Genomic DNA, 52692 nt, shown 5'->3' on the forward strand with positions numbered 1-52692 from the left:
AAGAAGCCGAGAACGTTGGCGTCGCAGGCGTACCCGTTGCCGTAGGCGCCCTGGTTGCCCATCCGGGCCAGGCCCTTGAGGACCAGCGGAATATTGTCGGCGAAGAACGCGACCTGAGGTTCGACACCCAGTAGGTGCTGCACAGTGCCCGGCTGGCGCTGGATCATCGCGGTGACGGACGGATAGACCGCCGTGGCCGAGGCCGACAAGTGGTCCATCACCCGCGCCGTCGAACCGGCCGCGGCCACCAGTTCGGGGCGCCGGCGGTCGAGGGCGGTGACGGCGTCGCGGGTCGAGGTGATGATGCTGTCGAGATCGGAGTTCTGTCGCGCGAGGGTGGAGACGACGTGGTTCAGATTGGTGATCACCTCGCCGAGGTTCTGGTCTTTGCCGGCGAATGTCTCTGTGAGCGTTGTGGTTTGGCTGATCAGGGTCGCCAACGACGAGGTGTCACCCTGCAGCGACTGGATGAGTGCCTTGGTCAGGTTGTCGGCGTCGCGTGGGTTGAGCAGGCTGAACAGCGGCTCGTATCCGTTGAGCAGCGCGGTGACGTCGAACGAGGCCTCGGTGCGTTCCACGGGGATGACGCTGCCCGGCGCCAGCCGCTGCGGGCTGCCCTCGGGGCCCAGCGATAGCCCGAGGTAGCGCTGCCCGACGATGTTCTGGTAGGTCACCGAGGCCACGGTGTTACCGAACACCGGCTGATCGTCCTGCACCAGGAACGAGACTTTGGCGAGCCTGCCGTCCAGGACGATGCTTTCGACCCGGCCGACCCGGACACCGGCCATCCGGACGTCGTCACCTTCGCGCAGCCCGTACACGTCGGTGAACACCGCCGAGTACGACGCGGTGTTGCCGGCCACATCGCGGCGCAGGCTGACATAGACCAGCCAGGTGACGCCCACGGCGGCGACCATGAACAGCGACAGGCCGACCAGCGGTGCGCGGGATCTCACTTCGACCCCTCTGTCGCATCCGGAGTGGTCATCGACACCGTCGTGCCACGGGCGAGTGGACCGAGCAGCAGTTCGGTGGCCGCCGTCGCGGGACGGCCGGTGATGACGCTGAGCATGTTTCGTTCCTGTTGGCTGCCGACTGGGCCGACGGTTCCGCCGAACGAGGACGGGGTGACCGACGCCGCGGCCGGCGGGGCGTCGTCCGGGTTGGCGCTGCCCGTCACCGGGGGAGAAGGAGTCATACCCGGCGGCAGCGGGGGATTCGGATCGGCCAGGTTGGGCACTGGGTTGATCAGCGGCGGTCCGACCGCGACGAGGTTGCCGTCGGCTCCGACGACGGTCCCCGGCGGTGGGGCGAGATCTTTGGGGGGCTGATAGTTCTGCGGCAGAAGCACCTCGGGCAGATCGGGCCGCACTGGAACCAGCGGTGCGGTGTAACAGCTCGGCCCCTTCAGCGTCCCGTAGCGTGGGCAGTCGGCCCTGGTGTAGGAGTACGACGGGGTGAAGGAGATGTTGACCCGCGCGTTGGCCACCGCCCGGTCGGGCATCCAGACCTCGTTCATGAACCTGGTTGCCAAGTTGTCGATCTTGACCGCGGCCGGCAGGAATGCCGGCGACTTGAGCGCCAGCACGCCGAGCACGGGCGTGAAATCTCCTGTGATCCGGATGAGTTGGTCGACGTGACGCTCGAGCGCTTGATGAGTGGTGTCCAGGTTGTGGTCGGTGCCGGCGAGGAGGCTGGTGAGCTGGCCGCGGGTCTCGGCGAATGTCCGCATGGGTTCGACGGCTTGGTGCAGGGTGTCGAGCAGGTCCGGGGCCGTCGCCGCCAGCCCGTGTGTGGCCTCGACGAACGCCGACAACGTCGACGGTCCGGTGTCGGAGCTGACCACCGAGTTCAATTGATCCAGAAGGCGATCCAGGCTCTTTCCGGCATCGACGAGCTTCACCCGGCGATGGTCGGTGGCGGCGGCGAGCGCGGCCAGGATTCCGACGGATGCGTCGTCGCGGCCACGGCCGGTGGCGCTCAATAGGTCACGTAGCTTGCTGATCGTGGTCTGGAACAGCACGGTGGGCAGCTTCGTGTCCTCAGGGATGTGCGCGCCGGCCCGGATGGGCGCACCCGTGGTCCCGGACCCGTTGTCCACCAACTGAACCGACGACACCGCAAACACGTTGCTGGGCACCACCCGGGCGGTGACGGCGGCCGGGATCGCGGCTGCGTAGTCGGGCTTGAGGTCGATCTTGACGTAGTTGGGCCGTCCGTAGGCCGCCGGGGTGACGCTGTTGACCGTGCCGACGAGCACACCGCGGTACTTCACGTCGGACTTCTCCGGCAGCCCGTCACCGACGTTGACCAGATCGGCGAACACCGGCACGTAGTCGTTGAGCCGCCCGGTCGACTTGTACAGCAGGGCGGTGGTGAGCAGGCCCACCACCACCAACACCACCAGCCCGTAGCCGAGCAGCTGCGGGTCCGACGGGCCCCGGCCGTCCAGTTCGAAGGAATTGGGCATCGGCCTAACCTCCGAACCTTGCCCCGGAGTCGACGCCGTAGAGCGCCATGGTGAGCAGCATGTTGACCATGATGATGACGGTGATGCTCGCCCTCATGCCGTGCCCGGCGGCCACGCCGACGCCCTCGGGGCCGCCGCTGGCGTAGAAGCCGTAGTAACACTGGATCGCGGCCGCGATCCACACGAAGACCACGGCCTTGAGCAGCGAATAGGCAATGTCCTTGCCGGCCAGCATCATCGAGAAGTAGTGCAGGTAGGAGCCGGTGGATCCGCCACCGCTGAGCGACACCACCACCTCGGTGCTCAGGTAGCTGATGGCCAGGCACGCGGCATAGAGTGGGACGATCGCGACCACCGAGGCCATCAGCCGGGTGGTCACCAGGAACGGGATCGGCCGGATGGCAAGGGATTCCATGGCGTCGATCTCTTCGTTGATGCGCATCGAGCCCAACTGGGCGGTGAAGCGGCAACCACCCTGGATGGCGAACGCCATCGACGCCATCAGCGGGGCCAGCTCGCGGGTGTTGACCAACGACGAGACGAACCCGGTGGCCGGGCCCAGCCCTAGCAGTTCGAGGAAGTTGTAGCCCTCGATGCCGACCAGCGCGCCGACGCTCAGGCCGAGCACGATCGCCACCCCGGCCGTGCCGCCGCCGACCACGAGAGAGCCGTTGCCCCAGGTGATGTTCGACAGCAATCGCAGGAACTCGCCTCGGTAGTGCTTCAGGGCGATCGGCACGGCGACCAGGGCCCGAATGAAGAAGACCAGAAGGTGACCCACCCGCACGATCGGCATCGTGCTGCGGCGGTAGAGCCGAACCAACCGCCCGGCCAGCGGCGCGAAGGGGAGGTAGGACGACGTCGTCAACTCACAGCCCCGTCCTGGGCGCGAGGATGACGGCCAGCTGGCTGATCGCGACGTTGACGATCATCAGCACCAGGATCGCTTCGACCACCGCGGCGTTCACCGAGTTCGCGACACCGGTCGGCCCGCCCTTGGTGGACAGGCCCTTCTGGGCCGACACCACCGCGACGATGGCTCCGAAGATGACCGCCTTGAGTAGCGCCAGCACCAGATCGGCCGGGGTCGCGAAGGATGCGAAGGTCGACACGAAGCTGCCCGGTGCGCCGTTCTGGAAGTAGACGTTGAACAGATAGCTGGCGAAGAACCCGACGAAGCACACCACGCCGGTCAGCGCGAAGCTGATCATGATCGCCGCCGCGAAGCGGGGGACCACGAGGCGGCGGACCACCGAGATTCCCATCACCTCCATGGCGGCGGTCTCTTCCCGCATGGTCCGCGAGCCCAGGTCGGCGGTCATGGCGGAGCCGACGGCCGAGGCCATCAGCAGCGCCGCGACCAGTGATGCGCCCTGCCGGACGACGGCCAGTCCGCTGGCCGCGCCGGCCAGCGACGTCGCGCCCACCTGACCGGCCATCAACGCGAACTGCACCGACAGGGTGACGCTGATCGGCAACGCGACCAGGATCGTCGGTAGCACCGCCGTACCGGCCATGAAGGCGCCCTGGCGGACGAACTCGTGCCATTGGAAGCGTCCGGAGGCAAGGTCGCCGAAGAAGTACTGGATGGTGCGGATGCCGAGGACGAACTGTTCACCGACGGTGGTGAGGGCGGCGATCGGGTGGCGCTGCACGTACCCGACGGCCCAGTCCTCGATTGCCTCGATGCCGTCGGCGTTGCGATCCCCGTGCAGCGCCGGGTCCTCTCGAGTGGTCATCGCAACGCGACCGGGAGTGCGTATAGCAAACCTCTCCCAACGATCATTCGGCACAAAGAGAGGGTGATCCGCCGAGTCAGCAAACAGCGATCGGCGAGCACCCTGGAAACAGTGAGCTGAGCTTACAGATTTGGCGGGCGCCGTGACGGTCTTTTGCCGAAGGTGGGGTGAGAACCCCGGAAACCACAAAAACCCTGCCGGGGCAGGGTTTCCGTGTGGTGCGCCGTCAGGGTTTCGAACCCCGGACCCGCTGATTAAGAGTCAGCTGCTCTACCAACTGAGCTAACGGCGCCAACCGCGTCAGCGACAATAACAAAGACGGCAGCCGAAGGTGAAATCCCGAGGTGGGCGGCGGTGACTTATGCGGTGGCTTGCATAGCTGGGTGCCCTTAGACTATTGCCAAGGACCCCCAGCATTCACTCAGCTAGCGAGGTAGAGGGCGGTATGTGGAAGATCGGCTCGGCAAACCGTCCGCGGTCTGGGATCCGGCTGGCTGCCCTCGCGATCATCCCCGCCCTCGTGCTGGGGTTGGGCGCGTGCAGCACCGAACAGGCCGCGGCACCGGCGAAGGTCATTACCGACAAGGGCACCCCGTACGGCGACCTTCTCGTTCCGCAGCTGAGGGTGTCGGTCAAGGACGGCGCGGTCGACGTCGCCGTCGATAAGCCGGTCACCGTCACCGCCACCGGCGGTGTGCTGGGCTCGGTGACGATGGTCAACGCATCCGGCAAGCAGATCGCCGGCGAGCTCAGCCCCGACGGCGTCACGTGGAAGACCACCGAGCAGCTCGGTTACAACAAGAGCTACTCGCTCAGCGCCCAATCGCTGGGCCTCGGTGGGGTGACCACCGAGAAGATGGCTTTCGAGACGCAGTCGCCCGAGAACCTCACCATGCCGTACCTCCTGCCCGGTGACGGCGAGGTCGTCGGCGTCGGCCAGCCGATCGCGGTGCGCTTCGACGAGAACATCCCGAACCGGGCGGCCGCCGAGCGGGCCATCAAGGTGACCACCAAGCCTCCGGTTCAGGGGGCGTTCTACTGGTTGAACAACCGCGAGGTGCGCTGGCGCCCGCAGAACTACTGGAAGCCGGGCACCACGGTCGACGTGGCGGTCAACACCTACGGCGTCGACCTCGGCGACGGCTTGTTCGGCCAGCAGAACCTCACGTCGCACTTCACCATCGGTGACGAGGTGATCGCCTCGGCCGACGACACTACGAAGACGCTGACCATCCGCCGCAACGGCGAGGTGGTCAAGACCATGCCGATCTCGATGGGCAAGAACAGCACCCCCACCAACAACGGCGTCTACATCGTGGGGGACAGGTTCTCCCACATGGTCATGGACTCGTCGACCTACGGGGTTCCGTCCAACTCGCCCAACGGTTATCGCACGGAGGTGGACTGGGCCACCCAGATGTCCTACAGCGGCATCTACGTCCACTCCGCGCCGTGGTCGGTGGGCGCGCAGGGCTATTCCAACGTCAGCCACGGGTGTCTGAACGTCAGCCCGAGCAACGCGCAGTGGTTCTACAACAACACCAAGCGCGGCGACATCGTCGAGGTGCGCAACACCGTCGGCTCGACGCTGCCGGGCACCGAGGGCCTCGGCGACTGGAACATCCCATGGGAGCAGTGGAAGGCCGGCAACGCCGACGACTGACGTCGGTCCGGCTCAGCGGGCCGTCTGGTAGCCGCGGACGAATGCCAGCACCCGCGGTGACAGGTGGGGTGCCGCCAGGCGGCTGCCGGTGAAGCCCGCCGCCGAGTGCAGGGCCCGCGATCCGTCCCGGCCACCGAACCGGCAGATGAACTCCCGGACCAGCGTCACGTCTTCGGCCACGCTCGGATACAGAACCTCGTCCAGTAGGCCCTGCAATGCGGTGACTTTGGGTGCGGCGGTGGCCAACATGTCCACAATGCTCGGGTCACGGTTAAGTCCGCTGAGTTCGCTGGACCGGACCCACGTCCGTCGGGTCCTGGCCGGCAGCCGCGCCATATATTCGCGGTTGAGGTGCACGTCCACCCGTGCGCGGCCGTCGAGTCGGGTGGGGAAGTCATAGGTCACCGCGTCGACGTCACCGTGCTGCATGGCGTCGCGGAGCTCCTCCAGCCAGCGGTATTCGAACGAAGACCGCGCCAAGTCGTTGAACAGGGTCCGGACCGTGTTCGCCTGTGCGCTGTTGACGCCGAAGGTTCTCGCGGCAGTGGTGATGGTCTGGTCACGGTGGATCTGGAGTGCGCTGGTCACCGAAAGCAGCGCTGAGCGGATGCGGCGTTTGCATTCGTCCATGGCGTCGTCGTCGGTCAGGGATACCCGGTCGGCCTCCAGATCGCGGACGACGCCGGACAGGACGGTCGACAACGTGTCGGCTCCGTCGCAGACGTGTTGTAGCAGCTCGCGGTCCAGCATCCGGCGCAGCCGGTCATAGGCCTCTCGGTACCGCTTGCTCTCCGCCTCGCTGAGTGTGCACACCCGGTCGTAGCTGAAGCGGGTGTCCAGCCCCTGACACGAGCGCTGGCCGGGGGCGGAGTTCTCCGAGCGCAGTTCGTCACCGCATTCGTTGGCCGCTTGAAGGCTGGCCCGCACCGCTTCCGCACGCGCGCGGATCTCCCCGGTGTCGGGCATACCGTCGTGCAGCCATCGCCGGCAGTCCTCGCGGATGTAGTCAAGGCCGTCGGTCAGCGCGGCGTGGAGCGCCGACAGCGTCATCCGGTCCCTGAGGTCCGGTGTGCGGTAGTAGTCGACCGTCACCGTGGTCACGGCGTGCGCCAGCACCCGCAAAGCCTCCAGGACGACCAGAACCGCGGCGCTGTCCGCCGGCGGCGGGTCAGCCTTGGCGGCCGTCTGCCAGATCTCCCACGCGTCCTCGCAGTAGCGGAACGGATCGTCGGCGTCGATGGCGTCGAGCGCGACGACGAACGCGTCGAGCCGGTCGGCCCACTTGGCTAGTAGTTGACTATCCCCGCTGTACACAGACCCCTGACTACACATTCGTGTAGCTCCCCTCCACGCTCGGCCCTCGCAAGCAGACCGCTTACTGATTCTTTCTACTCTCTCGGCCAGCTTGCAGGGTTTTCACCGAATCAGATGTGATGGCGGGCACCTCACGCCGATGTTGCAAGTCGCAGGCGGACAAGAAAAAGGTCAGGGGCCCTTTCGGGCCCCTGACCTGCTGGGTGGCTGACGGGACTCGAACCCGCGACAGCCAGGATCACAACCTGGTGCTCTACCAACTGAACTACAGCCACCATCGCCGCGACCGGCCGAAGCCGACAGCAGCGCCGTCGATACTAGCCGCTTTGGGGCCCGACAGCCGAATCGGTGCCGCCCGGCCGGTCGATCTCCGCGGCCGCGGCGGCGACCTCGCTGGTAGAGGGCCCGGGCTGCGGCACGAACGCGGTCCGGCGGTAGTACTTCAGCTCGCGGATCGACTCCTGGATGTCGGCCAGTGCCCGGTGCGCGAGCCCCTTCTCCGGCTGCCCGTAGTAGATCCGGGGATACCAGCGCCGGCACAGCTCCTTGATCGAACTGACGTCGATCATCCGGTAGTGCAGGTAGTTGTCCAGGGTTGGCATGTCGCGGGCGATGAAACCGCGGTCGGTGGCAATGGAGTTGCCGGCTAGCGGCGCGGTTTTGGCCTGCTTGACGTGGCCGCGGATGTAGTCCAGGACCAGCGTCTCGGCGGTCGCCAGGTCCACGGTGGACGTGCGCACCTCTTCGGTGAGCCCCGAGCGTTTGTGCATCTGGGCGACGACCTCGACCATGCCGTCCAGCGCCGCGTCGTCGGCGTGGATGACGACGTCGATCCCGTCCCCGAGCACGTTGAGCTCGGCATCGGTCACCAGCGCCGCGATCTCGATGAGCTTGTCCGTTCGCACGTCCAGGCCCGTCATCTCACAGTCGATCCACACCAATTCTTCACGCACAGCGATCAACAGTAAGCCCACCGCACCCGATGGCGCGGTTCCACCCGGTACCGAGGCAGGCCGCCAAGTAGTGTCCTAGCGGCCAGCACGCAAGCAACGACGGAGGTCGGAGACGATGACGAGCGATTCCACTGGCACTCCTGCCGAGCAGATCGCGGCCGGGTACGCCACGAGCGGTCAGGCGCTGCAATTGGGCTCCGTGGTCGTCGACGGCGCAGTGGATCCCGCCGCGCAGGTGCGCATTCCGCTGGCCATGATGAACCGGCACGGTTTGGTCGCCGGCGCCACCGGCACCGGCAAAACCAAGACGTTGCAGGTGATGGCCGAGCAGCTGTCCGCGGCCGGGGTGCCGGTGATGATGGCCGACGTCAAGGGCGACCTGTCCGGCCTGTCCCGGCCCGGCGAGACCGGTGAACGCACGCTGCAGCGGGCCAAGGACACCGGTGACGACAGCTGGGCACCGGCCCCCTTCCCGGTGGAGTTCCTGTCGCTGGGCACCGGCGGCGTCGGGGTGCCGGTGCGCGCGACGATCTCGGCGTTCGGCCCGATTCTGCTGTCGAAGGTGTTGGGGCTCAACGCTACTCAGGAGTCCACGCTCGGTCTGATCTTCCACTGGGCCGACCAACAGGGCCTGCCACTGCTGGACCTGAAGGATCTGCGCTCGGTGATCACCTTCCTGACCAGCGATCAGGGCAAGGCGACCCTCAAAACGATCGGGGGCGTCTCCGCCCAGACCGCGGGCGTCATCCTGCGGGCGCTGGTCAACCTCGAAGCCGACGGCGGTGACACCTTCTTCGGGGAACCCGCGCTCGACCCCGCCGATTTGCTGCGCGTCGACGCCCAGGGCCGCGGTGTGATCACCCTGCTCGAACTCGGCGACCACGCCACCCGCCCGGTGATGTTCTCGACGTTCCTGATGTGGGTGCTGGCCGACCTGTTCACCTACCTGCCTGAGGTCGGTGACGTCGACAAACCCAAGCTGGTGTTCTTCTTCGACGAGGCGCACCTGCTGTTCAAGGACGCATCCAAGGCGTTCCTGGCCCAGGTCGAGCAGACAGTCAAGCTGATCCGGTCCAAGGGCGTCGGCGTCTTCTTCTGCACCCAGCTGCCCACCGACGTCCCCAACGACGTGCTCTCGCAGCTGGGGGCCCGTATCCAGCACGCGTTGCGGGCGTTCACCCCGGACGACCAGAAGGCGCTCTCACGTACGGTCCGCACCTATCCCAAGACGCAGTTCTACGACCTGGCGACCGACCTGACATCGCTGGGCATCGGTGAGGCGATCGTCACCGTGCTCTCCGAACGCGGCGCGCCGACCCCGGTGGCGTGGACCCGGTTGCGCCCGCCCCAGTCGCTGATGGACACCATAGGCCCGGACTACATCAAGGCCGTGGCCCAGTCCAGCCCGCTGTTCCTCAAGTACGGGCAGACCGTTGACCGCGAGTCGGCCTACGAGATGCTGGCCGAGAAGATGGCCCCGCCGCCGCAGGAGCCCGCCGACCTCCCGCCGCTGTTGCCGACCGGCCTCGATCTGCCGCCGATGCCTACCCAGGTACACAAGGCCGAACCCGGGGTGCTCGACCAGGTGATGAACAGCCCCGCGTTCAAGAGCGCGATGCGTTCGGCGGGCACGGTGATCGGCCGTGAGATCACCCGCAGCATCTTCGGAACCGCCCGCCGCAAGCGCTAATCCCTGCCGAGTGGCCAGTTGCGACACGCTCCAGCGCCGGATCCGTGGCATAAGTGGCCACTCGCGGCGCTAGGCGCCCTCAGTCCCCGCCGAGCTTCTTGTAGACAGCGCCCACGATCGGCGTGACGATCGCCCGCGGGGCGTACCCGGACGCGACCGACATGGCCTTCGACGTCACTCCGGGGACCACCCGCATCTTGTTGCGCTCCAAGGCATCCAGTGACAGCCGCGCAGTGTATTCGGTGTCGATCCACAGAAAGTCGGGGATCAGTCGTTCGACGAGGGACTGCTCTTCAGGGTCGGGCAGCTCGGTGCGCACCGGGCCCGGCGCCAGCAGGGTGACGTGCACTCCGGCCCCCTTCACCTCGCCGCGCAGCGACTCGCTGAAGGTGTTGGCGAACGCCTTGGTGGCCGCGTAGGTGGCGTTGTTGGGGATAGGGGAGTTGCCGGCGGCCGAACCCGAGACGAGGATGCCGCCGGCTTCGCGGGCCAGCATCCCGGGCAGGACGGCGAGCACCAGGTCGTGCACCCCGAGGACGTTGAGCTGGACCTGCGCCCGCTCGGCCGCCGGGTCGAGCTTGGCCACCGGGCCGAACGTGGCGGTGCCCGCATTGGCGCACAGGATCGAGATGTCGCGGCCGCTCAACTCGTCGGCGAAAGCCATCCGGGCCTGCGGGTCGACGAGATCGACGGGCCGCACCTCGACGGTGACGCCGTAGCGGTCGGTCAACCGGGCAGCCAATTCGGCCAGCACTTCACCGCGGCGTGCGGTGACGATGAGGTGGTGGCCGCGGGCGGCGAGTTCGGTGGCCAGCGCCTCGCCGATGCCCTGGGAGGCACCGGTGACGACGGCACGGCTGTCCGGTGAAGGAGCGGGTACTGGCATGGGGCAATCGTAGGGGGGATCGCTATTGTGGCCCCAATGAGCAGGCCCCCGTCGGCGGCCCCGATCGCCGGCCGGTCCAAAGTTGCGGCCTGGGCGTTATGGGACTGCGGTTCGACCGGCATGAACGCCATCGTCGCCACCTTCGTCTTCTCGGTGTACCTGACCAGCTCCGTCGGTCAGGGGCTGCCGGGGGGTACCTCGCCTGCCAGTTGGCTGGGCCGGGCGCTGACCATCGCGGGAGTCGCCGTGGCGGTGCTCGCGCCGGTCACCGGCGTGCTGGTGCAGGCGCCGGCCCGCCGTCGCGCCGCGCTGACCATCCTCAGTGGTCTTGCCGTGCTGTCGACCGCGGCGATGTTCCTGATCCGTGCCGAGCCGGCCTACTTCGCGATGGGGCTGGTGCTGCTGGCGCTCACCGCGGCCTGCGGTGATCTGGCCAGCGTGCCTTACAACGCGATGCTGCGGCAGCTCACCACCCCGGAGAACTCCGGGCGCATTTCCGGATTCGGTTGGGCAGCAGGCTATCTGGGCAGCGTCGGGCTGTTGCTGCTCATCTACGCCGGGTTCATCGCCGGCAGCGGTCCGACGCGCGGCCTGCTGGGCGTCTCGATCGACGACGGGTGGAACGTGCGCGCCGCGATGCTGCTGGCGGCCGGCTGGTTCGTGCTGTTCGCATTGCCGCTATTGGTGACGGCGCACACCTTCTCCCCAGTGGGCGAACCCGACACCCGCGCCGGCGTGGGCCTGTTCGGCGGATATCGCCGCCTGTGGGAAGACCTGCGCAGCGAATGGCGCCGCGACCGCAACCTGGTCTACTACCTGGTGGTCAGCGCGGTCTTCCGGGACGGGCTGGCCGGCGTGTTCGCCTTCGGTGCGGTGCTCGGCGTCAGCGTCTACGGCATCTCCCAGGCCGACGTCCTGATCTTCGGTGTCGTCGCCAGCACGATGGCCGCCCTCGGCGCGGTCGCCGGCGGCCACCTCGACGACCGGTTGGGAGCCAAGCCGGTGATCATCGCCTCGCTGTCGGCCCTGATCGTCGTCGGCCTGACCCTGATGTCGCTGTCGGGGCCGGCGGCGTTCTGGGTGTGCGGGCTGCTGCTTGCCCTGTTCGTCGGTCCCACCCAGTCCGCGGCGCGCACACTGCTGCTGCGGATGTCCAGCGAGGGCAAGGAGGCGGTCGCGTTCGGTCTCTACACGATGACCGGGCGCGCGGTGGCGTTCATCGCGCCGTGGCTGTTCTTCGTCTTCGTCGACGCGTTCCACACCGACCGTGCCGGGCTGGCCGGGTTGTGCGTGGTGCTGGCTGCGGGCTTGGTCGGAATGATCCTCGTGCGGGTGCCCAACCACACCAAGGACCGTTAGCCGGCTCCGGTGCAGATGGTCAGCCCGCGGCCGGTTCGTTCGCGCACCGCGACCCCGTTGACCGTGACGCTGCAGGTCACGTCGCGCCCGACGTTGACCACGGCGACACTGGCCGATCCTCGCGCCGGCGAGGTCAAACTGACCTCTTTGCTCCACGGCAACATCACGTTGAACTCGGTCTGCATGATGCCGCCGGTGTCGACGTAGGTGATGTTGATCGCCCGGCCGTCGCCGTTGACGTTGTAGACGACGGTGTCGGTACCGGTCGGGCTGGTGCCGTCACCGGGCACGGTGGGCGTCGGCGAGGTGCTCGGCGTCGGCAGCGGCGACAGGGTGGTCGTCGGAACCGACGTGGTGGCCCGGGGAACGGAGGTTTCGGTCAACGGCGGCAGCGGGGCCACGACCGTCGACTCTCTGGCTGAGCTCATCACGATCACCAGCGCGATCACCAGTCCGATGACCAGCAGCACAGCCACCCCGGCGGCGATCCACAACCACTTCGGGGATTTGGGCGGACCCGGCGGTGGTGGTGGCGGCTCGCCGGGCGGATAACCGCCGCCCGGATGCCAGGAGGATGGCAGCTGCTCGGTGGGCTGGTTCTGACCGTAGCCGGGCGAGCCATAGCCCTGTCCGTAATACTGACCGGCGTAGGCGGGATCGGCGCTCGGCTGATAGCCGTTGCCGGCCGACTGCGTCGGGTCAGACCAATCTGGTCGACGCGGATCGTTCATTCCCACCTCATGCCTGCAGGCTACCCGCGCGGCAGCCCCGTCGTCGCCTGTCGGCTCAGCAACGTGTTTACCACCGGCGAGCTGTGTGGAACGTGTAACCAGACCAAGTGCGAGATGAACAGGTAGGTGAGGCGAGGTGGATCCCGACGTCCGGGCAACGTACGGCGCTTCGTTGTCGCCCGACGCGACGGCGTTCGCCCACATCGTCGACGACGGTGGGTATCCGCGTGCCGTCCAACGGTTCCTGCGGGGCTGGCGGGCCAGCTCGTCGCGCGACGTGGAACTTCCGGTCGAGGGCCCGGTGCGCAGGGTCATCCACTCGGCCGACGGGCACTGGCTGGCCTGCCAGGTCGCGCCGGAGGGCGGCACCCGCAATCAGATCTGGGTGGTCACCACCGACCCCGACGACCGGCTGGCCCGCCGTATCGACGGCATGGACACCGGTACGGCCGAGCTCATCGCCTGGGACGGGTCGCGGGTCTGTGCGATCCTCACCGGTGAGGACGGTGTCGGCCAGTCGACGCTGATCGATCCGGCCGACGGCAGCCTGATCGTGCTCGATCGCCGCTCGGGCGGACGGCTGGTGGACGCCTGGGCGGGCTCGACGCTGATCCGGGTCGGCCCGCGCGGCTACCGGGAGCTGATCATGCTCAAGGGACTCACCGAAATCGCTTTACTTCCTTCTGATCCCGGCTCATGCACGGACATGGGCGTGATCCTCGACGACCATCACCCGCGACGGTTGCGCTCGGGTGTGGACGGTGAGCACTTCGAGCTGTACCACCCGGCGCACACGTACGGCCCGAACTGTGCCGACGGATACGTGCGGGCGCTGATCCGCAGCGACAATGGTGCCTCGCACAGCCGGCTGCTGGAGGTGACCGTCACCCCCGACGGAGTCGCCTACCACGTGGTGGCCGAGCGCCCCGGCCACGATCTCGACGAGTTCGCGGTCAGCGACGACCTGTCGACGGTGGCACTGCTGTGGAACGTCGACGGCTGCAGCGAATTGCAGGTCCTGTCTTGTGCCGATTACACGGTTTCTGAGCCGATCCCACTGCCCGGAAAGGTCGCCGGCGAACTGTCGATCAGCGCCGGCGGTTCGATGGCGGCGATGACGGTCCAAGGACCGGATCTGCCGCGCACGGTGGAACTGGTCGACCTACGCACCCGAGAGTGGGAGCGCATCGACCGCAAGCCCAGCATCGGCCCGGTTTCGGCGCATCCGCGACTGCATACGGTGACCGCGCGCGACGGCCGCAAGCTGCCGGGCTGGCTCTACTGCCCGCCGAGTGGGGTGGAGCAGATCGGCACGATGATCTACCTGCACGGCGGCCCGGAGGGTCAGGCGCGCCCCAGCCACAGCGAGATTTTTCCGGGGCTGCTCGACGAGGGCATCGCGGTGTTCACTCCGAACGTGCGCGGCTCGGGTGGTTACGGGCGGGAATTCATCCATGCCGACGACAAGGAGAAGCGCTTCGCCGCTATCGACGACGTGGCCGATTGTGCCCGCTATCTCGCCGAGCACGGCCTGAGTGACTCCGCTCGAATCGCTTGCGCCGGTTGGTCTTACGGCGGCTACCTGACGATGGCGGCATTGGCGTTCCATCCCGATCTGTTCGTCGCCGGCATCACGATCTGCGGGATGAGCGATCTGAACACGTTCTATCGCAATACCGAACCGTGGATCGCGGCGGCGTCCTACCCGGAGTACGGCCACCCGATCGCCGACCGCGACCTACTCGACGCCTTGTCACCGCTGCAGCGGGTGGATTCACTGGTCGCCCCGCTGCTGGTGGTGCACGGCGGCACCGACACCAATGTTCCGGTAAGTGAATCCGAGCAGATCGTCGCGGCCCTGCGCGAACGTGGCCGAACGGTTCGGTATCTGCTCTTCGAAGACGACGGGCACGAGATCGTGAAACGCGAGAATCACGCCGCACTGGCCCGGGCGGTCGCGGACTGGCTGGCGCCGGCGTTCGACGGTCGCGAATTCGGAAATGTTTAACAAACTTGCGTGCGGGTAAAACTACCGTCGCCAAGTTCTGCCTAATAGCAAGGAGCATCACCATGCGAGGTCGCGGAATCATAGGTGCGATCGTGATCGTATGGCTGCTGATAGGGGTGTTCGCTACCTGGCAGCGCGGTTACTTCTCGAATAGCCAAGCTAACTGCGCTACCGCGGGATCCATCGCTTTGACCGTCGTGGCGGGTCCGCTGAACTATGCGGGCGTCAATCCGACTGTCGCCAACTGCAATCTGCCGCAACCCAGCCAGTAAACGAAGCGTTCGAAACAGTTCAGTAAGTGACTATCTGGAGGAAAAATGATTGTTCTCGGAGCAATCCTGCTCATCCTGGGCTTCGTTCTGAAGATCCAGATCTTGTGGACCATCGGGATCATCCTGTTGGTGATCGGCGCCGTTCTGTGGGTGCTGGGGGCCGTCGGCCGCCCGGTCGGCGGACGAAAAGTCTGGTACTAACCGCTACGGCGGGAACGGTGACTAGCGGCGGACCCGGAAGATCCGGAAGACAGTGCCGCCACCGTCATCGCCCGTAGTACGTCACGTGAACGCCCCTGGTCGGCCGCAGTTGCCGCCAGGGGCTTCATGCTGTGCGGGGTCGAGTTGAGCAGACCGAACACCGCATGTGCCATCAGCCGCGCGTCGGTCTCGGCAAGGTCCGGTTGCAGTTCACGCAGCGCCCCGACCCAGATCTCGACATAGCTGCGTTGGGCGCGTCGCACCTGTCGTTGCGCCGATGTCGGCAGGTGCGCGAGGTCGCGGTCCTGGATACGGATCAGATCCGACTCGCCGAGAGCGAAGTCGAGGTGGAAGTCGACCAGCCCGTCGAGTGCGTCGGCCGGATTCTCGGCGTCGGCGACCACGGCGCGCGCCCCTGCGAGCAGTCGGGTGCTGATGCCCACCAGCAGTTCGACCAGCAGCGCCTCTTTGTTGGGGAAGTGCCGGTAGATCGCCGGGCCGCTGACGCCGGCCGCGGCGCCGATGTCCTCGAGCCGGACCGCCTGAAAACCCCGTTCGGCCATCAGTCTTTCGGCGGCCGTCAGCAGGGCGGAGCGGCGATCTGACTTCTGCCTGCTGCGGCGAGTGGGCGTGTCGATGTCACCCTCCGGGATCAGGTCTGGACGTCTCGGTTAATCTTCACTAACCTTACACGAGTTATTCGCCATTAACTGAACTGACGGGACGTCGACGATGGCATCACCTGCCGCCAATCGCGAGGCTCATCTGCACCTCGTCGAGGAGCTGCGCGTCAAGCTGGCCGCGGCCGCGCTCGGCGGGCCGGAGCGCGCCCGCGAGCGGCATGTCGCGCGCGGAAAGCTGCTGCCCCGGGATCGGGTGGACGGCCTGCTCGATCCGGGCAGCCCGCTGCTCGAGGTCGCACCCCTGGCCGCCGACGGGATGTACGACGACGAGTGCCCCGCAGCGGGAATCATCACCGGAATCGGCCGGGTGTCCGGGCGCGAGTGCATGATCGTGGCCAACGATGCGACGGTCAAAGGCGGTACCTACTACCCGGTGACCGTCAAGAAGCACCTGCGCGCCCAGGAGATCGCCGCCCAGAACCGGCTTCCCTGTGTCTATCTGGTGGACTCCGGCGGAGCGTTCCTGCCGCGCCAGGACGAGGTGTTCCCCGACCGCGACCACTTCGGGCGCATCTTCTACAACCAGGCCACCATGAGCGCGGCGGGCATTCCGCAGATCGCCGCCGTGCTCGGATCGTGCACCGCAGGCGGCGCCTACGTCCCGGCGATGAGCGACGAGGCCGTGATCGTGCGCAACCAGGGCACGATCTTCCTGGGCGGCCCGCCGCTGGTGAAAGCCGCCACCGGTGAGGTGGTGACCGCCGAAGAGCTCGGCGGGGGAGATCTGCACTCCAAGACGTCCGGGGTCACCGACCACCTCGCGCACGACGACCGCGACGCCTTGCGCATCGTGCGCCGTATCGTCGCGACGCTGGGGCCGCGCGAACCCGGGCCGTGGGACGTCCGGCCCACGGTGGATCCGATCGCCGACCAGCACGAGCTCTACGACGTCGTCCCGGTCGACGCCCGGGTTCCCTACGACGTGCGTGAGGTGATCACCCGCGTCGTCGACGGCGGCGAGTTCAGCGAATTCAAAGCCGAATACGGCACCACCCTGGTCACCGGCTTCGCCCACATCCATGGCCATCCGGTCGGCATCGTCGCCAACAACGGGGTGCTGTTCGGCGAATCCGCGCTCAAGGGAGCGCATTTCATCGAGCTGTGTGACAAGCGGATGGTGCCGCTGGTGTTCCTGCAGAACATCACCGGATTCATGGTCGGCCGCGACTACGAAGCCGGCGGCATCGCCAAGCACGGCGCCAAGATGGTGACGGCGGTGGCCTGCGCGCGGGTACCCAAGTTGACGGTGGTGATCGGCGGGTCCTACGGCGCCGGTAACTACTCGATGTGCGGGCGGGCCTACTCGCCGCGCTTCCTGTGGATGTGGCCCAATGCCCGCATCTCGGTGATGGGTGGCGAGCAGGCCGCCTCGGTGCTGGCCACCGTGCGCGGCGAGATGACACCGGAGGAGGAAGACGCCTTCAAGGCGCCGATCCGCGCCCAGTACGAACGTCAAGGCAATCCCTATTACTCGACCGCGCGACTGTGGGACGACGGCGTCATCGACCCGGCCGACACCAGAACCGTTCTGGGGCTGGCACTGTCGGTGACCGCCAATTCTCCCGTCGAAGCGGTCTCCTACGGCGTCTTCAGGATGTGACGATGTTCTCCAAAGTCCTTGTCGCTAATCGGGGCGAGATCGCCGTCCGGGTCATTCGGACGCTGCGCGCCATGGGCATCGGGTCGGTCGCCGTCTACAGTGACGCCGACGCCGGCGCCCGTCATGTTCGAGAGGCCGACGTCGCGGTTCGGCTGGGCCCGGCACCTGCTCGGCAGAGCTATCTGGACATCGAGGCGGTGGTCGGCGCCGCGGTCGCCACCGGCGCACAAGCGGTGCACCCGGGCTACGGATTCCTTTCGGAGAACTCCGAATTCGCCGCGGCGCTGGAACGTGCGGGCATCACGTTCATCGGACCGCCCGCACGCGCGATCCGAACCATGGGCGACAAGATCGCCGCGAAGGCTGCGGTGTCGGCGTTCGGTGTGCCAGTAGTACCGGGCATCGCCCGGCCCGGCCTCAGCGATGCCGACCTCATCGACGCCGCCGGTGACATCGGCTATCCGATCCTGGTCAAACCGTCCGCGGGTGGCGGCGGCAAGGGCATGCGCCGGGTGGACGACCCCGCCGAACTGCCCGCTGCGTTGGTGTCGGCACGCCGAGAATCGGGTGCGGCATTCGGCGACGACACGCTGTTCCTCGAACGGTTCGTGTTGCGGCCCAGACACATCGAGGTTCAGGTTCTCGCCGACACTGTCGGCACGGTCGTGCACCTCGGGGAGCGGGAGTGCAGTTTGCAGCGCCGTCACCAGAAGGTGATCGAGGAGGCCCCGTCGCCGTTGCTCGACGCCGAGACCCGCGCGCGGATCGGTGCCGCCGCCTGTGACACCGCCCGCAGCGTCGACTACGTCGGCGCGGGCACAGTGGAATTCATCGTCTCCGCTGACCGCCCGGACGAATTCTTCTTCATGGAGATGAATACCCGGCTACAGGTCGAGCATCCGGTCACCGAGTTGGTCACCGGATGGGACCTGGTCGAGTGGCAGGTGCGCATCGCAGCGGGGGAGAAGCTCACGGCACGCCAGGACGACATCGCCATGACCGGCCACGCCATCGAGGCGCGCGTCTATGCCGAGGACCCCTCGGCGGGCTTCCTGCCCACCGGCGGTCCGGTGCTCGGGCTACTGGAACCTGACCAGGTGAGGGTGGACTCGGGCCTGGCGGTAGGGATGACCGTCGGAAGCGACTACGACCCGATGTTGTCGAAGGTGATCGCGCACAGCGAGGACCGCCCTGCCGCATTGCGCGCCCTGGACCGCGCACTGTCGCAGACCGCGGTGCTCGGAGTCGGCACCAACATCGAGTTCCTGCGCTTCCTGCTGGCCGACGAGGACGTGGCCGCGGGCCGGCTCGACACCGGCCTGATCGACCGGACTGTCTACACCGCCGAACCGGCGGGCGACGAGGTGTTCGTCGCCGCCGGGGCTTACCGGTGGTTGCAGCACTGGCCGACCGCGCCCGCCGACCTGTGGGAAGTGCCGTCGGGCTGGCGGCTGGGCGCGCCCGCGCCGACGAGTATTCGGCTGCGATCCGGTACCCGCACCGACCACGTGCACATCACCGGCACTCCGAAGCAGGCCCTCGTCCGCGTCGAAGACGGCGAAACCGCCCCGCTGTCCGCCGAATTGGCCGGTGACGTGCTGGCCGTAGTGTTCGGCGGTATCCGCCGAACGTTCACCGTCGCCACCGACGGCCCCCGGATCTGGCTGGCCGGCGGCGGTCGTTCGGTGCAGCTGGAAGAGGTCCGCGAAGCGCCCGTGCGCTCCGAGGACGAGCACGGCGGCGACGCCGAACTCATCAGCCCGATGCCCGGAACCGTTGTGGCCCTAGGGGTGGCCGACGGCGACACGGTCGGTGCGGGCACCGTGGTGGTCGCGGTCGAGGCGATGAAGATGGAGCACTCACTGTCCGCGCCGGTCGACGGCGTGGTCGAACTGCTCGTCGCCGTCGGTGACCAGGTCAAGGTGGGCCAGCTGCTGGCGAGGGTCACAGCCACCACACAAGAGAAGGAACAATGACGATGACCGCTTTCCTGTCCACCGGAACTCTCCCCGACGAGTACGAGCAGCTGATCAAGACCGTGCGCGATTTCGCGCGCGCCGTCGTCGCGCCCGTCGCGGCCAAGCACGATGCCGAGCACTCCTTCCCGTACGAGGTCGTGGCGGGCATGGCCGAGATGGGTCTGTTCGGTTTGCCGTTCCCCGAGGAGTACGGCGGCATGGGCGGTGACTACTTCGCGCTGTGCCTGGCGCTGGAGGAACTCGGCAAGGTCGACCAGAGCGTGGCCATCACCCTGGAGGCGGGAGTGTCGCTCGGCGCCATGCCGGTGTACCGGTTCGGCACCGAAGCGCAGAAGCGGGAGTGGCTGCCGCAGCTCACCAGCGGCCAGGCGCTCGGCGCGTTCGGCCTCACCGAGGCCGGCGGCGGTACCGACGCCGGTGCCACCAAGACCACCGCGCGCCTCGACGGCGATCACTGGGTGATTAACGGCACTAAGCAGTTCATCACCAACTCCGGCACCGACATCACCAAACTGGTCACCGTCACCGCGGTCACCGGCACCGTCGGCGACCGCCGCGAGATCTCCTCGATCCTGGTTCCCGTGCCCACACCGGGGTTCACCGCCGAACCCGCCTACGACAAGGTCGGCTGGAATGCCTCCGACACCCACCCGCTGAGCTTCTCCGACGTGCGGGTGCCGGCGGAGAACCTGTTGGGCGAACGTGGCCGCGGCTATGCCAATTTCCTGCGCATCCTCGATGAGGGACGGATCGCCATCGCCGCGTTGTCGACCGGCGCGGCGCAGGGCTGCGTCGACGAGAGCGTGAAATACGCCAGGGAACGTGCCGCCTTCGGCCAGCCGATCGGCCGTTACCAGGCCATCGAATTCAAGATCGCCCGCATGGAGGCCCGCGCCCACGCCGCTCGCACCGCCTACTACGACGCCGCCGCGCTGATGCTGGCCGGCAAGCCGTTCAAGAAGGAGGCCGCGATCGCCAAGCTGGTCGCCAGCGAGGCCGCGATGGACAACGCCCGCGACGCCACCCAGATCCACGGCGGCTACGGCTTCATGAACGAGTACCCGGTGGCCCGCCACTACCGCGACAGCAAGATCCTCGAAATCGGCGAAGGGACAACCGAAGTGCAGCTGATGCTGATCGCCCGCGAACTCGGTGTCGCATGACCGAGGAGAGGGTGGTCGAACAGCGGGGCCTGTGGTTCGAGGAGTTCGAGCTCGGGGTGCGCTATCTGCATCGGCCTGGCCGCACCATCACCGAGGCCGACAACGTCTTGTTCACCACGTTGACCATGAACACCCAGGCTTTGCACCTCGACGCGGCGTTCTCCGATGCGCTGCCGCCGTTTCACCAGCGGCTGGTGAATTCGATGTTCACCCTGTCCACCCTGGTGGGGTTGTCGGTGGCCCAGCTGACCCAAGGCACTATCGTCGGCAACCTCGGATTCAGTGAAATCGCCTTCCCCAAACCACTTTTCCACGGTGACACCCTCTACGCCGAGACGGTGATCACCGACAAGCGGGAGTCGAAGAGCCGACCCGGCGAAGGCATCGTGACGTTCGCTCATACCGGGCGCAATCAGCACGGCGACGTCGTGGCGACGGCGGCCCGCAAGACGATGGTCCGAAAGCGGCCCTGCTGATGGGGCTGACCAATCCCGGACCGGCGTGGTTGTTCTGCCCGGCCGACCGCCCGGAGCGCTTCGAAAAGGCCGCCGCCGCAGCCGATGTCGTCATCCTCGATCTGGAAGACGGGGTGGCGGCCAAGGATCGGGAGGCTGCCCGGCAGGCGCTGGTGAGCACGCAGCTGGATCCGGGGCGCACCGTCGTGCGGGTCAACCCGTCGTCCACCGCCGATCACGCGCGCGACCTCGAGGTGCTGGCCCGCACGTCCTACACCACCGTGATGCTGGCCAAGACCGAGTCCGGCGCGCAGGTCGCCGCGTTGGCGCCACTGGACGTGGTGGTGTTGATCGAGACACCACTGGGTGCGCTCGCCGTCGCCGAGTCGGCCCAGGTGGACAACGCCTTTGCCGTGATGTGGGGCGCCGAAGACCTGTTCGCGGTCCTCGGCGGCACCAGCAACCGATTCCCGGACGGCTCCTACCGGGAGGTCGCCCGGCACGTGCGGTCGCAGAGCCTGCTGGCCGCCAAGGCGTACGGCAAGCTGGCGCTGGATTCGGTGTACCTCGACATCAAGGATCTCGACGGTCTGCGCGCCGAGGTGGATGACGCAGTGGCGGTGGGATTCGACGCCAAGGTGGCCATCCATCCCAGCCAGGTCGCCGTCATCCGGGACGGCTATGCACCCAGCACCGACCAAATTCAGTGGGCACGACACGTGCTGGCGCAGGCCCGTGAGGAACGCGGCGTCTTCCAATTCGAGGGCATAATGGTGGATGCCCCGGTGCTGCGGCGAGCAGAGCGGATCGTTCAGCTCGCGCCCGACCCCGGCCGTTAGCTAGCTGCCCGTACAACGGGTTGCTCTGACCGCCTCCGCACTGAGCGGACTGGAGGCGGCATGGAAACGGTGCAGTTCATCGCATCCGACGGAACCGCGACTGCGGAGACCCGATATCGACGTGACCTGCCGCCGGAAACCCTGATTTGGCTCTACGAGAACTTGGTCGTCACCAGGGATCTCGACAGCGAGTTCGTCAACCTGCAACGTCAGGGGGAGCTCGCGCTCTACGCCTCCTGCCGCGGTCAGGAAGCCGCGCAGGTGGGTGCGGCCGCCTGTCTGCGCAAGAGCGACTGGTTGTTTCCGCAGTATCGGGAGTTGGGTGCTTTCCTGGTGCGCGGCATCGCGCCTGCGCAGATGGCCGCGGTGTGGCGCGGCGCCTGGCACGGCGGGCTCGACTTCACCGAGAAGTGCTGCGCGCCGATCAGCATCCCCATCGCCACCCACGCCCTGCATGCGGTCGGTGCGGCGATGGCCGCCCAACGGCTGGGTGAGGACTCGGTGACGGTGGCGTTCCTCGGCGACGGTGCGACCAGTGAGGGCGACACCCACGAGGCGATGAACCTCGCGGCGGTCGACAAGGCGCCGTGCGTGTTCTACGTCCAGAACAACCAGTGGGCGATCTCGGTGCCGGTGACTCGCCAGCATGCCGCTCCCAGCATCGCCGATCGTGCGACCGGCTACGGCATGCCGGGCATCCGGGTCGACGGCAACGACGTGCTGGCCTGCTACGCGGTGATGGCGCAGGCCGCCGAGCGGGCCAGGGCCGGCGAGGGGCCGACCCTGGTGGAGGCCGTCACCTACCGGATGGGACCGCACACCACCTCCGACGATCCGACCCGTTATCAGCCGCCGAACGAGGTGCAGCGTTGGGCGGCGCGGGATCCGATCACCCGCTACCGCAGTCATCTCGAGCGCCAGGGCCTGCTCACCGACCGGGTGGAGCAGCGGGTCGCTACCCGTTCGGCTCGGCTGCGGGCCGAGCTGCGCGACGCGGTGGTCGACGCGCCCGACCCTGATGTCAGCGACCTCTTCGACACCGTCTACGCCGAGATCACCCCGATGTTGGCGGCCCAACGACAGCAACTGCTCGCCGAGATCGCCAAGGAGGTGTGAGATGACGCAGATCGTCGAGTGGCCACCCAGGATGACCGCCCTGCCAGATGTCACGAGCCTCACCATGGCTCAGGCGATCAACCGTGCGCTGCATGATGCGATGGCTGCCGACGACCGGGTGCTGGTGTTCGGCGAGGACGTCGCGGCCCTGGGCGGGGTCTTCCGCATCACCGAGGGATTGTCGGCAACCTTCGGTACGCAGCGCTGTTTTGACACCCCGCTGGCCGAGTCGGCCATCGTCGGCATCGCGGTGGGCTTGGCGATCCGGGGTTTCGTGCCGGTCCCGGAGATCCAGTTCGACGGCTTCTCCTATCCCGCGTTCGATCAGGTGGTCAGCCACCTGGCCAAGTACCGGATGCGCACCCGCGGCCAGGTCGACATGCCGGTGACCATCCGGATCCCGTCGTTCGGCGGTATCGGTGCGGTGGAACATCATTCGGAGTCCACCGAGACCTACTGGGTGCATACCGCAGGACTCAAGGTCGTGGTGCCCTCAACACCGTCGGACGCCTACTGGCTGCTGCGTCACGCGATCGCCGCCCGGGATCCGGTGATCTACCTCGAACCCAAGCGGCGCTACTGGATTCGTGACGTGGTCGACCTGTCCGATCCCGGCCCGCCGATCGGCACGGCGGTGGTGCGCCGCGCCGGGGACGACGTCACCGTCCTGACCTACGGTGGTCTGGTCGGAACCGCGCTGAGCGCGGCCGAGATCACCGACTGCGACCTCGAAGTCGTCGACCTGCGCTCACTGAGCCCGCTGGATTTCGACACCGTGGCGGCTTCGGTCCGCAAGACCGGGCGCGCGGTGATCATGCACGAAGGACCGCGCACCCTCGGCTTCGGGGCGGAGCTCGCGGCGCGGATCTCTGAGGAGTTGTTCTACGACCTCGAGGCACCAGTGTTGCGCGCAACCGGTTTCGACACGCCCTACCCGCCCGCCCGGCTGGAAAAGGCGTGGCTGCCCGGTGTCGACCGCCTGCTCGACTGCGTCGAGAAAGCGATGCGCCGACCATGAAGGACTTCCTGGTGCCCGACCTCGGCGAGGGCCTGCAGGACGCCACGATCACCGGCTGGGCTGTCGCGGTGGGTGACGTGGTCGAGCTCAACCAGATCCTGTGTACGGTCGAAACAAACAAGGCCGAGGTGGAGATCCCCAGCCCCTATGCGGGGCGTGTGGTCGCCCTCGGCGGCGCCGAAGGCGAAACGTTGCCGGTGGGAACGCTGTTGGTGCGCATCGACGCCGGGTCGGCACCGGAGACGCGCACTGCGGTGCTGGTGGGCTACGGAACCGACAACGGCATGGACCGCAGCCGGCGGCCCCGCGCCGCCCCGAAGGTGCGCAAGTTGGCCGCCGACCTGGCGGTGGATCTGTCCAGCCTGCAACCGGGTTCGGGTTCCGGCGGGATCATCACCCGCGATGATGTGCTGGGCGCTTCGGTGTCGGTATCGCGCGCCGAAACCATGGTGGTTCGCGGCGTGCACGCCCGAATGGCTGCCCAGATGTCGTTGTCGCGCAGCCAGATTCCGGATGCGCATGCCAGCGTGCAAGTGGATTGTTCGGCGCTGCTCTCGCTGAGTGAGGGCCTCGGCGTGACGCCGTTGGTGTTGACGTTGCGGCTGCTGGTCATGGCGCTGGGCCGACATCCCTTGTTGAATGCGACGTGGGTCGACGGTGCCGGTGAGGCGCAGATTCGCCTGCACAGCGATGTACGGTTGGGGGTGGCGGTGGCCACCGACCGGGGTCTGGTGGTCCCGGTCGTCGACGGGAACCGCACGACCCGGGAACTGGCCACAGCGGTCGAGGATGTGGTGATGCGGGCCAGAGCGGGAACGCTGGCGCCGAGCCAGTTGGGCGGCTCGACGTTCACCGTGTCGAACTTCGGTGCGCTCGGTCTGGACGAGGGTGTTCCGGTGATCAACTACCCGGAGGCGGCGATCCTTGGCCTGGGATCGCTCAAGCCGCGCGCGGTGGTGGTCGACGGCGCGGTGGTGGCTCGGCCGACCATGACACTGACCTGTGCGTTCGACCATCGCGTCGCCGACGGCGCGCAGGTCGCGGCGTTTCTCACCGACCTTCGGGGTCTCATCGAGACGCCGGAGACTGCGCTGTTGGATTGTTAGGCTTGCGGATACGGCCAGGAACGCTTGGCATAGCCGAGTTGACGGGCCGCGATCTGCGCCTGGCGATCGTAGGGAATCGCGGGGAGGTCGAGTTGGCCGATGGGCACTACGGCAGAGCTGACGGTCGGGTCGGTCGTGCTGTCCGGATCGAAATCCTGGAAGCGGATCGCGATCGTCCCTTGGTTGAGTCCACCGGTCGACACCCAGTTGGCGTAGCCGGGATCGGTTGGCGAGACCACGATCGTGTAGGTGCCGTCGGCGTTGGCCACCGCCTGGCTCATGTTCAAGCTGGTCTGCTGGTCCCAGTAGTTGTCGGTGATCGTCCAGTCGTTGGTCACGGGCACGCTGAAGTATCGAGCCCTACCCGGATCGATCGTCAGGACAAGAGCCTCGTCATCGGCGAGCTGAAAGTAGCCGGTGCTCTGCAATTGCGTTGCCAGGAAAGATGCCTGACGGGACGGGTCGGTGAAGACGTTCGGCTGCTTGCGCTGCCCGGTGACCGGGTCGGTCGTCGCCAACGACATGTAGGTGTTCTCGCCGCTGATTCCGAGCAGCAGCATAATCGTGGCGGCCTCCACGGACTGCAGGATCCGTGGCGCCGGCAGCGGAGGGATCAGTGACACCAACCGCGTCAGAAGTGGGTTGGACGACACCAACGGCCCGATACCGGGGATGGCGAACCCGCCGATCTGGCTGAACAGGCTGTTGGGCGGACCGCTGACACGCAGGATCGACAGGCTCATCGGCTCCTCGGTGTTCCAGTCCGCCAACGTGTTTCGGGTGGTGATCAAGGTGGTGCCGGGTGGCAGGTACAGATGGTTGGTCTGGCCTGGGGCGGTGGGCGTGGAGTCTGCGGTGATGGTGAACGAGCCATCGGGACCGAGCACCAGATCTCTGCCGTTGAGGTTGTCGGCGGTCGTTCCGCTCAGGCCGGTGAGGACACTGAAGTTGGTGTCGGCGGGCAGCGTCCCGTCGAACCGTCCGGTGATGACGTATTTCGAGGCGGTGTTGACCCCGACGAAGCGGTAGACCGTGTCCGGGTTGTCGTACCAGATCCGCGCTCCGGAGAAGCTCTGCAGGTACCAGGTGTGCGGCGGGTTCACCTGCTGCAGGACCTTCGGGCTGTTCGAGTTGAGCAGCAGTACTTCGATGGCGGCCTGGTTGGCGTATTCGGTGATGGCCTGGTCGAGCTGGGCCATGTTGGCCGGATCGGGCCCTCCCACGGCGGCGAAGTTCTTCTGGCCGGCCAGCCACCAGCCCACTTTGAGGACGGCCTTGGCCAACCGCATGATCGGTGAGTTCGCGATCCTGGCGACCTGTTGTTCTGCCTGGAGCTGATCGGTGGTGGCCAGCACATTGGTGGGCAGTGGGCTTCCCGGGTTCTGCAGCACCGTCACCTGTTGGGTGGCGGTCGAGCCGCCGTTGGGGGCGAAGAGCGTCGCCAGACCGTGCCAATGCGGCTGGTTGCCGGGGCGGTCATCGGCGGTCACGGTGAACGTGTCGGTCCCACCGAGCGCGGTGAAGGTCGGATCGGGGGAGTAGACGAAGGTGCCGGTGTCGTCGATCTGCACGCTGCCGTGTTGCGGAGTGCTGGCGGTGAAGGTCAACGCGTAACCATTGGCCTGCGAAGCGTTCAGCGTCCCGGTGATGACACCGTCTGTGCCCTGCACGTTTTGGGCGGCGTTGTAAGCAAGCACCGGCTTGGCAGCGAAGAAGATGTTGCCGACGGTGCGCGACGGTTGCTGCGTCTGCTCGGCCTCGCGGCGGGCGTAGCCGAGGGCATCGGTGACCGACACGATCTCGCGCGGTGTTGCCGGGCGGGTACGCGCACGGGTGCTGACGGCCCTCGGCGGGCGGTGCGCCGCGCTCACCTTCGCCGTTGCCTTCACCGACTGCCGTTGCGAGTGGGCGGTGGCGTGCGCGGCCCCGGATCCGGTCCCGGTGTCGGCGATCGCGACACCCGGATTACTGGCCACCGCGATGCCGACACCCAGGGCGAACGCCAGCGCCCCGATCCGCCCGACGTACCGGGCGTACCGGCCCGATGTGGTGTACGTCACACTCTGGACTCTAGAACGTCGGCGGCATCGATTACTATCGAACGTATGTTCGATACATTGTGGGATATCGACGTGGATGCCGGCGAATCGGCCCTGGTCGAACGCATCGCGGCGCTGGAGCGGCTCAAGGCCGCCGCCGCGGCGCGGCAGGCGCGGCTCGCTGCCGCGCTGGATGCCGCGCGACGGTCTGCGGAGGCGGCAGCCGGGGTGCCCGCCGCGCGACGCGGTCGCGGGGTGGCCGCCGAGGTGGCGTTGGCGCGCCGGGATTCACCGGCCCGTGGGGGCCGTCACCTGGGTTTCGCCAAGGCGCTGGTGCATGAAATGCCGCATACGCTGGCCGCCCTGGAAGAGGGGACGTTGTCGGAATGGCGGGCCACCATCCTCGTGCGGGAGTCGGCCTGCCTCGATATCGAGGACCGACGACGGTTGGACGCCGAATTGTGTGCGGAACCCGCCGGGTTGGAGGGGATTGGTGATGCGGCGCTGGCCGCGTCCGCCAAGGCGGTCGCCTACCGGTTGGATCCGCACGCGGTGGTGGACCGGGCGGCCAGGGCCGAGGGTGAGCGCACGGTCACCATTCGGCCGGCGCCGGACACCATGACCTACGTGACCGCGCTGCTGCCGGTGGCCCAGGGGGTTTCGGTGTACGCCGCGTTGAAGCGGTCGGCGGATACGTGTGGCGACGGGCGCTCCCGCGGCCAGGCCATGGCCGACACCTTGGTGGAGCGGTGACCGGGCGGGCGGCCGACCAACCGGTGCCGGTGGCGGTCAATGTGGTGATCTCCGATCAGGCGCTGCTCGGGGTGCGGCAGGGGGCGGCGGTGATCGCCGGCTACGGGTCGGTGCCCTCGGCGGTCGCGCAGAAGATGATCGCCGATGCGGTGGCCGACGAGCGGTCGCGGGCGACATTGCGGCGGTTGTATGCCCGTGTCGACGGCGGGGCCTTGGTGGCGATGGAGTCGCGGTCGCGGTTGTTTCCGAAGCGCTTGGCGGCGTTCATCGGATTGCGGGATCAGCGGTGTCGTACCCCGTATTGCGATGCGCCGGTTCGGCACACCGACCATGCTCGTCCGCATCGGCGGGGCGGGGCGACCAGCGCGGTCAACGGGCTGGGCCTGTGTGAGGCCTGCAACTACCTCAAGGAGGCACACGGCTGGCAGGTCGAGACTGACACCGACGGTAATGGCCGACACACGGCGGAATTCACCACACCGACTGGCGCGCACTACCACTCGGCCGCACCAGCGATGCCGGATACCCCGAAGATTCCGATGACTCAGGCGGAGCTGTACCTCAACGGCAAACTACTCGACATCATCGCCGCTTAGCGCTTCTGCGCGGCCGCCAGCCGGGCCTTGAACTCGGGTGACTCGATCGACGTGGCCTGGGGGTCCAGCTCGATGTTCTTGGCCGCCTCGTGATGGTCGGTGTCCACGAAGCCCGGGATCGCGGTGGCGCGCATCGACGCCTTGGTCGCGAGCACCACCTCGCGCGGCGCTGACGCCGGACCGGCCGCCAGCTCCAGGGCGGCGGCCACGGGATCCTCGGCGACCGAGAGCGCGAGCCCGTGCCGTACCGCGGCGTCGGCGTCGAAACGCATGCCGAACAACAGCGCCGCTCGCGCGGCCTGCGGGCCAACCGCACGTTGGAGCATCCAGGTGGCGCCACCGCCGGGATGGATGCCCAACTTCTGGAATCGCGGATCGAACAGGGCGTGCGGTCCGGCGATGCGGACGTCGGCGGCAAGCGCCAGGTTGAGCCCGGCCCCTACTGCGGCGCCGTTCACCGCGGCGATCGTCGGCAGCGTGCAGCGGCCGACCGCCATGAACCCGGCGTAGATGCGCTCTAAGCCCTCCTTGGCCGCGGCCCCCAACGCCGAGAGGTCCGCGCCCGCGCAGAAGGCCTTGCCCGCACCGGTCACCACCACCGCGTGTGCCTCGGCCTCGGCCGCCTCAACCGCGTCGCGCAATTGCTGCGACATCGCATCGGTGACGGCATTGCGGCGTTCGGGATCGTTGACCGTGATCAACGCGACGCGGTCGACGATCTCATAAAGCACCAGGTCAGGCATCGCAAAGCTCCACGAAGGGCAGGCTAGCAGTTAGGGTCGATCCACTATGACGGCACCACACGGACCACTCGTTCGCGTGGCCGTCTTGGGACCGGTGCGGGCGTGGTACGCCTCGGCGCCGGCCGAGTTGGGTGGACCGCGGCAGCGAACGGTGTTGGCCCGCTTGGTTCTCGCCCAGGGGCACGTCGTGTCGGTCGATCGGCTCATCGACGATCTCTGGCTGGGCGAGCCGCCGCCGAAAGCGCTCTCGGCGCTGCAGGCCTACATCTCCCACCTGCGCCGGGTTCTCGAACCCGACCGTGAGCCGCGTACTCCGGCTGCGGTGATCGTCAGCGAGGCGCCGGGCTACCGGCTGCGGCTGCCCAAGGCCGCCGTCGACGCGTGGCGCTTCGACGACCAGGTGCGCGCCGCGCAGGCCCAGGCCGATCCCGAGCGGCGCTCCGCGCTGCTGACGGCGGCCCTCGACAGTTGGACCGGCGAGCCCTACGCGGAGATACGCGACGCCCAGTGGGTGCTCGCCGAGGCGGACAGGCTGACTGAATTGCGTTTCACCGCAATGGAATCGCGTGCCGAAGCGTATCTCGCACTCGGCCGCGACAGCGCGGCCGCTGCGGAGCTGGAAGGCCATGTCCGCGAACACCCGACCAGGGAGGCCGCGGCGGTGGTGCTGGCCACCGCGCTGTACCGGACCGGCCGGCAGGCCGCCGCACTGGATGTCCTGCGCCGCACCCGAACCCATCTAGCGGACGAGCTGGGGCTCGAGCCGGGGCGGGCAGTACGCGACCTCGAACACGACATTCTCGACCATGCACCGCGTTTGGTCGGTGAAGTAGCCCAGCGGCCGCTGGTAAGAGCCACGGAATCGGCGGCGCCCCATGGTCGCTCACGCGAACTTGGCATGCTCGACGAGGCGGCCGCCGAGGTGCTCCAGGCGGGCTGCCGGCTGGTGTGGCTCAGCGGTGAGGCCGGTGCGGGGAAGACCACCCTCGCCTCCGCCGCCGTGACCCGCCTGCGGGCCGCGGGATGGACGGTCGCCGCAGGCCGTTGCCCCGAGGTCGACGGCGCGCCGCCGGGCTGGGCGTGGACCGAGGTGCTGCGGCAGTTCGGCGAGGCCTACGTCGAGGCCGGCTCGGGCTACGCGGGGGCATTGGCTGCGCTGTTGCATCATCACGACTCCGATAAGGGCGGCGGGCACAGCCCGTTCTGGACCGCCCACGCCGTCGCCGAGGTGATGACGCGGGCGGCGGAAGCCGGGCCGGTCGTCGTTCTGCTCGACGATCTGCACCGCACCGACGGCCTCACCCTCGAGCTGCTGCGCCTGGTCATTCACGAACTGCGAGACCGCCCGGTGCTACTGGTTGCGACCTACCGGCCCTCGGAGTCGGGCAGCGAATTGAATTCCGCACGAGCGGCGTTGGCGGTTCATACTGCCGCACACCTGAGTATCGGCGGCCTGGACGACACAGCGACCGCGGCCCTTGCCGCCGACTGTGGACTGACGAACCTCACTGCCGAGGCGCTGCGCCTGTTGCACGACCGCACCGGGGGTAATCCGTTGTTCGTCCGGGAGTTGGCCCGCCTCAGTGTGGCGGACGGATTCGACGCCGCCCGGGTCGCGGTACCTGCCGGGGTGGGCGACGTGTTGCGCCGGCGGCTCGAACAACTTCCCGGACCTACGGTGACCGCACTGCGGCAGGCAGCCGTTCTGGGTCGCGAGGTCGACGTCGACGCGCTCGCCGACCTGGCCCACCGCGCCCCGGACGACCTTCTCGATGCCTTGGAGCCGGCCATCCTCGTCGGACTGCTCGATGAGCCCGGTCCTGGCCGTATCCGGTTCGCCCACGCCCTGGTCCGCGACACCCTCTACGAGGACACCTCGCTGCTGCGGCGCTCCCGGTTGCATGCGACCGCGCTCGATCTGTTGCGCACCTCCGGCCGCGACGCCGATCCAGCCGCCCTGGCTTATCACGCCGTTGCGGCCGCAACCCCGGCCAGCGCGGCCGAGGCCGCAGACCTGGCGATGGCCGCAGCCCGCGACGCCGACCGCCTGGGGGCACCCATCGAGGCCGCCCGTCAATGGCGCTCCGCAGTGCGCATGCTGGCGTTGGCCGGCCGAGCCGAGACCGACGTCGACCGGGTGGGACGCATCATTGCCGCTCACTGCGGGCTAGTGTCGGCCGCGGCGAGGGTCGGGGACATCGTCGGTGCCCGGGACGGGCTCACCCAAGCGTTGCCGCTGGCCGCAGACTCCGAGGACGGCGCCGTGCGGCTGCTCTCGGCCTGGGATGCGCCGTTGATCTGGCGGATCCGCGTCGATGACACCCCCGACGACATGATCGTGGGCTCGCTACGCCGCGTATTGGCCGGCCCGACGCCGCCGGCGCAACGAGTTCGCCTGCTCGCCTTGTTGTTCGCCGAACTCGAGGGCTTCGACCACCCCGCGGCACTGGCCGCCAGTGCCGAAGCGCTGAAACTGGCCCGCGCCCTGTACGACCAGGACCCGGCCGCGCACGGCCGCACGCTGTGCGCGGCCCTCAATGTCGCGGCCTACGCGGCGCTCGGCCCGGACGAGACGCATAACCGAGACCAGCTCACCGCGGAATTCTTGGCCGCCGCCGATGCCGCCGCCGCCGTCGACTATCAGGCCGTCGCGCACTGGCTGGCATTCCTGTCCGCGGCCGGCGTTTCGGATCTCGTTGCGGCACAACGTCATGTCGATCTGTCAGTGGCGCGGGCCGGCACCGGCCAGCTGGCGCAACTGTTGACGGTCCTCGAAGTGTTCACCGCTGGGCTGACGGTCCTTGCCGGACGCATCGACGACGGCGAACGCCGATACGACCGTGCCGCAGCCCAATTCGCCGAACAGGGCGTGGCCAACGGGGCAATGATCTCATTGGTCGGGCGGCTGACCGCTGGGTTGGCACGCGGGAACATCGCCGCGCTGGCCGACGAGCTGACGGCGGTAGGTGCCCACGTCTCGACGTCGATCGCCGACGCCGCGGTGCTGGCCCTGCTGGATGCGGGCCGAACCGAGGAGGCACACCGGGTGTGGGCGGGACGGAAGCCGGTCGAGCGCTCCTACTACTGGCTGGCGATCACCACGCTGCGGGCGCATGCCGCCGCTCGGGTGAACGATCTGGAGGCCGCGGCCCAGTGTGCCGCTGAGCTCCGGCCGTACTCAGGGCGGATGGCGGGCCTGGACAACGGCAGCCTGCTGACCGGTCCGGTCGATGAGGCGCTGGCTGCCGTCGCCGAGGTGCTGGGCGACACCGACGCAGCGTGCCGTTACCGCGCCGCCGCCACCGCGTTGCGGTCGCGGCTGGAGTCCGAGGCGAACACCGCCCTGTCCAGCGCACGGTGACGGCGCGACAGCAGCCGGAACAGGGCGCGCATCGGCGGGCTGAGCTGTTGGATCGCGGTCGCGCGCTCGTCGGCGTCCATCGCCGCCACCATCCGCGGGCCGTCGAAGGACAACCGGCCGGTGCGTTGCGCCGCGTTCTCGACGGCCTGCCAACTGGCCACCGAGACGTACTTCCTGATCACCGGGAAGATGTCGTGCTCTTCTTCGGTGATGTGCTCGGTGAGCAGCGTGCGAAGGTCGGCCAATTCCGCGGCCAGCAACCTGGCAGTGCGTTGGTCGCCGCCGGCCACTCGAAAGCCGTTGGCGCGCCTGCGGATCACAGCCAGGCGTGGATCGAGAGCGGCGTGGTCCTCGGTGAGCTCGGTCAGGTCGATCAGGCCGGTGGCGCTCGCCTCGATCACTGGCCACAGCACGTGGTCTTCGATGCTGTGATGGTGGTGGATCGACTCACACATCAGCTCGGTATAACGGGCGATCGAGCGGGCGCGTGCGGGTGAGCACCGCTGCCGGCCGTCGCGAATGTCGGCCACCACATCGGCGAGGCGGCCGATATCGGCGAGTAGCACGCGGTGGGCGATCACGAGGCCCAGAAGGTCGGGATCGGGCTCACCGGGCTGGCGGGCGGTGACGATGACGGGTTGCGGTTTCTTCATGTGCCCACCCTGGGCAACCGGACTTGCGATGCACTTGCGGCCGACTTGCGGTGCAGGTCAGCTCGGTGGTGCCAGCGCTCGCTCGGTGACCATGCCCAGTACCGGTGCCAACGCTTGGGCGTACTCGACGGTGATGTGGTTGTCGTCGCGGAACACCAGATCACTGCCGATGATCACCGGGCAGACAGTGTCGGTGCAGAACAGCGACGACAGGTCCGCATAGTGACCACCGGCCGCCCGCACCACGGCGGCTTCGGCGGCAATTCCGTCGGCATTCATCGCGACGTCACGCGCAGGCGTGCACGCGCGGATGTCGGTCAGGTGGGCGGACAGGCAGACCGGGACCGTCGTATGCGGATCGGGCACCGGGCCGAGCACCAGGACTCGTGCGCCGGTAGTCGACCGCAGTTGGGTCACCAGCGTTTTCAGGCTCTCCCGCCAACCCCAGTCATAGGTGGTGAAGCCGAAGTCGGCGCCGTAGCGCCGCGCCATGGTGACCACGATCAGCTTCGGGCGCTCGGCCCGCAGACGGTCGAAGACCTGCGCGCGCCACGTCTGGCACTCGGTGTACTCGCGTCCCAGGTAGGGGCTGGTGATGGCGGTGCCCTGCAGCGGGCAGGTGATCTTCGCCATCGTCTCCAAGCGCCAATGCCGTTGTTGAGCAGCCCCTTCCAGAGCGGGTTGCCACATGGCTGCGTGTGAGTCGCCGACCAGGGCCACGGTCGTCGACCCCTTCGGATCACCCGAGGCGCACTCGGGTACGCCGGTCTCCAGCCACGAGCGCACACAACCGTCGACGAACGGTGCCGGTTTGTCGGCGGCCGCGGCGTCGAGCGGGGGAGTGAGATTGGACGGAACGTCGTTGCGGCCTGCCGAGTCACGCACTGCTGCGGCGATCGCGGCGACGGCTTCGGCGAGCGGGTCGGCGCCCGCCGTCGCGCGGACCCCGACCGTGGCGCCCGGGGCCGGCGCCCCACGCCCCACCGAACTCGGGACGAAGGCGGGCAGCAGCAGCGCCGCGGCCACCGCCACCGCGGTCACCGCGCTTCCCAACGCCAGGCTGCGCCCGGCGGACCCACGAAGCGGCACCGAATAGCGGGCCGGCCGCTCGATGTGGCGCAGCGTCAGCACCGCCAGCGCGAACGACCCGGACACCGCGATTAGCCGGCCGAGCAGTCCGAGGTCGCGGCCGGCCAGTATCGGAACGAAGATCAGCACGGGCCAGTGCCACAGGTACCACGAGTACGACAGCCGGCCCAGCCCGCGCATCCACGGCAACGCCAAAAGCTGACCCGCTCCGCGCGTCGGCGTCGCGCACCCGGCCCCCAACACCAGCGCGGTCCCCAGCACCGGCAGTAGCGCCGCCGTGCCCGGGTAGGGGGCTTGGTCGTCGAGCAGCACACACGTCGCGACGATGAACGCGAGCCCGCCCGCACCCGCCACCGCCGCAGGCAACGGCGCCAGCCGTCGCCACGCCGGTGCGGTCGCGGCCACCAACCCGCCGGCCGCCAACTCCCACGCCCGCGACGGCAGCGAGAAGAACGCCCACGGCGGAGAGGTCCGCGTCAGCACCAATGCCACCGCCAACGACACCGCCGTGACGGCGAGTAGCGCCACCAGGAATCCCCGTCGCACACCGCGGCGGACCAACCACGCGGCACCGAGGATCAGCGCCGGCCACAGCAGATAGAACTGTTCTTCCACGCCCAGTGACCAGTAGTGCTGGAACGGCGAGGGCAGCGTGTCGGCCAGGTAGTCGGTGCCATGCGCGGCGAAGCGGTAGTTGCCCACGTACAACGCGCTGGCCAGCGCGTCGCCCAGGACCGAGCGTGCTTGCAGTGGCGGCAGCAGGACGGCGGCAGCGACAGCGGTGACCACGGCGACGGTGCCCGCCGCCGGCAACAGCCGCCGTGCCCGGGCACCGTAGAAGGCGGCGAGGTCCACGCGGCCGCTGGCCGTGACCTCGGTGATGAGCAGACGGGTGATCAGGAACCCGGAGATGACGAAGAAGACGTCGACGCCGACGAAGCCGCCACCGACGCCGAGGTGCGCGTGGAAGGCGACGACCGCGACGACCGCGATTGCGCGCAAGCCTTCGATGTCCGGGCGGAAGTCGCCCCGCGACGTTCTGTGGGCCTGCGGCAAGGTCAGCGTTTCTCTCGTGGCGGCGTGGATCGGCCACCATTGTTCCCGCCCCATGCCTCCTCGAGCGGTTGCCACGCCAGGGGCGGGCTGACGCGCGACGCGCGGATCATCGCTGGGTGAGTTTCAATCATCAAATGCCGACGATCGATGCTGAACCCTTCCCGCTGGACTTCGAGGTCACCAGCACTGCGCTGGTGATCATCGACATGCAGCGCGACTTTGTGCTGCCAGGTGGTTTTGGGGAGGCGCTGGGCAACGACACGTCGTTGTTGTTGGCGGCCGTGGAGCCGATCGGGCGGGTGTTGGCGCGGGCCCGCGAGATCGGCATGCTCGTCATCCACACCCGAGAAGGCCACCGCCCCGACCTGACCGACTGCCCACCGGCCAAGCTGCACCGCGGCGGTAAGACGTTCATCGGCGAGGCAGGTCCGATGGGCCGGATCCTGGTGCGCGGCGAGCAGGGCCACGACATCATCGACCAGCTGTATCCCATCGACGGCGAGCCGGTAATCGACAAGCCGGGCAAGGGCAGCTTCCACGCCACCGATCTCGGTCAGATCCTGTCCGACCGCGGGATCAAGACGCTGGTGGTGTGTGGGGTGACCACGGAGGTGTGCGTCCACACCACGGTCCGCGAAGCCAACGACCGAGGCTATGAATGCGTGGTGCTCAGCGACGGCGTCGCCTCCTATTTCCCCGAGTTCCAGCGGGTGGCCCTGGAGATGATCAAGGCACAGGGCGGGATCTTCGGCTGGGTCGCCGACTCGGACCGCTTCCTGGCTGCGACCGCCTGACCCATGGGCATCGGATCACGGTCCTATCCCAACCTCTACAAGGACTCGGTGTCCTTGATGACGGTGTCGGCGCAGGTGACGGCGGTACCGGGGATCGACGCCGCCTCGGTGGTGATGGCATCGGCCACCAATGTCGACAACCTGGCCCAGGCGGGGCTCGGCAGCTTCGCGGTCCGGCCCAACGATCTGATCGTCGCGGTGTCGGGCAGCGACGAGGCGTGCGTCGAGGCCCTTGCGCTGGCGGACAAGCTGCTCTCGGCATCGCCAGCCGACAGCGGTGAGCCGGCCGGTGTCGCCGCACCGATCACCAGCTTGCAGATGGCAGTGGCCCAGAACCCGGCGCTCAACCTCGCCTTGATCTCGGTGCCCGGCGACTATGCCGCCGCCGAGGCGATGAAGGCGTTGCAGTTGGGCCTGGATGTCATGGTGTTCAGCGACAACGTCAGCGTCGACGCGGAATTGGCGCTCAAGCAGTACGCCCGCGAGGTCGACCTGATGGTGATGGGCCCGGACTGTGGCACGTCGATCGTCAACGGCGTTCCGCTGGGCTTCGCCAACGTGGTGCGGCGTGGGCCGATTGGGGTGGTCGGCGCGTCGGGCACCGGCACCCAGGAAGTGACGGTGCGGATCCACCAGAACGGGTCCGGGGTGTCGCAGGCGCTGGGCACCGGCGGCCACGATCTCGCCGACGCCATCGGCGGCATTTCGATGTTGCACGGGCTGGCCGCGCTCGACGCCGATCCCGCGACCTCGGTGATCGTGCTGGTGTCCAAGCCGCCGTCACCCGATGTGGCGGCCACGGTGCTGTCCGCTGCCGAAGCCAGCGACAAGCCCGTCGTCGTCATCTTCCTCGGCGCCGACCCGGCCGCTGTCACCCGCGAGGGTGTGTACGGCGCAACCTACCTCGCCCAGGCCGCCGACATGGCCGTCGCACTCGCCGGCGGTGAGCACCCCTGCGCCAGTGCCATCACCATCACCGACGAAACCCGCTCTGCCCTGGATGATCTCGCGGGCGCCATGGCGACGACCCAGCGCTACGTGCGGGGCATCTTCTCGGGCGGCACATTCTGCTACGAAGCCCAGCTGGTGCACCGCGCCGCCGGTATATCCGCGTATTCCAATACCCCGGTGGCCGGCAACACCGCACTGAGCGACATCCGCACCAGCGTGGACAACACCATCGTCGACATGGGTGACGACGACTTCACCCAGGGTCGACCGCACCCCATGATCGACCCGTCGCAGAAGAACGCGCGGATCCGCGCCGAGGTGGCCGATCCGGCGACGGCCGTCGTGCTGTTCGACGTGGTACTGGGCTACGGCTCCGCCGACGATCCGACCGCCGAACTGATTTCGGTGATCGGCGAATCGTCGGCTGCGGCACGCGCCGAAGGCAGGTTGGTGGCGTTCATCGGCTACGTCTGCGGCACCGACCTCGATCCGCAGGATCGCGCCGTGGCGGTTGCGGGGTTGCAGGCGGCCGGCGTGCTGGTCGCCTCGAGCAATGCCGAGGCAGCCGTGTGGTCGGCGAGCTTGGTCGCCGCACGTGGAGGGGTGCAGTGAAAAAGCTGTTCGCACAGGACCTCAACGTCGTCAACGTCGGCTTGCAGGGGTTCGCCACCAACATCACCGCCGCTGGTGGTCAGGTCACCAATCTCACCTGGGCACCGCCGGCGGGCGCCGATCCTGCACTGGGCTGGACGCTGGCCAAACTGGTCGGCGATCCGCGCATCGGGGCGGCCAATCAGATTGCCTACGAACGCTACCTCGCCGCGCAGCCCCGGCTGGTCGACCTCGTCCTGGCGTCGGAGGCGATCGCCGGACTAGGCCCGGGGGAGCGGCGCATCCTGCATGCCGGGCCGCCCATCGCGTGGCCCGACATGTGCGGCCCGCAGCGCGGTGCCATCGCCGGGGCGATCCTCTACGAAGGCTGGGCCGAGAACCTCGACGCCGCCGAGAAAATCGCCGGAAGTGGGGCGGTCGCGCTGGAGCCGTGTCACGAACACGGCGCCGTCGGACCGATGGCCGGCATCATCAGCCCGTCGATGCCGGTGTGGGTGGTGGAGAACACCGCCGCCGGAAATCGCGCGTTCTGCAATCTCAACGAAGGCCTGGGTAAGGTGCTGCGTTTCGGTGCCAACTCACCGGAGGTGCTCGAGCGGCTGCGTTGGCTGGGTAGCGACTTCTTCGCCACCATGCAGGCCGCGGTGCGCAACCTGGGCGACGCCGACCTCAAACCGCTGATGGCACAAGCCCTGCACATGGGTGACGAGCTGCACAACCGTAATGCCGCCGCCTCGGGGCTGCTGTTCAAACGGCTCACACTGGCGCTGCTGGACTCCGGCGTGGCGTCCGACGCGGTGCGTCGTGCGCTGGCGTTCGTCGCCGGCAACGACCACTTCTTCCTCAACGTGTCGATGGCCGCCTGCAAGTCGATGACCGACGCCGCCGCCGGCGTCCCAGGCAGCAGCATGGTGACCGTGATGGCCCGCAACGGGGTGAACTTCGGCATCAAGCTCAGCGGCACCGGCGACCAGTGGTTCCAGGCGCCCGCCAATCCCGTTGACGGCCTGTACTTCCCGGGCTACACCGTCGACGACGCGGCCGCCGACCTCGGTGATTCGGCGATCACCGAGACCAACGGATTGGGCGGCTTCGCCATGGCCGCCTCACCGGCGATCGTGCAGTTTGTCGGCGGCACCCCGGCCGACGCAACGGCCAACAGCCGCCGGATGCTGTCGATCACGCTGGGCAGTAATCCAGCATTCACGTTGCCGCCGTTAAACTTCGGCGGCACCCCGGCGGGGATCGACGCGCGGTTGGTGGTTGACTCCGGGGTGTTGCCGATCATCAACACCGGTATCGCCCATCGCCAGGCGGGTGTCGGACAGATCGGCGCCGGTATCACCACCGCGCCGATGGAGTGTTTCAACGAGGCGCTGGCCGCACTGGCAGCGGGACTGGAGTGAGCGTGGGAACCGCAATCGTCGCCTTCGGGGGTAACGCCCTGGTGACCGACGCCGACCACGACTCCATCCCGCAGCAGTACGACACCGTCTGCGCGACCGTCGCGCCGCTGATCGACATGGTGGAGCAGGGCTGGAAACTGGTTGTCTCCCATGGCAACGGGCCGCAGGTCGGGTTCATCCTGCGGCGCTCCGAACTCGCCAAGGACGAGGTGGACCCGGTGCCGGTGGACTACGCCGTAGCCGACACCCAGGGCGCGATCGGCTACATGTTCGTCAAGGCGCTGCGCAACGAACTCGCCCGGCGTGGCCTGTCTCGGCCGGTGGTGGCGGTGGTGACGCATTCAGTGGTCAGCCTCGACGACCCTGCGTTCGCCAACCCCACCAAGCCCGTCGGCTCCTTCCTCGATGAGATGAAGGCCAAGGAGATGGCGGCGGCATTGGGCTGGACCATCGCCGAGGATTCCGGTCGCGGATGGCGGCGCACCGTGGCCTCACCGCGGCCGACGAGCATTCTGGAGACCGAGGTGATCCGCGGGCTGCTCGACGACGGCGCCGTCGTCGTCGCAGTGGGCGGCGGGGGTATCCCGGTGACGCTCGGGCCCGACGGCGCGGTGACCGGGGTGGAAGCCGTGGTGGACAAGGACATCGCCTCAGGCCTGCTGGCCCACGAGCTGAACGCCGACCTGCTGATGATCCCGACCGGGGTGTCGCGGGTGGCCATCGGCTTCGGCACGCCCGAGGAGACGTGGCTGGAGAGCATCACCGTCGAGCAGGCGCGCGAGTACATCGCGTCGGGCCAGTTCGGCAAGGGGTCGATGGAGCCAAAGGTCGAGGCCGTCACGGACTTCGTGGCCACCACACCGGGTGCGGTTGGCGTCATCGGCGCGGCCGAGGAGATCCCGGCCATCCTCGCCGGGACATCGGGCACCCGGATCATCGGCGCCGACGCTGCGTCTGCGGATCCCGGACCAGAGAGTGGCGCAGTGCTTTTGGCAGTCAACGGAACGCTGATGCGCGGCCTGAAGTTGTCGCCGAACATGGCCGCGGTAGGGGCGACGTTCCTGCGGGAGGCAGTCACCGAACCGGTGTATCGGCTCTGGACGATCAACGACGAGCACCCGGCGATGGTGCGGGTGACCGACGGTTCCGGTGTGGGAGTGGCCGTCGAGGTGTGGTCGGTTCCCGCGGCTGGGCTGGCCGGCATCCTGCTCAACGAGCCGCCCGGACTGTCGATCGGCAAGGTCCGCCTCGACGACGGATCGACCGTGCTCGGAGTGCTCGGCGAACCCGCGCTGGTCGAAGGCCAGCGTGAGATCACCGGATACGAGGGGTGGCGGGCGTACACGGCCGCCGAAGGCGTTTCTTGACGAATCACCTATCGTGACCTGATTGACTACTACGATCCGTCGGGCACATCTCGATCACGATCCAGGGGCTGACGCATGGGTGAGCGCGAGTTCGCCATCTCCTCGTCGGTGCTGCGCGCGACCGGCTATCTGGGTGCGATCAAGAACCTGATCGGCGTCGCCTGCATCGGTCTGGGACTGCTTAGCGCCGTCGAGCAGTTCCCCGGGGTACAGCCATTGGGGCCGCACGGGTTTGCGGCCAGGGCAGTCCATCTGGTGCTCCTGGTCTCCGCCGTGGCGATCGGAGTGGCGTGGCTGGCGAGACCGTGGCCGGGTTATCGGTGGGCGATCGGATTCGTGGTGTGGGGCGATATCGCGCTGGCCGCCTCCGCGGCCGTGCTCGCGGTGCCGTCCGCTCGGCTGTGTGGCGCCGTCTACATGTGTTTGATCGGGGTGTTCGCTGCGATCCTGCTGGGTTACCGGGCGCTCTATTTGCACTGCGCGTTCGCGACCGCGACGGTTGCGGTGTTCACCTGGACAGGTGTGCGCTATGACGGGGTCGGACTGGCCGAGCTCTCGCTCTACCTGATGCCAGCCATGGCGACCGTCGTCATCATGCCGGCGGTCGCGGCGATGGCCATCGAGAGCACCCGCAAAGGATTGAGCGCCACGGCCGATGCTGCCAACCGTGATCCACTCACCGGGCTGCTCAACCGGCGGGGTCTGGACGCCGAGACGGACCTCAAACTGGCCCGGTGTCCAGAGGGCGCGATGCTCGGCGTAGTCGTCATCGACCTCGACGGGTTCAAGCAGCTCAACGACGACCACGGGCACGGCGCCGGTGATGCCACGCTGCGCGCGGTGGCCGGGCAGCTCTTGGATACGGTGCGCGGCGACGACAACGTCGCACGGGTAGGTGGTGACGAATTCGTCGTCATCGCAGTGCTTTCCACCGATGCCGAGCTCGATGCGTTCATCGGCCGAATCCGCCGCTTGAATCTGCGTGACGCGCGGGGACTGCCGTTGGGATCCAGCGTCGGCGTGACGTGGGAGGAGGTCGTTGCGGTCGGCGCCGACCTGACCGCACTGCTGCACCGCGCTGACGAGGCGATGTACCGAGCCAAGCGGGTCGGCGGCGGAACGGCGGTCGTGGTCGAGCCGCCAGCTTTCGGTGGTAGATAGTCGGTGGTGTGACCGTGTTTTTGCCGGAGGGACTGGAGTTTCGGTCAGCGGCGTCCGCCGATGCCCGGGCGATCGCGTCGCTGACCGATCGGGCGTATGCGCGGTGGGTTGCGGTGATCGGCAGGAAGCCGCTGCCGATGCAGGTCGACTACGCCGCCGCCGTCGGTGCGCACCGGTTTGACGGAGTGTGGGACAGCGACGAGTTGGTCGGCGTGGTGGAGACGACGCCCGAAGACGACTCGCTGCTGATCGTCAACGTCGCCGTCGATCCGGGATGGCAGGGACGCGGGGTCGGCCGATGGCTCCTTGCGTATGCCGAGCAGCTGGCCGTGGCGGCCGGCTTTCGCCGAATTCGGCTGTACACCAATGTGTTGTTCGAGGTGAACATCGCGCTGTATGCGTCGGTCGGCTACGCCGAGGAGCGCCGGGAGGCGATGAACGGCGGGACCGTCGTGCACATGGTCAAAGAGCTGGCGTAGCGGTCAGCGGAACCACTGAGAAAGAGCGACCGCCAGCCCGTCGGCTCTGGCGGGGCAGACCTGATCTGCAGCTGCGAGGGTCTCGGTCGTTGCGATGCCCAGCCGGACCCGCAGCCGCTCCAGCATTGCGGCCTCATTTACCCCTTAGCTGTCAGATCAGCCACCGCTTCGTCGGGTTCGACGACGCCGCCGGTCGCGGCATCGATCAGCACCGCACCGTTTGAACAGACCGCGAAGCCGGCAGCGATACCGAGCTCACGTAGGAACGGCATGGTCGCGGGGGAGAGTCTGCCGGTGCATAAGACCACGTGCGCGCCGGATCGGACGACAGCGCTCACCGCTGCCCGCACGGCGGGGGTGATCGACTTGTGTGCCTGGGCGTTGGTCTCCGCGGCGGTGTGCACGGTGCCGTCGACATCGAGTGCCACCATCGCGGGGTGACCCTTCGGGAAGGTCGCCACGTCGTCGCGGGCCATCGTCTGATGATGTACCACTTCTTCAGCTTTGACCGCTGTCCTGGACGCGCGGCGTTCACTAGCGTGGGCTCATGGTGACGGCGCAGCTACACGACTGGCTCGTGGACTCCGACCCGGCGCTGCGCTGGCAGGTCGAGCGGGACGTGGCGGGCGCGGCGCCGCCGATCTGGCAGGCGACGCGGGTGCGGATCGCCACCGAAGGGTTCGGTTCCCGGCTGTTGGCAGTGCAAGACGCTGACGGTCAGTGGGCCGGCGGCTCGTTCTTTCCGGCGGACTTCGACTTCGACAGCACCGAGGCGGATGACGGTGGCATGCCGTGGACGGCGACCACATGGACGTTGAACACGTTGCGCGAGTGGGGACTTGACGCGCAAGTCTTGCGGGCACGCCGGACCGCCGAATTGCTCGACGAGCACAGCCGGTGGGACTATGACGGCTCGCCCTACTGGTCGGGTGAAGTCGATTGCTGCATCAATGCCTGGACCGTGGCCAACGGGGCATGGCTCGGAGCGGACGTGGCCGGCATCGTCGACTGGTTCCTCGAGCACCAGCTTGCTGACGGCGGATGGAACTGTGAGTGGGTCGAGGGCTCCAGCCGGTCGTCGTTTCATTCCACGTTGAACTCCCTCAAGGGCCTGCTGGCCCACGAGGTGGCCACTGGCGGCACCGAGCAGAGCCGAATCGCGCGCCGCCGCGGCGAGGAATACCTGCTCGAACGCCACCTCGTGCACCGTCTGTCGACCGGTGAACCGGTGGGGGATTGGCTGCACGACTTCGCCTATCCCATTCGATGGTCCTACAACGCGCTCAATGCCTGCGAGTACTTCCGCCGGGCCGCGCTGCACGACAAGACGCCACCCGACCCGCGGATGGCCCCGGCGATCGACATCGTCCGTTGTGCCCGGCGGCCCGATGGAACGTGGCTGCAGACCGGTCGGCAGCCCGGGCGGGTGTGGTTCGAAGTCGATGTCCCCGCCGGCGAGCCGTCGAAGTGGCTCACCCTCTACGGGGTACGGGTGCTCGATTGGTGGGACGCGCCGCGATAGCACGTCGCGGTTGTTGGGTGGCAGCAGGCAGTTGGGGGTCAGGTTCCCTCATGCCGCCACCGCATCCGTCCTGCTTGCCGCCGGCGCAGTCATGGTGGGTGACGCGCCAGCAGCACGGGCCGCAGTGGTCGGCCTGTGCGCAGGTCTCTACCTGCTGCTGCGCCACACGAAACGACCGGCAACGCTGCTGGCGAGCCGATCGGCACCCCTTGCCGCCGGGTGCTTCACCCTGGTTGCGGTATCGGTCGCCTCGCTGCCGATCGTCGTGCCCTGGCTGCCATTAGTCGTTGCGCCGACTGTCCTTCTGGCCTACCTTGTGGCCGTTCGGCCGTTCGGCCGTTCGGCCGTTCGGCCGTTCTGGGACCGAACTGTTCGCTGAACGCGGGACATGTGAGCTCCGAACGGTAATCTCCGGCCGCAACGAGGGACCTAAGTCTCTAAACCCGCACCTCAGACCGGACCACACTTACTCGAATGAACGCCTGGCATGATCCAATCCGCGCCGGTCAACATCTCGATCCTGCGGGCGCGGAAGTGGGAGCCGCCACCGCGTCACTGCGGGACGAGGAGGTGGAGGTGGTGGCCGGATCGGCCACCGTGACCGGTCACCTGACAGTCCCGCAGCATGCGGGGGGCATCGTGGTCTTCGCCCACGGCAGTGGCAGTAGCAGGTTCAGTGCGCGCAACATCTACGTCGCGGACGTTTTGAATCGTTCCGGAATCGCCACGCTGCTATTCGACCTTCTTACCCCCGCTGAGGAACGCAATCGCGCAAATGTCTTCGACATCGATCTTTTGGCAAGCCGGCTGATCGCCGTCACCGACTGGCTGGCCACCCAATCCGACACCGCGTCACTACCGGTCGGCTACTTTGGGGCGAGCACGGGAGCAGGTGCGGCCCTAGCCGCGGCAGCGAAGTCCGCCGTCCACATCGATGCGGTGGTCTCCCGCGGTGGCCGGCCTGACTTGGCCGGCGAGTCCCTGAAGCGAGTCGAGTCGCCGACGCTGCTGATCGTCGGTGGGCTCGATGATGTTGTGCTGGAACTGAATAGACAGGCGAAGTATCAGATACCCGGCACGTGCGAACTTGTCGTCGTACCCGGCGCCACTCATTTATTCGAGGAACCGGGGACCTTGGAAAAAGTTGCGGAATTGGCCCGTGATTGGTTCAGCGGCCATTTCGGCGCGGTCCGCAGTAGGAATTCTCGCAGCGGGCGACTCTGAGTGTCACCGCCGCATATGAGCATGACGATGACGGTGCACCCTAGCTGGCGGCGACAGCCAAGGTGCGCGGGCGATCATATTCCTAGGTCATCGATCCCGGGGTATGTGCCAATGCACCCATCGCTGTATTCGCAACAGCTACGGACGCGGCGTAGTCGGAGGGGCAGTGGAGGGCGATTGTTGAGGTCCCATCATTCCGCCGGGACCCGGTTGGCCCGGTCCCATCATTCCGCCGGGACCCGGCCGCCCCGGTCCCATCATTCCGCCGGGACCCATGCCGCCGGGCCGCATCATCGGGCAGTCGTCCATCGATCCCTCCGGTCCCATCTCGCTGCCCTGGTAGCCGCGATGCCAACCGTGGTAGCCACCAGATGCCCTGCCGAAGACGAACCCGGAAAAGAAGATCACCGTGACGATGAACAGCACGCCGGCGATGATGCCGACCCACGCCAAGACCTGGTAGAGCCGACTGGGCTGATGGTCCCGGTAGCCGTATCGGGGGGATCGTGGCACCTCTGGCGTCACAAAGGTCGAGTCGGTCGAAGATTCGGGTGTTTCAGTCATGTTCGGTGCTTCCTCCGTAAATCAGACCGGTTGAGGGCTTCAACCAGGGCGTCGGTATTCCACGTCTAGCGCGTTCCCGCTGGTAACAGGGGATCGCTTTCACGTCAGCGGTGAAGGCGTAGGAGCGACAACCTTCGGCGGTATTCGTCTTCGTCGATCTCACCGCGAGCAAACCGTTCAGCAAGCAGCTGCTCCGGCCCTGGCCGCGCGTAACCGGGCGGCGGCTCCGTGGGTGCGGGATTGGACGCGCTCAGATACCGAATCGCCACAACGATGGCGGTGATCAAGGCCAACAAGGCCAGCACCATCACCAAACTCATCAAGGCCCAACCGCCCCAGCCCCAGCCGTGCCCCCACATCCAACCGTCGCCGTCCATCATCGGGCCGGCCCCCTCACCATCTCCGTAGCGTCCCAAGTCGTTCAAGCGTGCGCTTGACCGATGGCGCTTTCTAGGGCCGATAGTCCCCACCGCTTGACCGGAAGCGCGGCACGCGCAGCATGGCGCCGAGTCGCCTCGCCGCGAGGTGACCCGGCCGGGTTCACCCCACCCCGACTCGCGGTATTGAGCATCCTTGGCCAGATGAGTTCGTAGGCGGGAGTGTCGCAGTAACGGTGTAAGTGGCCTTGCGGCCCCTGGTGTGTCGGGGCGGAAAGGTCAGGAGATGACTGAGACTGTCGTGGCTGCGGAGCCATCGCAGAATGACCATGACGACCCCGCTTCGGGGGCGATTGATGTCCCGCGTACCCGTGAGGTTGACGAACTCGAAGTCGTCCGGGAGTTGGTCCGCCAGGCCCGTGAGGCCGCAGTCGCGCTGACGGGCCTGGTGGGTTGCTCAAGGCGATGACCAAGACGGCCATCGAGACAGCGTTGGACGAAGAACTGTCCGAGCACCTCGGTTATGACCGCCATGACCCGAGTGGGTATGGAAATGGAAACTCCCGCAACGGAACCCGTTCCAAGACCGGCTTGACCTGTTCCTGCGGCAGCATGGCTGTCGACGTGCCGCGCGACCAGGCGGGCACCTTCGAACCGCACATCGTCAAGAAGCGCCAACGCCGCCTCACCGACGTCGACGAAGTGATCCTGTCGCTCCACGCCCGCGGGCTCACCACCGGGGAGATCAGCGCCCATTTCGCCGATATCTACGGCGCGGCGGTGTCCAAGGACACCATCAGCCGAATCACCGACCGGGTCGTCGAGGAGACGACGGCCTGGCACACCCGCCCCCTTGGAGCGCGTGTACGCCGCGACGGCCAGGTCGGCCCCAGGCCGATCTATGCCACCATCGGGGTGGATCTGGCCGGGCACCGTGACGTGCTGGGCATGTGGGCCGCCGAGAGTCCGAACCTGCGTCATCCACCTGATCGGCGGCCCGTTCCGCTACGCCGGCCGCCAGCACCGCGATGTCATCGCCAAAGCCATCAAACCGATCTACACCACGGTCAACGCCGAAGCCGCCGCAGCAGCTTTGGACGCGTTCGACGCTGAAGGGGCAACCGGATATTCTGCGGACTGAACTGATCCAGCTAAGTTGCTAGGAGTGCTCGGTACTGGATTCTAGCTGGGAAAACTCTGCGCCCCCGGCAGGAATCGAACCTGCGACCTAGGGATTTGGAATCGGGGACTCCCAGCAGTTCTGGAATGTGCCTGTTTGTGCTGGTAGATCGTGGTTTTTGCTTCTGACTGATTCGGTGTCAGACTGGCTGAATCCGGCTGATTCTTGGTCATTACCGCCGAATAAGCGGTAACGCGATTCGACGCATTTTTGCTGCCGGTCGTCAGGGGTTCCGGTAGGCGTCTGCCCGGCTGAAAACACCCACGACGGTGACGCGCCGCTGCTCGTCGTCAATCCGGTAGATCACGCGATACGTTCCCCTGCGGGCACTGTGACGATCTTCGAGCGGTGGACGCAACCGCTTGCCGACTCGGTGTGGATTGTCCAGCAGCGGTCCAGTGATGAACTCGTGTGCTGCGAAGGCCACTGCCTCCGGCAGGGTTTCGGCCAGTTGTTTCCTGGCGGTCGGGGCGACGATCAACTCGTAGCGTTGGTCGGTCACTTCCCGGCTCGTCGGGCCTGCATCGCTGCGGCGAGATCGGCCTCAGTTTCGCCTTCGCCTCGGGCCAGTTCGGCATCGGCCTCGCTCAATGCCCGCAGCGCGGCAGAGTCGGACAGGACCGCAATGGTCTCTTCGAGCGACTCCAGATCGTCGATAGCGATAAGAACCGCCGCGGGACGCCCGTGGACCGTGACGGTGACCCGTTCGTGTTGCTCACCGACCCGCGCCACCAACTCCGACAGGTGGGCTTTCGTCTCGGCGAGTGAGCTGACTTCCGTCATGGTCATAAGTATGACCATAAAATCGCACTGTGTCGATTGCCATGCGTCGAACGCCTCGCATCATCAGATCGCGGAACCCCTAACTTCACTTAAGCACTTAACTGAAGTTAAGAGCGCTACATGACTTCACTTAGGTGGGGGCCGCTGGCCTGCGAGGGCGATCCGTCGCTGTTATCCGCTGAGGTTGGTGGAGCAGCGTTCTTCGATGCGGCCGAATCGCCAGATCGAGATGGCGAGAAGCCAGGAGATGACGAACAGGGCGACGATGATGTAGCCGACGTAGTCGAGGTTGATGTTGGCGATCGCGGCCAGCGGGCCGGACTCGATGTGCAGCCGGTCGGCGATGACGCCAACGAGTTCGATGGTGCCGATGATGAGCGCGACGGCCACCGACAGGCTGGTGATGGTCATGTTGTAGAAGATCTTGCGGACCGGTTTGGCGAAGGCCCAGCCATAGGCGTAGTTCATGAAGACACCGTCGGTCGTGTCCATCAGGCACATTCCCGCCGCGAAAAGGATCGGCAGCACGAGGATGGCGTAGAAGGGCAGGTTGAACGCTGCCGCACCGCCGGCCAAGACCAACAAACCGACTTCGGTCGCGGTGTCGAAGCCCAGGCCGAACAGCACGCCGATGGGGTAGATGTGCCACGGCTTGGTCACTGACTTCGTCAGGCCACCGAGAAAGCGGTTCATGAATCCGCGTGAGTCGAGCTGCTTTTCGAGTTCGGCCTCGTCGTAGCGGCCTTGCCGCAATTCCCGGAACACCTTGATGATGCCGAGCAGGGCGATCAGGTTGAGGATGCCGATGATCCAGAGGAACACCCCGGACACTGACGGGCCGATCATGCCGGTGATGGTGTGCAGCGGGGAGTTCTCGTCCTCGACCGGGCCGACGAGGGCCCGCACTCCGACGGATAGCAGGAATGCCAGAGTGAACACGATGGTGGAGTGGCCCAGGGAGAACCAGAACCCGACCGATAGAGGTTTGCGGTCGACGCGGTTCTGCAGGTTGTCGGCGATGAGTTTGCGGGTGGTGTTGTCGACGGCTGCGATGTGGTCGGCGTCGAATGCGTGCCGTAATCCGAAGGTGTAGGCCAGGATTCCGACGCCGATGGTGAACACGGGATGGTCTCCGCCGAGTTGATAGTGCTCGGGAACGACGAAGGCGAACAGCACCCCGAAGCCGATCAGGTGCAGGGCGATGATGAATCCGTACATGCCGAACAGTGACCGCTTGTCCGCGTGGGACAGGGAGCGGCGAAATTGTGCAAAGCCGCCGGTAGACGCGCTGCTGATCTTCGATGTGGTCACGGATGCCGAGCGTATTCGCCACCTGATTGTCTGTCTAGATGAAAAGATGAGCGGAAACGATGGGAAAGCTTCAGCTTCGGCGGGCGCCGATCCAATGCAGCAGGTCATGCACCGTGCCGTCGTCTAGCTGGTAATTCACTGTGCGTCCGACTCGGACGGAACGAACCCGCCCCCGGCGGCGCAAGACCCGTAATGCCTGCGACACCGTGTTCTCCGTACGGCCGACCGCAGCCGCCAGATCGCTGACACAGATATCTGGTGTGCGGTGCATTGCCAGCAGGATTTCTAACCTGTTGGGATCAGACAGCAGGTCGAAGCGCGCCGCCCATGTGGCGGTATCTACTTCGGTCACGGCCGACTCGCGCCCGATCGTTGCATGCTTTGCAATCTATCGAATGTTGACGCCAATCACGTGGACCTGCCGAGTGCGTCCGTAATCTTCGCGAATGGCTATGGACCGCAAAGAGTCTCGTGTGACCGGCCGCGGCGCACTGCCATCCCGTTGGGGGTGTGAGTGATGTGCTGCATCGACTTCGGCGCCCACGGCCGTTCACCGGTCCAACCTAACAGATGAACATCTGAACAGCTAGACTGATGTTGGCCAGCGGTGCTCTGCCTATCCGGCCGATCACCCGGGCCGGCAGCCCATCGGTGACGTCCATGAGGACGCAGGAAGGAATTCATGGCTGAGTACTCCTTGCCCGAGTTGGCTTACGACTACGGGGCGTTGGAACCCCACATCTCCGGGCAGATCAACGAGATTCACCACAGCAAGCACCACGCGACGTATGTCAAAGGGCTCAACGACGCAATCGCCAAACTTGAGGAAGCGCGCGCCAACGACGATCACGCCGCGATCTTCCTAAACGAGAAGAACCTCGCCTTCCACCTTGGCGGGCACGTCAATCACTCGATCTGGTGGAAGAACCTCTCCCCGAATGGCGGCGACAAACCCGAGGGTGACCTGGCGGCGGCGATCGACGATCAGTTCGGTTCGTTCGACAAGTTCCGCGCGCAGTTCACCGCGGCGGCCAACGGCCTGCAGGGCTCGGGATGGGCCGTCCTGGGCTGTGACACCCTCGGCGACAAGCTGCTGACCTTCCAGCTCTATGACCAGCAGGCCAACGTCCCGCTGGGCATCATTCCGCTGCTGCAGGTCGACATGTGGGAGCACGCCTACTACCTGCAGTACAAAAACGTCAAAGCTGACTACGTCAAAGCCTTTTGGAATGTGGTCAACTGGGCCGACGTCCAAGACCGCTTCGCAGTCGCCAACACGAAGACCCAAGGTCTGATCTTCTAGCCCCATCCCGGGTCCTTCGATGGCTGACGACGAGAAAACCAGGTGGGCAATCGACGTGATGACCGCGTGGACACAAGACGGCGATGCCGACTTCGTTCACGATCGCGTCGATTGCTACCTGGCCGAGCCCCAGGGCAGCCCCGGGTTGATCACCGGCCTCATCAATCTGTCGGGATTGCTGTTGATGGGCATGGAAGCCACCACCGGCAAGAGCCCACCGGAAATCCTGCAAGCGATTGCTTCGACAGTCTCGCGGACAGGACAACCACCCCCTCAGGGCGGATAGCTCAAGCCGAGCGCACCGGCTGCCTAGCGCGTCTCATTGGGTCGCGCTCGACCGGGTTGACGAGATGCTTCATCGGCGCACCGAATATCCAACGCGATCGTCGACCGCATCGGTACTTGATTGATCAGCGAGTGCCAGCGGAACCTCCACAACACGTCGGCGTCGAAGCCTGGGTCGACGATCTGCCCGGTTCGATCGCCTTTCCGCCGTTGAGTGGTGTGCACAGGGTATTCGTGATCGGGCTGGGCGTCTCGGTTGATGCGTGGGCGAAGCCGTACTGATGAGCCCGTTTTGCATCTGCCGAGAGGTCTCCCAGTGACGGAAGCGCAACCAGAACAAGGCGATACAGCACTAAGAAGCCCACGGCGGTGAAGGCGGGACTGCGTCCCGCAGCCCAGCCCGCCCAGCGTGCCGACGGTCTGCGCGCGACCAGCACGGCGAGGCCCAGCAGGATAAGCGAGCTCGCGACCTTTGGCGGGCACAGCACCCCGAGAGTCCCCGCGATGTCGCGGCACATTCGCAAATAGCTACTGCGCCGATAATCACACTTTTGTCTTCGGGCCTGCTGAAGGATTCTGTGACAGTTGGTTAGGCGGCCTGGTTGGCCGTCTGGGTCATGATGGCTTCGAATTCGATGGGGGTCAATCGGCCCAAGCGGGCTTGCCTTCGACGGCGGTGGTAGGTGCGTTCTATCCACGTGACGATCGCGATGCGGAGGTCATCGCGGGTGGGCCAGCGTTGGCGGTCGAGGACGTTGCGTTGCAGCAGAGAGAAGAAGCTTTCCATGGCGGCGTTGTCCCCGGCGGAGCCGACCTGTCCCATGGAGCCGAGCATCTGATGGCGCCGTAGCGACCGCTGGAGTTTTCGGGAACGAAATTGGCCGCCCCTGTCGGTGTGCAACGTGCAACCAGCGACTGTGCCGCCGCGGCGGGCTACGGCGGACTCGATCGCGTCAACGGCCAATTGTGAGGTCATCCGCTCAGCGATGGAGTATCCGACAATTCGGTTGGACCACACGTCCTTGACCGCACACATGTAGACCTTGCCCTCAGCGGTCGGGTGCTCGGTGATATCACTGAGCCACAACCGATTTGGTCCCAGCGCAGTGAACTTGCGACGCACCAGATCCTCGTGCGCCGGGGCGCCAGGTAAGCCCTTGCGGCCGCGACGTCTCTTGCCGAACGCACACCACCATTGGTTGATCGAGCAGATCTTCCACACCGTACGTTCACTGACGTTGTGGCCGGCGGCGCGGACCTGATCGAACAACAGCCGGTAACCGAACTCAGGATCCTCGCGGTGGGCGTCGAAGATCGCATTCGCCAAATGCGCCTCGTCGTACTCGGCGTCGGTGACTGGACACGACAGCCAGGCGTAATAGTGCTGGCGGTGAAGCTTCAAGACCCGACACGAGACCGCCACCGGCACCCGGATCGGGGCACCGGCTGCGGCCAGCTCCTTCACGAGCGGGTAGAGCCTTTTCCCGGTAGCGATCCTCGCGCCAGATAGGCCGCCGCCTTGCGCAAGACCTCGTTCTCTTGCTCTAGCAGGCGATTGCGCCGCTTGAGCTCTCGGTTCTCTCGCAGCACATCCGGGGCTGCGACCGACTTCGGGCCTTCATCGGCATCAGCCATACGAAGCCACGAATTCAGCGTGGTCTGGTGAATCCCGAAATCGCGAGCGACCTGCTCCACAGACACCCCAGGGCCACGCTCGCGCGCCACCCGCACCACGTCACGGCGGAACTCCTCGGGGTAGGGCTTAGGCACAACGACATCCTTCCAGCCTGACAGCTCGTCAAGCGATTTCAGATGTCACAGATCCGTTCATCAGCCCC

The 52692-nt window shown here is 67.0% G+C and carries 45 protein-coding genes, 2 tRNA genes and 3 pseudogenes (1 of these 50 only partly in view); 27 read left to right on the forward strand and 23 right to left on the reverse strand.

Annotated elements, in window-relative coordinates; all coding sequences use genetic code 11:
- The 5 genes from ACXDF8_RS19500 to ACXDF8_RS19520 all read right to left on the reverse strand — a co-directional run.
- On the reverse strand, positions 1 to 956 hold the 5' portion of the coding sequence (locus ACXDF8_RS19500) for an MlaD family protein (protein WP_457224928.1). 100 nt of this gene lie to the left of the window's left edge; the window shows 956 of its 1056 coding nt (coding positions 1–956); its start codon is at positions 954 to 956; its stop codon lies off the left edge, out of view.
- On the reverse strand, positions 953 to 2470 hold the full coding sequence (locus ACXDF8_RS19505; protein WP_457224929.1) for an MlaD family protein: 1518 nt from the start codon (positions 2468 to 2470) through the stop codon (positions 953 to 955). Before ACXDF8_RS19505 ends, ACXDF8_RS19500 begins: the two co-directional genes overlap by 4 nt.
- A 4-nt stretch (positions 2471 to 2474) precedes the next feature.
- The gene (locus ACXDF8_RS19510; protein ID WP_457224930.1) at positions 2475 to 3338 is read right to left on the reverse strand and encodes an ABC transporter permease; all 864 of its coding nucleotides are present in this window, start codon (positions 3336 to 3338) and stop codon (positions 2475 to 2477) included.
- A 1-nt stretch (position 3339) separates the two neighbouring features.
- Complete coding sequence (locus tag ACXDF8_RS19515) at positions 3340 to 4209, reverse strand: MlaE family ABC transporter permease (RefSeq protein WP_457224931.1); 870 nt, start codon at positions 4207 to 4209, stop codon at positions 3340 to 3342.
- 216 nt (positions 4210 to 4425) lie between these two features.
- Positions 4426 to 4501, reverse strand: a tRNA-Lys gene (locus ACXDF8_RS19520).
- Between the two features lie 153 nt (positions 4502 to 4654).
- On the opposite strand from ACXDF8_RS19520, the gene ACXDF8_RS19525 reads away from it, so the two are divergent.
- On the forward strand, positions 4655 to 5872 hold the full coding sequence (locus ACXDF8_RS19525; RefSeq protein WP_457224932.1) for a L,D-transpeptidase: 1218 nt from the start codon (positions 4655 to 4657) through the stop codon (positions 5870 to 5872).
- 12 nt (positions 5873 to 5884) lie between these two features.
- On the opposite strand, the gene ACXDF8_RS19530 is transcribed toward ACXDF8_RS19525, so the two are convergent.
- From ACXDF8_RS19530 to orn, 3 genes are all read right to left on the reverse strand, one after another.
- Positions 5885 to 7186 carry a hypothetical protein gene (locus ACXDF8_RS19530; RefSeq protein WP_457224933.1) on the reverse strand — a complete coding sequence of 434 codons (1302 nt, stop codon included), beginning with the start codon at positions 7184 to 7186 and terminating at the stop codon, positions 5885 to 5887.
- A 202-nt stretch (positions 7187 to 7388) separates the two neighbouring features.
- A tRNA-His gene (locus tag ACXDF8_RS19535) sits at positions 7389 to 7461 on the reverse strand.
- A 42-nt stretch (positions 7462 to 7503) separates the two neighbouring features.
- On the reverse strand, positions 7504 to 8139 hold the full coding sequence (gene orn, locus ACXDF8_RS19540) for an oligoribonuclease (protein ID WP_457224934.1): 636 nt from the start codon (positions 8137 to 8139) through the stop codon (positions 7504 to 7506).
- A 115-nt stretch (positions 8140 to 8254) separates the two neighbouring features.
- Here orn and ACXDF8_RS19545 point away from each other — a divergent pair, with 115 nt between their 5' ends.
- Positions 8255 to 9829, forward strand: coding sequence for a helicase HerA-like domain-containing protein (locus ACXDF8_RS19545; protein ID WP_457224935.1), 1575 nt, complete (start codon positions 8255 to 8257; stop codon positions 9827 to 9829).
- Positions 9830 to 9908: 79 nt separating this feature from the next.
- Here the strand turns inward: ACXDF8_RS19545 and cmrA are convergent, their stop codons facing one another.
- On the reverse strand, positions 9909 to 10715 hold the full coding sequence (gene cmrA / locus ACXDF8_RS19550) for a mycolate reductase (RefSeq protein WP_457224936.1): 807 nt from the start codon (positions 10713 to 10715) through the stop codon (positions 9909 to 9911).
- 36 nt (positions 10716 to 10751) lie between these two features.
- Here cmrA and ACXDF8_RS19555 point away from each other — a divergent pair, with 36 nt between their 5' ends.
- A complete protein-coding gene (locus ACXDF8_RS19555; RefSeq protein WP_457224937.1) occupies positions 10752 to 12074 on the forward strand; it encodes an MFS transporter in 1323 nt (440 codons plus the stop codon).
- Here ACXDF8_RS19555 and ACXDF8_RS19560 read toward each other — a convergent pair.
- A complete protein-coding gene (locus ACXDF8_RS19560) occupies positions 12071 to 12805 on the reverse strand; it encodes an MmpS family transport accessory protein (RefSeq protein WP_457224938.1) in 735 nt (244 codons plus the stop codon). The genes ACXDF8_RS19555 and ACXDF8_RS19560 overlap by 4 nt on opposite strands.
- 136 nt (positions 12806 to 12941) lie before the next feature.
- Between ACXDF8_RS19560 and ACXDF8_RS19565 the strand changes: the two genes are divergently transcribed.
- The 3 genes from ACXDF8_RS19565 to ACXDF8_RS19575 all read left to right on the forward strand — a co-directional run bounded on the left by ACXDF8_RS19565 (position 12942) and on the right by ACXDF8_RS19575 (position 15286).
- Positions 12942 to 14813, forward strand: coding sequence for an alpha/beta hydrolase family protein (locus tag ACXDF8_RS19565; RefSeq protein WP_457224939.1), 1872 nt, complete (start codon positions 12942 to 12944; stop codon positions 14811 to 14813).
- Positions 14814 to 14875: 62 nt separating this feature from the next.
- Entirely contained in the window at positions 14876 to 15085 is a 210-nt protein-coding gene (locus ACXDF8_RS19570) for a hypothetical protein (RefSeq protein WP_457224940.1), read from the forward strand.
- Between the two features lie 45 nt (positions 15086 to 15130).
- Positions 15131 to 15286: a hypothetical protein gene (locus ACXDF8_RS19575; protein ID WP_457224941.1), complete on the forward strand. Its 156-nt coding sequence runs from the start codon at positions 15131 to 15133 to the stop codon at positions 15284 to 15286.
- Here the strand turns inward: ACXDF8_RS19575 and ACXDF8_RS19580 are convergent.
- Positions 15283 to 15942 carry an SACE_7040 family transcriptional regulator gene (locus ACXDF8_RS19580; protein WP_457224977.1) on the reverse strand — a complete coding sequence of 220 codons (660 nt, stop codon included), beginning with the start codon at positions 15940 to 15942 and terminating at the stop codon, positions 15283 to 15285. The genes ACXDF8_RS19575 and ACXDF8_RS19580 overlap by 4 nt on opposite strands.
- A 76-nt stretch (positions 15943 to 16018) precedes the next feature.
- Here ACXDF8_RS19580 and ACXDF8_RS19585 point away from each other — a divergent pair, with 76 nt between their 5' ends.
- The 8 genes from ACXDF8_RS19585 to ACXDF8_RS19620 are packed head-to-tail and all read left to right on the forward strand — an operon-like array spanning position 16019 to position 25245.
- Positions 16019 to 17569 (forward strand): carboxyl transferase domain-containing protein, encoded by a 1551-nt coding sequence (locus ACXDF8_RS19585; RefSeq protein WP_457224942.1) that lies wholly within the window; start codon positions 16019 to 16021, stop codon positions 17567 to 17569.
- A gap of 2 nt (positions 17570 to 17571) precedes the next feature.
- On the forward strand, positions 17572 to 19545 hold the full coding sequence (locus tag ACXDF8_RS19590) for an acetyl/propionyl/methylcrotonyl-CoA carboxylase subunit alpha (protein ID WP_457224943.1): 1974 nt from the start codon (positions 17572 to 17574) through the stop codon (positions 19543 to 19545).
- A 2-nt stretch (positions 19546 to 19547) separates the two neighbouring features.
- Entirely contained in the window at positions 19548 to 20711 is a 1164-nt protein-coding gene (locus ACXDF8_RS19595) for an acyl-CoA dehydrogenase family protein (protein ID WP_457224944.1), read from the forward strand.
- Complete coding sequence (locus tag ACXDF8_RS19600) at positions 20708 to 21187, forward strand: MaoC family dehydratase (RefSeq protein WP_457224945.1); 480 nt, start codon at positions 20708 to 20710, stop codon at positions 21185 to 21187. The genes ACXDF8_RS19595 and ACXDF8_RS19600 overlap by 4 nt, the downstream gene beginning before the upstream one ends.
- Entirely contained in the window at positions 21187 to 22005 is an 819-nt protein-coding gene (locus tag ACXDF8_RS19605) for an HpcH/HpaI aldolase/citrate lyase family protein (protein WP_457224946.1), read from the forward strand. Before ACXDF8_RS19600 ends, ACXDF8_RS19605 begins: the two co-directional genes overlap by 1 nt.
- 60 nt (positions 22006 to 22065) lie before the next feature.
- A complete protein-coding gene (gene pdhA, locus ACXDF8_RS19610; protein WP_457224947.1) occupies positions 22066 to 23121 on the forward strand; it encodes a pyruvate dehydrogenase (acetyl-transferring) E1 component subunit alpha in 1056 nt (351 codons plus the stop codon).
- Position 23122: 1 nt separating this feature from the next.
- Positions 23123 to 24139, forward strand: coding sequence for an alpha-ketoacid dehydrogenase subunit beta (locus ACXDF8_RS19615; RefSeq protein WP_457224948.1), 1017 nt, complete (start codon positions 23123 to 23125; stop codon positions 24137 to 24139).
- A complete protein-coding gene (locus ACXDF8_RS19620; protein ID WP_457224949.1) occupies positions 24136 to 25245 on the forward strand; it encodes a dihydrolipoamide acetyltransferase family protein in 1110 nt (369 codons plus the stop codon). Before ACXDF8_RS19615 ends, ACXDF8_RS19620 begins: the two co-directional genes overlap by 4 nt.
- On the opposite strand, the gene ACXDF8_RS19625 is transcribed toward ACXDF8_RS19620, so the two are convergent.
- The gene (locus tag ACXDF8_RS19625; protein ID WP_457224950.1) at positions 25242 to 27305 is read right to left on the reverse strand and encodes an Ig-like domain-containing protein; all 2064 of its coding nucleotides are present in this window, start codon (positions 27303 to 27305) and stop codon (positions 25242 to 25244) included. The two genes, ACXDF8_RS19620 and ACXDF8_RS19625, sit on opposite strands and share 4 nt — an antisense overlap.
- Before the next feature lie 45 nt (positions 27306 to 27350).
- Between ACXDF8_RS19625 and ACXDF8_RS19630 the strand changes: the two are divergent.
- Positions 27351 to 28633: pseudogene (locus tag ACXDF8_RS19630) on the forward strand (DUF222 domain-containing protein).
- Here the strand turns inward: ACXDF8_RS19630 and ACXDF8_RS19635 are convergent.
- Entirely contained in the window at positions 28630 to 29376 is a 747-nt protein-coding gene (locus ACXDF8_RS19635; RefSeq protein WP_457224951.1) for an enoyl-CoA hydratase, read from the reverse strand. The pseudogene ACXDF8_RS19630 and the gene ACXDF8_RS19635 overlap by 4 nt on opposite strands.
- Positions 29377 to 29452: 76 nt before the next feature.
- Here ACXDF8_RS19635 and ACXDF8_RS19640 point away from each other — a divergent pair, with 76 nt between their 5' ends.
- Positions 29453 to 32737 carry an ATP-binding protein gene (locus tag ACXDF8_RS19640; protein ID WP_457224952.1) on the forward strand — a complete coding sequence of 1095 codons (3285 nt, stop codon included), beginning with the start codon at positions 29453 to 29455 and terminating at the stop codon, positions 32735 to 32737.
- Here ACXDF8_RS19640 and ACXDF8_RS19645 read toward each other — a convergent pair.
- On the reverse strand, positions 32662 to 33390 hold the full coding sequence (locus ACXDF8_RS19645; RefSeq protein WP_457224953.1) for a hemerythrin domain-containing protein: 729 nt from the start codon (positions 33388 to 33390) through the stop codon (positions 32662 to 32664). The genes ACXDF8_RS19640 and ACXDF8_RS19645 overlap by 76 nt on opposite strands.
- Positions 33391 to 33447: 57 nt before the next feature.
- Entirely contained in the window at positions 33448 to 35589 is a 2142-nt protein-coding gene (locus tag ACXDF8_RS19650; protein ID WP_457224954.1) for an acyltransferase family protein, read from the reverse strand.
- An 80-nt stretch (positions 35590 to 35669) separates the two neighbouring features.
- Between ACXDF8_RS19650 and ACXDF8_RS19655 the strand changes: the two genes are divergently transcribed.
- From ACXDF8_RS19655 to ACXDF8_RS19680, 6 genes are all read left to right on the forward strand, one after another.
- A complete protein-coding gene (locus ACXDF8_RS19655; RefSeq protein ID WP_457224955.1) occupies positions 35670 to 36329 on the forward strand; it encodes a cysteine hydrolase family protein in 660 nt (219 codons plus the stop codon).
- 3 nt (positions 36330 to 36332) lie between these two features.
- Positions 36333 to 37892: an acyl-CoA synthetase FdrA gene (gene fdrA / locus ACXDF8_RS19660; RefSeq protein ID WP_457224956.1), complete on the forward strand. Its 1560-nt coding sequence runs from the start codon at positions 36333 to 36335 to the stop codon at positions 37890 to 37892.
- A complete protein-coding gene (locus tag ACXDF8_RS19665) occupies positions 37889 to 39298 on the forward strand; it encodes a YlbE family protein (RefSeq protein WP_457224957.1) in 1410 nt (469 codons plus the stop codon). The genes fdrA and ACXDF8_RS19665 overlap by 4 nt, the downstream gene beginning before the upstream one ends.
- A 2-nt stretch (positions 39299 to 39300) precedes the next feature.
- Positions 39301 to 40665, forward strand: coding sequence for a carbamate kinase (locus ACXDF8_RS19670; RefSeq protein WP_457224958.1), 1365 nt, complete (start codon positions 39301 to 39303; stop codon positions 40663 to 40665).
- A gap of 75 nt (positions 40666 to 40740) precedes the next feature.
- A complete protein-coding gene (locus ACXDF8_RS19675) occupies positions 40741 to 41826 on the forward strand; it encodes a GGDEF domain-containing protein (protein WP_457224959.1) in 1086 nt (361 codons plus the stop codon).
- 8 nt (positions 41827 to 41834) lie between these two features.
- Positions 41835 to 42305 (forward strand): GNAT family N-acetyltransferase, encoded by a 471-nt coding sequence (locus ACXDF8_RS19680; protein ID WP_457224960.1) that lies wholly within the window; start codon positions 41835 to 41837, stop codon positions 42303 to 42305.
- 137 nt (positions 42306 to 42442) lie between these two features.
- Here ACXDF8_RS19680 and ACXDF8_RS19685 read toward each other — a convergent pair whose 3' ends face one another.
- Complete coding sequence (locus ACXDF8_RS19685) at positions 42443 to 42781, reverse strand: HAD hydrolase family protein (protein ID WP_457224961.1); 339 nt, start codon at positions 42779 to 42781, stop codon at positions 42443 to 42445.
- A 71-nt stretch (positions 42782 to 42852) separates the two neighbouring features.
- On the opposite strand from ACXDF8_RS19685, the gene ACXDF8_RS19690 reads away from it, so the two are divergent.
- Together ACXDF8_RS19690 and ACXDF8_RS19695 are read left to right on the forward strand one after the other, a co-directional pair.
- Positions 42853 to 43827 carry a prenyltransferase/squalene oxidase repeat-containing protein gene (locus tag ACXDF8_RS19690; protein ID WP_457224962.1) on the forward strand — a complete coding sequence of 325 codons (975 nt, stop codon included), beginning with the start codon at positions 42853 to 42855 and terminating at the stop codon, positions 43825 to 43827.
- Between the two features lie 441 nt (positions 43828 to 44268).
- Positions 44269 to 45051, forward strand: a pseudogene (locus ACXDF8_RS19695) (dienelactone hydrolase family protein); the annotation flags it as partial.
- Positions 45052 to 45189: 138 nt separating this feature from the next.
- On the opposite strand, the gene ACXDF8_RS19700 reads toward ACXDF8_RS19695, so the two are convergent.
- Entirely contained in the window at positions 45190 to 45615 is a 426-nt protein-coding gene (locus ACXDF8_RS19700; protein WP_457224963.1) for a hypothetical protein, read from the reverse strand.
- Between the two features lie 104 nt (positions 45616 to 45719).
- Positions 45720 to 45995 carry an SHOCT domain-containing protein gene (locus ACXDF8_RS19705; protein WP_457224978.1) on the reverse strand — a complete coding sequence of 92 codons (276 nt, stop codon included), beginning with the start codon at positions 45993 to 45995 and terminating at the stop codon, positions 45720 to 45722.
- A 283-nt stretch (positions 45996 to 46278) separates the two neighbouring features.
- Between ACXDF8_RS19705 and ACXDF8_RS19710 the strand changes: the two are divergent.
- Positions 46279 to 47127 (forward strand): annotated as a pseudogene (locus tag ACXDF8_RS19710) (transposase); the annotation flags it as partial.
- Between the two features lie 268 nt (positions 47128 to 47395).
- On the opposite strand, the gene ACXDF8_RS19715 reads toward ACXDF8_RS19710, so the two are convergent.
- The 4 genes from ACXDF8_RS19715 to ACXDF8_RS19730 all read right to left on the reverse strand — a co-directional run bounded on the left by ACXDF8_RS19715 (position 47396) and on the right by ACXDF8_RS19730 (position 49654).
- Entirely contained in the window at positions 47396 to 47674 is a 279-nt protein-coding gene (locus ACXDF8_RS19715; RefSeq protein ID WP_457224964.1) for a type II toxin-antitoxin system RelE family toxin, read from the reverse strand.
- A complete protein-coding gene (locus tag ACXDF8_RS19720; protein ID WP_457224965.1) occupies positions 47671 to 47955 on the reverse strand; it encodes a type II toxin-antitoxin system Phd/YefM family antitoxin in 285 nt (94 codons plus the stop codon). The genes ACXDF8_RS19715 and ACXDF8_RS19720 overlap by 4 nt, the downstream gene beginning before the upstream one ends.
- Before the next feature lie 171 nt (positions 47956 to 48126).
- Complete coding sequence (gene nicT / locus ACXDF8_RS19725; RefSeq protein WP_457224966.1) at positions 48127 to 49266, reverse strand: Nickel transporter NicT; 1140 nt, start codon at positions 49264 to 49266, stop codon at positions 48127 to 48129.
- A gap of 70 nt (positions 49267 to 49336) precedes the next feature.
- On the reverse strand, positions 49337 to 49654 hold the full coding sequence (locus ACXDF8_RS19730; RefSeq protein ID WP_457224979.1) for a metalloregulator ArsR/SmtB family transcription factor: 318 nt from the start codon (positions 49652 to 49654) through the stop codon (positions 49337 to 49339).
- Positions 49655 to 49948: 294 nt separating this feature from the next.
- On the opposite strand from ACXDF8_RS19730, the gene ACXDF8_RS19735 reads away from it, so the two are divergent.
- Both ACXDF8_RS19735 and ACXDF8_RS19740 read left to right on the forward strand, forming a co-directional pair.
- Positions 49949 to 50569, forward strand: coding sequence for a superoxide dismutase (locus tag ACXDF8_RS19735; RefSeq protein WP_457224967.1), 621 nt, complete (start codon positions 49949 to 49951; stop codon positions 50567 to 50569).
- 19 nt (positions 50570 to 50588) lie between these two features.
- Positions 50589 to 50855, forward strand: coding sequence for a hypothetical protein (locus ACXDF8_RS19740; protein WP_457224968.1), 267 nt, complete (start codon positions 50589 to 50591; stop codon positions 50853 to 50855).
- A 588-nt stretch (positions 50856 to 51443) separates the two neighbouring features.
- Here the strand turns inward: ACXDF8_RS19740 and ACXDF8_RS19745 are convergent.
- Positions 51444 to 52624, reverse strand: a protein-coding gene (locus tag ACXDF8_RS19745; RefSeq protein WP_457224969.1) for an IS3 family transposase whose coding sequence is annotated in 2 segments (ribosomal slippage) — positions 51444 to 52337 and positions 52340 to 52624 — 1179 coding nt in all. Because the reading frame shifts where the segments join, the coding sequence is not laid out codon by codon here.
- Positions 52625 to 52692 lie beyond the last annotated feature (68 nt).

It is taken from the genome of Mycolicibacterium sp. CBM1 (genome assembly GCF_054073305.1).

What these genes read in the sequence shown, in the direction of transcription:
- ACXDF8_RS19505 (WP_457224929.1), bottom strand. Translation starts at nt 2,470, where the DNA reads ATGCCCAATTCCTTCGAACTGGACGGCCGGGGCCCGTCGGACCCGCAG.
- ACXDF8_RS19515 (WP_457224931.1), bottom strand. Translation starts at nt 4,209, where the DNA reads ATGACCACTCGAGAGGACCCGGCGCTGCACGGGGATCGCAACGCCGAC.
- ACXDF8_RS19525 (WP_457224932.1), top strand. Translation starts at nt 4,655, where the DNA reads ATGTGGAAGATCGGCTCGGCAAACCGTCCGCGGTCTGGGATCCGGCTG.
- ACXDF8_RS19545 (WP_457224935.1), top strand. Translation starts at nt 8,255, where the DNA reads ATGACGAGCGATTCCACTGGCACTCCTGCCGAGCAGATCGCGGCCGGG.
- cmrA (WP_457224936.1), bottom strand. Translation starts at nt 10,715, where the DNA reads ATGCCAGTACCCGCTCCTTCACCGGACAGCCGTGCCGTCGTCACCGGT.
- ACXDF8_RS19555 (WP_457224937.1), top strand. Translation starts at nt 10,752, where the DNA reads ATGAGCAGGCCCCCGTCGGCGGCCCCGATCGCCGGCCGGTCCAAAGTT.
- ACXDF8_RS19560 (WP_457224938.1), bottom strand. Translation starts at nt 12,805, where the DNA reads ATGAACGATCCGCGTCGACCAGATTGGTCTGACCCGACGCAGTCGGCC.
- ACXDF8_RS19570 (WP_457224940.1), top strand. Translation starts at nt 14,876, where the DNA reads ATGCGAGGTCGCGGAATCATAGGTGCGATCGTGATCGTATGGCTGCTG.
- ACXDF8_RS19575 (WP_457224941.1), top strand. Translation starts at nt 15,131, where the DNA reads ATGATTGTTCTCGGAGCAATCCTGCTCATCCTGGGCTTCGTTCTGAAG.
- ACXDF8_RS19585 (WP_457224942.1), top strand. Translation starts at nt 16,019, where the DNA reads ATGGCATCACCTGCCGCCAATCGCGAGGCTCATCTGCACCTCGTCGAG.
- ACXDF8_RS19590 (WP_457224943.1), top strand. Translation starts at nt 17,572, where the DNA reads ATGTTCTCCAAAGTCCTTGTCGCTAATCGGGGCGAGATCGCCGTCCGG.
- ACXDF8_RS19595 (WP_457224944.1), top strand. Translation starts at nt 19,548, where the DNA reads ATGACCGCTTTCCTGTCCACCGGAACTCTCCCCGACGAGTACGAGCAG.
- ACXDF8_RS19600 (WP_457224945.1), top strand. Translation starts at nt 20,708, where the DNA reads ATGACCGAGGAGAGGGTGGTCGAACAGCGGGGCCTGTGGTTCGAGGAG.
- ACXDF8_RS19605 (WP_457224946.1), top strand. Translation starts at nt 21,187, where the DNA reads ATGGGGCTGACCAATCCCGGACCGGCGTGGTTGTTCTGCCCGGCCGAC.
- pdhA (WP_457224947.1), top strand. Translation starts at nt 22,066, where the DNA reads ATGGAAACGGTGCAGTTCATCGCATCCGACGGAACCGCGACTGCGGAG.
- ACXDF8_RS19615 (WP_457224948.1), top strand. Translation starts at nt 23,123, where the DNA reads ATGACGCAGATCGTCGAGTGGCCACCCAGGATGACCGCCCTGCCAGAT.
- ACXDF8_RS19620 (WP_457224949.1), top strand. Translation starts at nt 24,136, where the DNA reads ATGAAGGACTTCCTGGTGCCCGACCTCGGCGAGGGCCTGCAGGACGCC.
- ACXDF8_RS19635 (WP_457224951.1), bottom strand. Translation starts at nt 29,376, where the DNA reads ATGCCTGACCTGGTGCTTTATGAGATCGTCGACCGCGTCGCGTTGATC.
- ACXDF8_RS19645 (WP_457224953.1), bottom strand. Translation starts at nt 33,390, where the DNA reads ATGAAGAAACCGCAACCCGTCATCGTCACCGCCCGCCAGCCCGGTGAG.
- ACXDF8_RS19650 (WP_457224954.1), bottom strand. Translation starts at nt 35,589, where the DNA reads ATGGGGCGGGAACAATGGTGGCCGATCCACGCCGCCACGAGAGAAACG.
- ACXDF8_RS19655 (WP_457224955.1), top strand. Translation starts at nt 35,670, where the DNA reads ATGCCGACGATCGATGCTGAACCCTTCCCGCTGGACTTCGAGGTCACC.
- fdrA (WP_457224956.1), top strand. Translation starts at nt 36,333, where the DNA reads ATGGGCATCGGATCACGGTCCTATCCCAACCTCTACAAGGACTCGGTG.
- ACXDF8_RS19675 (WP_457224959.1), top strand. Translation starts at nt 40,741, where the DNA reads ATGGGTGAGCGCGAGTTCGCCATCTCCTCGTCGGTGCTGCGCGCGACC.
- ACXDF8_RS19685 (WP_457224961.1), bottom strand. Translation starts at nt 42,781, where the DNA reads ATGGCCCGCGACGACGTGGCGACCTTCCCGAAGGGTCACCCCGCGATG.
- ACXDF8_RS19690 (WP_457224962.1), top strand. Translation starts at nt 42,853, where the DNA reads ATGGTGACGGCGCAGCTACACGACTGGCTCGTGGACTCCGACCCGGCG.
- ACXDF8_RS19700 (WP_457224963.1), bottom strand. Translation starts at nt 45,615, where the DNA reads ATGACTGAAACACCCGAATCTTCGACCGACTCGACCTTTGTGACGCCA.
- ACXDF8_RS19705 (WP_457224978.1), bottom strand. Translation starts at nt 45,995, where the DNA reads ATGATGGACGGCGACGGTTGGATGTGGGGGCACGGCTGGGGCTGGGGC.
- ACXDF8_RS19720 (WP_457224965.1), bottom strand. Translation starts at nt 47,955, where the DNA reads ATGACGGAAGTCAGCTCACTCGCCGAGACGAAAGCCCACCTGTCGGAG.
- ACXDF8_RS19735 (WP_457224967.1), top strand. Translation starts at nt 49,949, where the DNA reads ATGGCTGAGTACTCCTTGCCCGAGTTGGCTTACGACTACGGGGCGTTG.
- ACXDF8_RS19740 (WP_457224968.1), top strand. Translation starts at nt 50,589, where the DNA reads ATGGCTGACGACGAGAAAACCAGGTGGGCAATCGACGTGATGACCGCG.